Here is a 57,671-nt window from a genome sequence, read left to right on the forward strand (position 1 = left end):
CATGCCTAGGAAACCACATCGGAATCCGAATCCTAATGCCGCTGAACTCTCCGGAGAGAACACCAACGACGCGTCATTTAACTGCAGCTTTTCCATTGAGGCACGAAGCTCTTCATAATCTTCAGTATCAACAGGGTAGATACCTGCAAAAACCATTGGTTTTACATCTTCAAAACCTTCAACTATATTGGTTGTTGGTTTTGCATAATCGGTAATGGTATCACCTACCTTTACCTCTTTGGCTGTTTTAATACCTGTAATTAAGTAGCCTACATCTCCTGTTTTTACACTTTGTTTTGCTACTTGAGTTAGTTTTAAAGTTCCAACTTCATCGGCGTAATAATCTTTATTCGTGGCAACAAATTTAATGTGCTGTCCTTTTTTTATTTCACCATTGAATACTCTAAAATAGGTTTCAATGCCTCTGAAAGTGTTATAAACTGAATCGAAAATTAAAGCTTGTAACGGTGCGTCTGGATCACCTTTTGGTGCAGGAACACGTTTTATAATGGCTTCAAGAATATTATCTACTCCAAAACCTGTTTTGCCACTGGCGTGAATAACTTCTTCTGGGTTACAACCTAATAGGTCTACAATATCATCAGTTACCTCTTCTGGGTTGGCACTTGGTAAATCTACTTTATTTAAAACGGGAATAATTTCCAGATCGTTTTCTAAAGCTAAATATAAATTAGAAATGGTTTGCGCTTGAATACTTTGAGCTGCATCAACAATTAACAATGCACCTTCGCAGGCTGCAATTGATCGAGAAACCTCATATGAAAAATCTACATGACCAGGAGTATCAATAAGGTTCAAAATATATTTTTCACCTTCATATTCATAATCCATTTGTATGGCGTGCGACTTAATGGTAATACCACGTTCGCGCTCCAAATCCATACTGTCTAGTAATTGGTCTTGCTTTTCTCTAGCGGTTACAGATCCTGTAAAATCTAATAAACGGTCGGCAAGTGTACTTTTACCATGATCAATATGTGCAATGATGCAAAAATTTCTAATATTCTTCATAAGGACATCTCTATAAAAAAGATTTTGCAAATATAGTTGAAATATTCAGCTATTTCGCGAATATTTCAAAAGCTATTAATCTTGCCATTCAGCAATAAAAAGATTCGTGTCTCTTCCGCCACCGTTATTTCTATTTGATGAAAATGCTAAATATTTCCCATCGTTTGAAAACACAGGAAAGGCATCAAAAGTTTCACTATGAGTAACGCGCTCTAAGTTTTTACCATCTATATCAATTAGGTATAAATTAAACGGAAAACCGCGCTCAGCTTCAAAATTTGAAGAGAATAATATTTTTTTACCTGAAGGATGAAAAAACGGACTCCAATTGGCATTTCCTAAATCGGTTAATTGTCTTAAATCGTTTCCATCAGCATTACAAATATACAACTCCATATCGGTTGGTTCTACTAATCCTTCAGCCAATAAATCTTTGTATTCTTTAATTTCTTGTTCCGTTTTTGGGCGAGACGAACGGAAAATGATTTTGGTACCATCTGGCGAAAAGAAAGCACCACCATCATAACCTAGTTCATCAGTTATTTGCTTTACATCGGTGCCATCAAGATTCATGGTGTATAATTCTAAATCGCCACTTCTAGTTGAGGTGAATACAATTTTATCACCTTTGGGCGATACAGTCGGTTCTGCATCATAACCTTTTTCGTGAGTTAATTGTTTCACGATATTGCCTTCTAAATCGGCAACAAAAATATCGAAGGTATCATAAACAGGCCAAATGTATTTACCATTTTTTCGTAATGGGGTGTCTGGACAATTTTCATCTCCTAAATGTGTTGATGCATAAATAATATGTTTGTTGTCTGGCAAAAAATAAGAACAAGTTGTACGCCCTTTACCTGTAGATATCATTGGAGGCATGTTGTCTTTAAAAGTTTCGCCAACATTAATTAAAAACATTTGGTCGCAACTTACATTCCAGTTTTTGTTATTAGATTGAAACACAATTTGTTTATCGTCAAAACTCCAATAAGCTTCAGCATTATCGCCTCCAAAAGTAATTTGCTTAATGGATTTAAAATGAGTTTCTCCCGGGAAAATTAGCGAGTCCGTAGTTTCTTGAACTTGCACTGTTTTTTCAGGGTTTTCTTTTTTTTCATTTTTACATGCAAAAACTAAAAACAACAAAGCAACTAAGTATATCTTATTCATTCTGAAAAATTTATAAGTAATGTTTAAATTTGAACAAAATTAATATTTATAACTATGAAATACTCAATAGCGCTTCTTTTTTTGTTTTTACTGAATTCTTGCAAAGAAGAACCTGTTAAAATAGTTTCGATAAAAGATGATGTTACATTTTTATCTGATGATGCTCTAGAAGGCAGGCAAACCGGAACCGAGGGCGAAAAAGCCGCTGCAGATTATATCGCGAAGCGTTTTGAAAATTTAGGTTTAGAGGCCAAAGGAACAAACGGTTATTATCAAAATTTCACGTTTAAACCTAAAACCAATCCGCATCAAACAGTAAATTATACCGTGAAAGATGGCGATAGTACCATAACAGGAACAAATGTTTTAGGGTTTTTAAATAGCAATGCTGATAATACCATTGTTATTGGTGCGCATTTCGATCATTTGGGTTATGGCGCTGAAGGTTCTCTTCATAGAGGTGAAAAAGCCATTCATAATGGTGCCGATGATAATGCCAGTGGCGTTGCCGTTATGCTAAATTTGGCTGATAAATTAAAAAATAAAAACACCAACAACAACTACTTGTTTATGGCATTTTCGGGTGAAGAAATGGGTTTGTTAGGTTCTAATTATTTTGTAAAAAACGCAACCATTGACACCCAAAAAATTAATTATATGATTAATATGGATATGGTTGGACGATTAAAAGCCGACAGTACGCTTGCGGTTTATGGCGTTGGTACATCACCTATTTTAAAACAAACCTTAAACGCACATAATAGTACTTTTAAATTAATCCAGAAAGAATCGGGAATAGGCCCAAGCGACCACACATCGTTTTACAATGCCGATATTCCTGTGTTGCACTTTTTTACGGGTCAGCATGAAGACTATCACAAACCAACCGACGATTTTGATAAACTGAATTATGAAGGGATGACAACCATTTCGAATTATATTTTTGAAGTCATTTCAGATTTAGATAACAACGGCAAATTACCGTTTAGAAAAACAAAAAACGAAAGTGAAGAAACACCACGATTTAAAGTCGGCCTAGGTGTTATTCCAGATTATATGTTTGATGGAAAAGGCATGCGTATTGATGGCATTAGTGAAGACAAACCTGCACAAAAAGCAGGATTACAAAAGGGCGATATTGTTATAAAATTAGGTGACAGTACTGTGACAGATATGATGAGCTACATGAAAGTGCTATCAACTTTTGAAGCTGGAGATAAAACTGAGGTTACAGTTGATAGAAACGGCAAAGAGGTAAAGGCCACCATTCAATTTTAAACGTTTTAAATGATTAAAACCAAACAGGATATTATCAATAAAATACACCTGATAATTTCGGTCGTAATTGTGGTTCCTGTAGCTTTTGTTTATGGTTTTAATCCAGATTGGCAATTCGATATTCACTTAAATACTACAGACGAACACAACTTTTTTAAAGCGATAATGGGTTTGTATTTAGGGTTTTCTGCACTTTGGATCTTGGGTGTTTTTAAAGAACGATATCTAAAATTAGCCCTAATAAGTAATCTTATTTTTATGCTAGGATTGGGTTTGGGCCGACTGTTAAGTTTGTTACTAGATGGAGCACCAACATTTGCCTACCTATTTGGAACTTTTGCTGAATTATTTTTAGCCTTTTATGGCATATGGGTGCTTAAAAACCTAAAATTAAATTCCTAAAACTTTAGCATCAACTTTAAAAGTGGCAAAAAAGTCGATGTCATAGAATTCCGAAGTCGTTTCATCTGCTACGGCCGCTATTCTGAGTTTAAAAGCATCTTCTTGCAGATAGTTTTTTAATTCAACATTAATAGTATTTAATTCAAGACTATTAGCGTTGGTATTTTGAATATCAAATAAATTAGCAATTTCAACCTCTTCAACATTTTCGGTACTTATGTAGATTTGAATATATTTTAAGAAATTAAAATTCCCTGTTTCTGGAGACGAAATTACCAGCTTCAAACTTTTTAGTTTAATGCTTTCAATACCATTGGCATTGGTGTTATTATTTTCAAAAGTAGTTTCAGTGTTTGTTTCAATGTCCGATGTAAAAAGACTCACCGGCACACCCACAACGGGTACGGGGTTTAATGTATAGCTTGTATCGTAGTCTAAATCAAACTTCGTTAGTTCATCAACAACATCACAGTTTAGCAACGGTAAAAAGAACAATATTAGTAAGTAACACTTGGCTTTCATAGATAATAATTTCGTGTAAATATAAACATTTAAAGGCTAGATTATTAGCCTTTACGTATTTACAACGGTGTGTGGCTTAAATAAATTAATAAAACCTGTATTTTTGCAAAAAAAAGAATTCGTGGTAAAAATAGATAACATAGAACTTCCAGATTTTCCATTGTTGTTAGCACCTATGGAAGATGTAAGCGACCCACCATTCCGTGCATTGTGTAAAGAACAAGGCGCCGATGTGGTGTATACCGAGTTTGTATCTAGCGAAGGCTTGATTCGTAATGCTGCAAAAAGCGTTATGAAGCTTGATATTTATGAAAAAGAAAGACCAGTAGGCATTCAAATTTTTGGAGCCAATCTGGATAGCATGTTGCAGACCATTGATATTGTTGAAAAATCCAATCCAGATATAATCGACATTAATTTTGGGTGTCCGGTAAAAAAAGTAGTGAGTAAAGGAGCTGGTGCAGGTATTTTAAAAGATGTGTGTTTAATGGAAAAACTCACTGCCGAAATGGTAAAACGAACCAACATTCCAATAACCGTAAAAACCCGTTTGGGCTGGGACCACGATTCTATAAAAATTGTTGAAGTTGCCGAACGTTTGCAAGATGTTGGTTGTAAAGCCATAGCCATTCACGGCCGCACGAGAGCTCAAATGTATAAAGGTAATGCCGATTGGAAACTAATTGCAGCAGTAAAAAACAATCAACGCATGCACATTCCCGTATTTGGAAATGGCGATGTAGATACCCCAGAAAAAGCTGCCTTAATGCGCGATGAATATGGATTAGATGGCGCTATGATAGGGCGTGCAAGTATTGGTAACCCTTGGTTTTTTAAGCAGGTAAAACACTTTTTTGAAACAGGCGAGCATTTAGCACCTATAAGTTTGGAAGAACGTGTGGAAGCGGCACGCAGACATCTGCAAATGTCTATAGATTGGAAAGGTGAAATACTAGGTGTTTTTGAAACCAGACGCCACTACACCAACTATTTTAAAGGCATTCCGCATTTTAAAGAATACCGTATGAAAATGGTAACTTCAGATCATTCAGAAGATGTTTTTGCGGCCTTCGATGAGGTTCTTGAAAAGTTTGCAGGGTATCAGTTTACCGAGTAGTTTTTTTATTTGGGCAAATGGCAAGCCACCGCGCTATTCGTTACTAGTTTTGGCTCGATGCGCGCCTCGCCAAAAGCTAACCACTACTATCGCTTTTGCAACTATCAGCCAGCAACTTTATTAATTCTAAAAGTTTTTGCATCTAAATAAATACCTTAAATGTGTTTAACCAAAGACTTGGTAATTCTAGACGATGCTATTTTTGAGGCGATGATGCCTAAAACCGAAATGGTTATAAACACAATAAAGAAGTTTTCTAGCTTGATGGTTACGGGGTATGCTAGTGTTGGCGTTATCATTACCCAGCTAAAAGTTTTTTGCAGCGCTATAATAATAAGTGCTAATCCTAAGCCAATAAGCCCGCCAACAACTCCAATTAAACTGCCTTGATAAAAGAAAATTTTACGAATATCTTTTAACGTAGCGCCAATATTAAACAAGGTGTTTAGACTTTGTTTTTTATCTAACACCATCATGATAAGCGAGCCAATAACATTAAAAAAGGCAATAATTAGCACTAAAGTGAAAATGAGGTAAACGGCTAAATTTTCGGTGTTGAGCATTTTATAAAGGGCATCGTTTAGTTGTGCTCGGTTTTTTAAAACAACCTTGTCGCCTAAAATATTTTGTATTTGTGCTTTAGCTTGGGTTTCGTCTAGACCGTTTTTAAGTTTAAATTCTATGGCTGAAATTTGATTGGGCTCGTAATTCAACAAATGTTTGGCTAAATCTATAGGCGCAAAAATGTATGAATCGTTTAATGTTTCGTTAATGTAAAACACACCAACACTTAATGTTTTTACGCTATTAAATGCATTCTTGGTACTGGTAATTTGGCCTTTACCAGGTTTTGGCACGTAAACCGTTATTGGTTTGGTGAAATTTAAAAGCCCTAAAGATAAACTGTTGGAAATACCCCAACCGGTAACAATTTGATTGGATTTTTGTTCAAGCCAATTGCCGTGGTCTATAGTCGATTGTATTTCAACAACATCTTGAAAATGTTCGTCTACACCTTTAATTATGGCCAGAGTGTTTTTGTCTTCAGAAGAGAGGAAAACACGTTCTTCAATTATTTTTGAAAAACTGGCAACATCTACTAAATTCTCGAGTTTCGAAGCTTCTTCTTCGGTAAGAAAAAACGATTTTCCTTGCGCCGCTTCAGCTTTTAAATCAGGGTCTACCTGACTTGTAAATTGAAGTGTAAAATCTTTTAAGCCCGCAAACCCAGAAAGCACAATAAATAACGAAGCAGAGCCTAGAATAACACCAATTATGGCAATATAGGTTATGAAGTTTATAGCATTGTTACTGCTTTTTGATCGCAGGTAACGTTTTGCTATGTATAATGAGAAGCTCAATGATTTACTTAAGATTTTTTTCTTTTATCAAGAATAGTAGGGTCTTTTATTGGGTTTTCTTTTCCCTTTAAAGATTTTTCAATCTGGTCTATATACTCTAATGAATCGTCAATGAAAAACTCTAAATTTGGCATACGTCTTAATTGATGTTTGGTGCGTTGTGCTAATTCATGTCGAATTAACGGCGTGTTAGATTTTATGCCTTCAAGTAGTTCTTTGCCTTTATCGTTGGGGAAGATGCTTAAATATACTTTAGCAACACCTAAATCTACCGTTACTTTTACTTTAGTAACAGAAATTATAATACCACGCATACCGCCTTGTGTTGCAGCACCTTGCAATACTTCAACTAAATCTTGTTGTAAAACAGAACCTATTTTTTTTTGCCTTTGACTTTCTTCTGCGTTGCTCATAATAAATTAACCGTTAAGGGTTATGCTGCAAAAATAACGGATATTTAAAGATTATGTTACTTTTAGTTTGCTATTTTCATATCTTGATGATGATTTTCAGGAATTTTAAAATAGAACCCCTTCTTTAAGGGAATGACAAAATGATTATTTTATGAATAAAATTGAACATATAGGTATAGCTGTTAAAAGCCTTAAAGATTCAAATACGTTATTTTCAAAACTCTTTGGTGAGGCACATTATAAAATAGAAGTAGTGAAAAGCGAAGGCGTAAACACCTCTTTCTTTAAGGTGGGCGAAAATAAAATCGAACTTTTGGAAGCCACTAAAAAAGATAGCCCAATTGCAAAATTTATTGAGAAAAAGGGAGAAGGCATTCATCATATAGCTTTCGATGTGGATGATATAGTTGCTGAAATTGAGCGACTTAAAAAAGAAGGTTTTGAAGTACTTAACGAAACGCCAAAAAAAGGTGCTGATAACAAGTTGGTTGCTTTTTTGCATCCAAAATCATCAAATGGTGTTTTAATAGAATTGTGTCAGGAAATAAAGGATTAATTTTTTCTTGCTAACAATTAAAATAAGTAGTAATATTGCACTCCAATTTCGGTCCTATAACTCAGTTGGTTAGAGTATCTGACTCATAATCAGAAAGTCCCTGGTTCGAGCCCAGGTGGGACCACTTCTAGAAATTGTAAAGCCTTTCAGTATTGAAAGGCTTTTTTATTTAATATAATTTATTCAAAATCTTATCGTTATACTTTACACCTAAAATTAAGAGAACCAAACTTAAATTTTCGGTTTACAAGTATTTACATATATTTGTTCTGTAAATTAAAAGTGAGGGATTAATTTTACACAACTTGTTTGTTTAACGTTGTTATTAACAAATGTTTATTGAAAAATGATAGAAAAATGCATTTCATCGATGTTTTTGGTCGTTTCATAGACGTTTTTTGACAGATAATCGTGTAATTATTTTGTGAACTCTCTTTTTTTTATACATTTGTGACCCAATGACAATACAAAATAAAAGAATTATTGCCTCAATCTTATTTGTATTAATAAGTGTTGTATGCATCGCTCAAACTGGGCCCACACCGCCGCCTCCAGGTCCGCCGCCACCAAAAGGATTTCCTATTGATGGAGGGTTGCTATACGGTATGGCATTTGCCTTATTCTATGGGGTTAAAAAGTTACTTGTAAAGCGTAACAACTAAGACAACTTGTTAATCTCAACAAGTTTTGCAACATATTTTCCTAAAACATCAAATTCTAAATTAACCACAGTACCTACTTTAAAAGTATTAAAATTGGTGTGCTCATAAGTAAAAGGAATAATCGCCACACTAAAAGAATCTTCACCAGAGTTTACAACAGTTAAACTAGTTCCATTTACTGTTATTGATCCTTTTTCAATGGTTATATTATTTAAAGTACTGTCATATTTAAAGGTGAAAACCCAACTACCGTTTTCTTGTTTTATGTTTGTGCAAACTGCTGTTTGATCTACATGTCCTTGTACAATGTGCCCGTCAAGTCGGTCGCCAAGTTTCATTGCGCGTTCCAAATTTACTTTATCCTCTACTTTTAAATGATATAGATTCGTTTTATCTAAAGTTTCTTTTATCGCAGTTACTGTATATTCATCATTATTTATGGCAACAACGGTAAGGCAAACCCCATTATGAGCAACGCTTTGGTCTATTTTTAGTTCAGGAGTAATTTTACTTTTAATTGATATATGAAGATTATCTAAATCAGGTCTTAAATTCGAAACCACACCAATATCTTCAATAATTCCAGTAAACATTATATTCTTTATTTAATTAGTTAAATTTGCATCAAAATTACAAACAAAAGTTGTCATATATAATGAAGCAAGAAGAAAATATAAAAGTAGGCATATCCATAGGCGACTTAAACGGTATTGGTGGAGAAATCATTTTAAAAACATTTGAAGACTCAAGAGTTTTAGATTTTTGTACGCCAGTAATCTTTGCTTCGGCAAAAACAATGAATTTTTTAAAAACGCATTTCAAATCTGAAATCAATTTTAACAATATTAATAATTTGAGCCAGATAGCTCATAATAAGGTTAATGTTTTCAATTGTTGGAAAGACGAAGTAAAAATCGAATTCGGTAAAGAAGATATGAAAATAGGGGCTTTTGCCATAAAATCTTTAGAGTCTGCAACAAAGGCGTTAAAAGATGGAGAAGTAGATGTATTGGTAACGGCGCCAATTAATAAGCATAATATTCAATCTGAAGCATTTAAATTCCCAGGACATACCGATTATTTAGCACAAGAATTGGAAGGCGAAAGTTTGATGTTTATGATAACAGATACTCTTAGAGTTGGCTTGCTTACAGACCATGTACCTGTAAAAGATGTATCAACTCATATTACATCAGCATTAATCGAACAAAAAATAAACACAGTTTATAATTCGCTGTTAAAAGATTTCAGAATTCAAAGACCTAAAATAGCAATATTGGGCATCAACCCGCATACTGGAGATAATGGTGTTATTGGAAGTGAAGACGATGAAGTTTTAAGACCCACATTGCATAAAATAAAAGCGCAAGGAAAATTAGTTTTTGGTCCTTATGCTGCCGATAGCTTTTTTGGCTCAAACAATTATAAAAATTTTGATGCCATAATTGCTTCATACCACGATCAAGGGTTAATTCCGTTTAAAACATTATCCTTTGGTCAGGGTGTCAATTACACTGCAGGTTTAAATAAAGTAAGGACTTCACCAGATCATGGAACAGCATACGAAATAGCGGGAAAAGGTGTTGCGGACGAAAACTCGTTTAAAGAAGCCGTTTTTAGTGCCATTAGGATTTTTAAAAACAGAACGAGTTATGAACAACTAACCGCAAATCCATTAAAAAAATCTCCTAAAAAAGAGCGTCGTTAAATAGCTGAATATGAGTTGAAACTCTACTGAAAAAAGGGTTAAAAAAACATAATCAAAAAAATGTTGATAACTCATGCTAGGTAAATAAAAATTTATATATTTGCAGGCTCAAAATAGATGTGATTATGAAGCTGTTGAAAGAGTTTACAATTCCATTTGTAGGATTAAAAATAGGGAAACATCATTTTGAGTATGCGATAAAGCAAGCGTTCTTTGAACATTTTGAGTATGAAGATTTTAATGATGTAAATATTAATGTTAATCTAGAGTTTGAAAAAAAGAGCACATTATTAGAATTGCACTTTAAAATTACTGGATGGGTTAATATTAATTGCGATATCACAAACGAACCATATAACCAAATAATTGAAAATGATTTTGTTTTGGTGGTGAAGTTTGGCGATGAATATAACGATGAGAATATTGATATTCTTATTGTTCCTCATGGCACTTACGAAGTTAACATACAGCAATATATTTATGAATTATCTGTATTAGCTGTGCCTATTAAAAGAGTGCATCCAGGAATTGAAGATGGTACATTAAACTCAGAAATACTCGAAAAGTTAGAGGCTTTAAGCCCAAAAGAACAAAACGAAAACAAAGAGAAAAAAGAGGAAATTGATCCTCGTTGGAATACATTAAAGAAATTATTAACGGATAAATAAACATATAAAATGGCACATCCTAAAAGAAAAATCTCGAAAACAAGAAGAGATAAGAGAAGAACACATTACAAAGCAACTGCGCCACAGATTGCTACATGCCCAACAACAGGTGAACCACATTTATACCATAGAGCTCACTGGCATGAAGGAAAATTATATTACAGAGGTCAAGTATTAATTGATAATTCTGGAGAAGTAGAAAACGTTGCATAAACTATTATGCATGCATATATAAAACGCTCATTTATGAGCGTTTTTTTTATGAAATGCTTTTTCTACTTAACAAAAACGTGTAATTTGTAAATTATTAAGTGAAAATTTAGTAGTTTTCATGAAATTTTGAACGTTTTTGTCCTATTTTAATCAATTTTTGGTCGAATTAACTATAAAAGTATGAGTAAAATCTCAGCGGCAATAACAGCTGTAGGTGCATATGTGCCAGAGTATGTATTAACCAATCAAATTCTTGAAACAATGGTTGATACTAACGACGAATGGATTACCTCAAGAACAGGAATCAAAGAGCGTCGTATTTTAAAAGAAGATGGTAAAGGAACTTCTTTCCTAGCCATTAAAGCAGCTCAAGACCTTATTAATAAAAGAGGTATAGACCCAAAAGATATAGAGTTGGTAATTGTTGCAACCGCAACACCAGATATGAAGGCAGCTTCAACAGCTTCTTTTACGGCTTCAGAAATTGGAGCAACGAATGCGTTTTCATTCGATATGGATGCCGCATGCTCTAGTTTCCTTTATGGTATGTCTGTTGCTTCAACCTACATCGAGTCCGGACGATACAAAAATGTTTTACTTATAGGAGCAGATAAAATGTCGTCTATCATAAATTATAAAGACAGGGCCACTTGTATTATTTTTGGCGATGGTGCTGGTGCCGTTTTGTTCGAGCCTAATGAAGAAGGATTAGGGTTACAAGATGAATATTTAAGAAGTGACGGTACAGGTAGAGAGTTTTTACAAGCAACTTATGGAGGTTCTTCACATGCTTTAACATCAGAAACTCTTGCACAAGGAGGGCATTACGCGTTTCAAGAAGGGCGAACAGTTTTTAAAAATGCCGTTTTTAATATGGCAGATGCGACAGTTAAAATTTTAGAACGAAATAATCTTACCAAAGATTCTGTAGATTGGTTGGCAGCACATCAAGCTAATAAGCGAATTATTGATGCAACTGCACAGCGAATAGATTTAGACGAGAAAAAAGTAATGATAAACATTCACAAGTACGGAAACACGACTTCTGCGACGTTACCATTGCTATTACACGATTACGAATCACAACTTAAAAAAGGAGACAATATTATTTTTGCTGCCTTTGGAGGCGGATTCAATTGGGGTGCTATTTATTTAAAATGGGCTTATAATTCAAAAAACTAACCACTAACTAATTAGTATAATTATGGATATCAAAGAGATTCAAAACTTAATTAAGTTTGTTGCCAAATCTGGCGCCAGCGAGGTTAAATTAGAAATGGATGATATTAAAATCACCATTAAAACAGGGTCAGATTCAGATACAACTATTGTGCATCAGGTTCCTGCTCAAATGCCGCAACAAGTCATTGCAGCTCCTGCAGCTGAAACTCCTGCAGCTCCTGCGGCAGCCTCAGAACCTGGGGCTCCTGCAGCTTCAGACGACTCAAAATACATTACAATCAAATCACCAATCATTGGTACATTTTATAGAAAACCTTCTCCAGATAAACCTTTATTTGTTGAGGTAGGACAAACCATTGCTGAAGGCGATGTATTATGTATTATTGAAGCAATGAAACTTTTCAATGAAATTGAATCTGAAGTTTCAGGGAAAATTGTAAAGATTTTGGTAGACGATTCTTCTCCAGTAGAGTTCGATCAACCATTATTTTTAGTCGATCCATCATAACCTATTAAAGATTCCAATAAACAAATCTCAAAATCCAATATTTGGAATTTGGCGATTGGAATTTGTAATTTTTAATTCAAGAAGTTATGTTTAAAAAAATATTGATTGCCAATAGAGGGGAAATAGCACTTCGTGTTATTAGAACCTGTAAAGAAATGGGTATTAAAACCGTAGCAGTTTATTCTACTGTTGATGCAGAAAGCTTACACGTTAAGTTTGCCGACGAAGCGGTTTGTATAGGCCCTGCTCCAAGTAGCGAGTCTTATTTAAAGATGTCTAACATCATATCAGCTGCAGAAATAACTAATGCAGATGCGATTCACCCAGGATATGGATTTTTATCAGAAAACGCAAAGTTTTCAAAAATTTGTGAAGAACACGGAATAAAATTTATTGGTGCTTCTCCAGAAATGATAGAACGTATGGGCGATAAGGCAAACGCCAAAGCCACTATGAAAGCTGCAGGTGTACCTTGTGTACCTGGAAGCGAAGGGGTTATTAAAGATTTTGCAGAATGCCAAAAAGTAGCTAAAGAAACCGGTTACCCAGTTATGCTTAAAGCATCTGCTGGTGGCGGTGGAAAAGGCATGCGAGGTGTTTTTAAACCCGAAAAATTAAAAGAAGCTTGGGACTCTGCAAGACAAGAAAGTAAGGCAGCTTTCGGTAACGACGATATGTATATGGAAAAGCTTATTGAAGAGCCAAGACATATCGAAATTCAAATAGTAGGCGATTCTACAGGTAGAGCTTGTCATCTTTCAGAGAGAGATTGCTCAATTCAACGTCGTCATCAAAAATTAACAGAAGAAGTGCCATCGCCATTCATGACCGATGCACTGCGTAAAAAAATGGGTAAAGCTGCGGTAAAAGCTGCAGAATATATAAAATACGAAGGTGCTGGAACTATCGAGTTTTTAGTAGATAAGCACCGTAATTTCTACTTCATGGAAATGAATACACGTATTCAAGTAGAGCACCCAATTACTGAGCAAGTTATCGATTTCGATTTAATTCGCGAGCAAATTCTAGTAGCAGCAGGCGTTCCAATTTCAGGTAAAAATTACGAGCCAAAACTACATTCTATCGAGTGTCGTATTAATGCTGAAGACCCTTACAACGGTTTCCGTCCGTCGCCAGGAGTTATTACAACGTTACATGCTCCAGGAGGACACGGTGTGCGTTTAGATACGCATGTTTACGCAGGTTATGCCATTCCACCAAACTACGATTCTATGATTGCTAAGTTAATTACAACGGCGCAAACCAGAGAAGAAGCCATCAATAAAATGAAACGTGCTTTAGATGAGTTTGTTATAGAAGGTATAAAAACAACCATTCCATTCCACAGACAACTTATGGATCATCCAGATTATTTAGCCGGTAATTACACCACTAAATTCATGGAAGACTTTGTTATGGAAAAACCAAACAACGACTAAATTTTAGAAACTCCGGAAGTAATTTCGGAGTTTTTTTGGCGTTACCACATGGGTCGGGCTTTCCATTACTAGTTTTGGCTTGATGCGCGCCTCGCCAAAAGCTAACCATTGCAATCCCTAACGCAGTTCAAAACTTCAATTTAAAATCCTAAATTAGCATCATGAATTGGTCCTACTGGGAAATAAAATCATGGTTATCACAAGTCGATTACTGTGTCGTTGGCAGTGGTATTGTTGGGCTTAGTTGTGCATTTCAATTAAAAGCACAACACCCCAAAGCTAATATCCTTATTCTTGAAAAAGGAGTTTTGCCACAAGGCGCAAGTACAAAAAACGCAGGATTTGCTTGCTTTGGAAGCCTTAGTGAGATACTTGATGATTTAGAAACACATACAGAAGATGAAGTTTATCAACTTATTACAAAACGCATCAACGGATTAAAACTATTAAGAACAACCCTAGGCGACAAAGCAATCGGGTACCAACAATTAGGCGGTTACGAGCTGTTTTTAAATCAAGATAAAGCCTTATTCGATGCTTGTATCTCAAAAAAGGAGGACATTAATAAGTGGCTAAAACCAATTTTTAAAGACTATGTATTCAGTATAAAAGACAATATTTTCAACTTTAAAAAAATAAAAAATAATTACATATTCAATCAATTTGAAGGTCAAATAGATACTGGAAAAATGATGGAAGCATTGCTTGAAAAAGTATATTCAAAAGGCATAAAGATATTAAATAATACTAATGTCGAATATTTTTCAGAAGGGAATAGTGCCGTAAAAATCAAAACCAACCTCTTTGAGTTTTCAGTTTCAAAACTTCTCATAACTACAAATGGTTTTGCATCACAATTAATCAGTCAAGAAGTAAAACCAGCCAGAGCGCAAGTTTTAATCACAAAACCTATAAAAGACTTAAAAATAAAAGGCACATTTCATTTAGATAAGGGCTATTACTATTTTAGAAATATAGACAACAGAATATTGTTTGGAGGTGGCAGAAATCTAGACTTCAAAGGCGAAGAAACCACAGCATTTAACACCACAAAAAACATTCAAAATAAATTAGAATCTATTTTACAAACGACTATTTTACCCGATACACCATTCGAAATAGACCACAGATGGACGGGTATTATGGGCATTGGGGAGCAAAAAAAACCTTTAGTAAAACAACTTAGCAATAATGTATTTTGTGGCGTTCGTTTAGGAGGTATGGGAATTGCCATTGGTAGTTTAGTTGGCAAAGAATTGGCAGAATTAGTAACATGAACGTGAAACAAGAATTATATAATCAGTGTTTAGAATTTGTTGAAAACCGCTTACAATCGGTACAAAACACCATAAACGAAATTCAAGAATCTTTACAATCTGAAACAAAAAGTAGCGCAGGAGATAAGCACGAAACTGGGCGTGCTATGTTACAACTAGAACGCGAAAAAGCAGGAAATCAACTAGCAGAAATCGAAAATACAAAGCAAATTTTATTCAAAGTTAATACTGATAAAAGCATGAGTAAAGTTGGTTTAGGAAGCGTCGTATATACTACAAAAGCCAACTACTATATTGCCATTAGCGCAGGCGAAATTAAAGTGGGAAATGAGAAGTTTTATGCTATTTCTGCAAATGCACCAATTGGGCAACTTTTAGCTGGAAAAACCACTGGTTCTGTTATAACCTTTCGAGAGGAATCGTTTAAAATAACTAATGTTATATAGCTTTTATTTTTTGATAGCTAAACAAATTTCAGTTCCTGGTTTAAGGGATTTAGGATGTTCAAAAAACATGTGTTCTCCATTTAGTTCAGCTTCAATTAAAAAGTAATGCCCTTTATAATAAGCATTTGTAACGGTCATTTTAAGTTCAGAATCGTTTACAACTTCTAACTGGTGCGCATAATAAATCTGATTATTTATCACATTAAACTCACCAAAAAAAGAAGCTACTAATGGTGTTTTAGGATGTTTGTATAATTGCTCCGGAGTATCCTTAACGGCAATTTTATTGTTGTTTAAAACAATCATTTGGTCTGCATAACCAAGCACATCTTCTTTATCGTGTGTTGCTACTATACAAGTAATATGATTGTCTTTTAAATATTTAAAAACGCTCCTGCGAAGACTTTGCTTTTTAAAATTATCGATATGACTAAAAGGCTCGTCAAGCAAAATAATTTCGGGTTGTTTTGCTAAAGCTCGTGCTAATGCTACACGTTGTTTTTGTCCGCCGCTAAGTGTTTTCACTTTGGTTTTGGCAAACTCGGTTAGTTCAACAACTTCTATTAATTCTTGCGTGCGTCGGTGTTTTTCTTCAGGATAAAATCGAGACAAAAACTTTCCTATGTTTTCTTCAACCGTAATAAAAGGCATCAAATCGAATTCTTGCGCTACATATTTCATAAAATCGTAGCCAACAACCAAATTAAATTTCGGACCTAAAATCTCATTATCATTCCAAAAAATATGCCCTTCATCTAAATCATATTCCCCATATAAAACCTTTAGCAAGGTGCTTTTTCCAGATCCACTTTCTCCAATAATGGCAACGTTTTCTCCTTGATTTGCATCAAAGGAAATATTCTTTAAAACAGCAGTTTTTTTATAGGAGAATTTAAGGTTTTTAACGATTAGCATAGGCTAGCAAAAATAGCACGTTGTAAGCATTTAATCGATATTTTAGCCCTTAATTTTTTCATCTAGTTTACTTGGAAGCACTTTAAATCCCATGTTATAAAGTGTAAATCCAAAAACATCAGCATATTGTTCTATGGTTTTACTAACCGGGGTTCCGGCACCATGACCAGCATCCGTTTCAATACGAATTAATGTTGGGTTATTACCTGATTGTTTGCTTTGTAATTCGGCAGCAAATTTAAAGCTATGTGCAGGTACCACTCTGTCATCATGATCGCCAGTTGTAATTAAAGTGGCGGGATATTCTACGCCAGATTTTACGTTGTGTAATGGTGAATAGCCTTTTAAATATTCAAACATATCTTTGCTGTCTTCGGCAGTTCCGTAATCATAAGCCCAACCTGCGCCTGCTGTAAAGGTGTGATATCGTAACATATCTAAAACACCAACTGCTGGTAAAGCTACTTTGGCTAAATCTGGACGTTGTGTCATAGTCGCACCAACCAGTAAACCACCATTAGAGCCTCCTCTTAAAGCCAAATAATCTGAAGAAGTATATTTTTTATCAATAAGATATTCCGCGGCAGCGATAAAATCGTCAAACACATTTTGTTTTTTCATTTTAATTCCCGCATCATGCCATGCTTTACCATATTCGCCACCACCTCGTAAATTGGGTACTGCTAAAATGCCCCCTTGTTCCATCCAAACCGCATTGGTAATACTAAAACTAGGTGTTAAACTAATATTGAAACCACCATAACCATAAAGAATCGTTGGGTTTTTCCCGTTTAACTTTAATTCTTTTTTATAAGTGATAATCATGGGTATTTTTGTCCCATCTTTGGAGTTGTAGAACACCTGATCGCTTACATAATCTTCAGAATTGAAATCTATGGCAGGTTTTCGGTATAACTCAGAAGTGCCTTTTTTAATATCATATTTATAGATATTTCCTGGTGTTTTATAATTGGTGAACGAATAATACAATTCTGTTTCTTCTATTTTTTTTGTTGAAAATCCTCCCGCACTTCCTATTCCTGGCAATTTGACTTCTCTTATTAAATTACCATTATAATCGTATTGTAAAACTTTAGAAACCGCATCTACCATATATTCTGCAAAGAAATATCCACCACCTTTTGATGGAACTAAAACATGTTCGGTTTCAGGAATAAAATCTTCCCAATGTTCTGGAGTAGGGTTTGAAGCATCAACTGTAACAATTTTTTTATTTGGTGCATTTAAATTAGTAACTAAATACAATTTGCTTCCTTGGTTTTCAATAATATACGTATCGCTATCCGTATGATCTAAAATCGTAACCAATTTACTTTCTGGTTTTGTGAGGTCTTTTATAAAAAGCTTGTTGCCAGTAGTTGATATTCGAGGCGATATAATTAAATAACGATCGTCTTGGGTAACCGTACCATATATATAGCGGTGTTTTTCACTTTCGGTTGCACCATAAATTACTTCATCATCATTTTGCGAAGTGCCTAATTTATGATAGTAAACTTTGTGTTGGTCTGTTTTAGCAGATAGCTCACTGCCTTTTGGTTTATCGTAACTTGAATAATAAAAGCCTTCATTTTTATACCAAGACATGCCGCTAAATTTTATATTAACAAGCGTATCTTCGATAATCTTTTTGCTTTCCGCATCCATTATCAATATTTTTCTCCAGTCACTTCCACCTTCAGAAATTGAGTAGGCTAATATTTTTCCATTTTTTGAAAAACTTATACCACCAAGTGATACTGTGCCATCTTCTTTAAACGTATTAGGATCTAAAAATACAGTTGCTTTATCTGGGCTTTCACCAGTTTTGTGGCGATAAATGACATATTGGTTTTGCAAGCCGTCATTTTTATAAAAATAGGTATAATCACCTTCTTTAAATGGCGCCCCAACTTTTTCGTAATTCCAGATTTCGGTTAAACGCTTTTTGAGCTCGTTGCGGTAAGGTATTTGGTCTAGATACCCAAAAGTTGCATTATTTTGTTCTATTACCCACGCTTCTGTTTCTTTACTTCGGTCGTCTTCTAACCAACGGTACGGGTCATTAACGATGATATCAAAGTAAGTATCTACTGAGTCTACTGTTTTGGTTTTTGGGTAATTCACAGAAATAAGATTGTTTTCTTTTTTAAAATTTTTACAAGCTATTAAAATAAAGGAACTTAAGAGAATGAGAATTATTTTTTTCATGATAGTCAAATTATCATTTTTTCAAAAGTAACGACAGTTTAGTTAACTCGCAAAGAAAAGATATTGTATCCCATTTATGCTCGTGTTAAATTAAAGAAGATTTACGTTTAAATTGGTTATCTTTGAGTATAAACGATTGATAATGAGAGCAAAATTTGTATTATTACTTTTAGTTGTGGTTTTTTTGGGTTGTAGTAAGGATAATGACGAAGACATTGTTATAGTTGACTCTCGGACCATTGAAGAAGTTATTGAAGATTTTAAAAACTTAAATATCCAACCTGGAATTAATGATTTTTCTTTGGAATCGATGAATACTGGTGTGTTTTGGAATTTTAGAGTCATTGCACCAACTGATGCCTCAGAAACTAACAAAAGACCTTTGGTGATCGCACTTCATGGTGCTTCAGGTGGAAGTCCTACGGCCCATCAAAACACTAGTTGTTATGTAGAACCAGGGCTGGAAGAATTGAATGCTTATATTATAAGCCCGAATGCAGGCACAGAACAATGGTATAGTATAAATAACCAGATACAAGTTATAAATCTGTTAGAGTTAGCTAAAGCAAATTGGCATGTAGATGCTACTAAGGTATTAGTTACCGGATATAGTAATGGAGGTAACGCGAGTTGGTTGTATACCGATTTTTTTCCTCAATATTTTACTGCGGGTATAGCCATGGCCAGTTCTTATAATTCTAGAAGAGCAGACGGCTCCATTTCTGCAATAGCGGTACCGCTTTATGTTATTCATAGTAATGCAGATGAGCTTTTTCCTGTGGAAATAACACAAGCATTTGTTGAAGACTCACTTAATGCAGGCAGCACTATTGAATTTGTGGTAGTAGACGGATTGTCGCATTATACACCTTGTGATTATGTGTCTTATTTAAAAGAAGGTGTAGCTTGGGTGCAGAATCAAGTTTGGTAGAACCTGAGGTTACTAACGTACTATGCTGAAGTTTCCCTTGTAAATTTTAGAATTTCCTTCTTTATCTTCTATGGTGACGTAAAACCAATAATCTGAAACTGGAAGCACTTCTCCGTTATATGTACCATCCCATTTAGATTCGGGAGAAAGCACAATCAAGAGCTTTCCATATCTATCAAAAATATTCACATCTGACACAGTGTATTTATCAGAATCTAATCCTTTAATACCCCAATGGTCGTTATGCGAATCGTTGTTCGGAGTAAAAAATCTTGGAAATCCTAGTACATAAAATTCACGTTCGGTAATTTCACAATTATTTGAGTTTTGAACGTATAAAGTGTGTTCTCCTGGTTGAACATTATAAAACACATTGGTTTCTTGATACGCACCATTAATATCATTTAAAGCGTAAGTGTTATTAAGGTTTTCAGAAGATAAAACTGTAACGGTTCCGCTATTTACATTAATTTCAATTCCAGTTACACTAGGTGCGAATAAGCGCTCTATAATATAAGTTTTAGTAATTTCACATAGCGTATTCCTGTCAATCACATTTACCGAAATGGTTTGTGGAAAATAGATGAGTTTGCTATTACTAATCTCGCCGGAACTCCATAAATAATTATAATTATTGGTCTCATTATTTGGTATAGAAGACTCTATAATAATAGGAAAATCATTTTCGCAAAGCTTTAATGTTTCTTCTTGACTGTCAATAGGAGGAAGAGGATTAGTGGTTAAGTTGAATGAACCTGAACCATAGCATATTCCATTTAGCGAAGCATAAAAGTAAAGTAAATTATCTGAAGACTCATAATTTCCGTTTACGGTATTGGATTTTAAAATGGCGTCTTCCAATGAGCTAAAAAATTGTATATCCACGTTATTGGGTAATCCATTTAGCGATCTTATACTTTCTATTTGAGCGTCTAAATCAAATAAAGCCATGTTGGTTTCGCTACAGCCTTGTACATCGATTGCGTTAAGATTTTGTCCTGAATTGGCACCCAGTTGTAATTGTCCTAAAACATAACAATCTGAATTCTTTCTGTACACTTTTGCGGTTAAAATTTGGTTTGGGGTGGTGTTATAGTAAAAAACTGGTAAACTATTCTCGTTTAGAATATCGGTAGTAGCATCGTTATCATTTAAATAGAAATAAACCTCGTAATCTGCTGCAAAACCAGTAATTAAATCGGTTATACTTTCTTCTAGATTAAAGGTTGTTAACCCGTCATTTGAGTCATTATCAAAAGTATCACACGTCGTTAAAAAAGTTGGAGAATTAACTGTTGGAGGCGCTGTAAAAGACACATCGGCTTTACCAATTAATAGGGTGTTACATTCATCGTTGGTGGTAATTTTTAAAGTATACGTTCCTGGAGTGTTATCACCTAATGTGTTTACCGTTAATTGATGTGCAGGTATTGGCGTAGGGAGGTTTACTACAACATTACCATCACTATAAGACCATTGGTAAATTGCACCTTGAATATCTTCACCTTCAAGTGTATAACTATCACCTAAACAAAGTTCTAAATCGCTACTGGTTACAGAGACCTCTTCATTGGGGTTGACTATGTTTATTTCATTTTCGTAAAAAAAGGATTGAATAAAAGGAGGCAACCCTTGCATCACATAATTATCAGCACCAAAAAAGATGTAATCTTCCTCGAAATCACAGAGTACGCCGTCAAGCTCAGGGTAATTAATAACATCAATGTAATTACTGCCAATAAGATAAGTTTCGGGGATAGTCACATAAATTTTAAGATCTGGCCCAAGTTGCAAAGCACCTCTAAATGCTGGTTGTTCTTGATGAATAATGATACCTGAATTTTTAATGCTAGCGGCTGTCAAATCAAACTGGTATAACTTATATTGTTCGTTATTTATAGTTGATGCATAAAGTTTGTTGGTTTTTGATGAAAACTCAATTCCATAAACTTGAGTATTTCTATCGAACAATGTGATGTTATTCTCAATTACTTCACCCGTATCATTATTGAAATCATAAAGGTAAAGCCCGTTATCACTTCCATTAATACCTTGATGTGCTGCAACTATTTTTTTTCCATTAGGTGAAGCTTTTAAGTATCCTCTTGATAATCTTGAAGCTGTAAAATTTACTTCGGATATAACAGGCGTTAAGCTAACCCCATTGCCATCGATTTTATAGGCATAAAACTTGTTTCTAACTAATGAAATAACCCAAACCGTATTACAGGTATTTCCATATACTGCTGTAATTTTTTCAGACCAATCAAATCCGTTATCGTCTCCAGACAAATCAACTGAAGCAACAGTAACATCACCAAACCCATTATTGAGTGTCATGTCTATGGTATAATAATGATAACCGGTAGGAATTTGAGTAGAGCCAACCGTAAATAGATAGAATAGATGACTTTGAGTAGGATGAGGTACAATTATAGCAGATTGTGTGCTAGATTCATCTCCAAGCAGACCTGTTCCATTCGGCATGATTTGATGGTTTCTAGACCATACTGTAGAGCCATCAGAATAAAATAAAAGATTACCAGAACTATCTGAAATAGAAGCACAACCCTCTAAAGTGTTTAGCTCACCATATTGAACGACGGGTTTGGTAAATCCATCAAATTTTAATCCAACCTTAGAACCAAAGAACCAATTGTTTGCCTCATTTTGTGCCTGAGCTACAAAAGTGGTAAATACAATGCATATGATAACAAGATGGCGCATTAACAATTCGTTTAAGGAGGAAATAGAATAGCCTTAAATATACAAAAAAGCTATTTGATTGTTTTGTTTAGCCCTCGTGTTAACATTTCAAAAAAAAACTCCTACGTTAAAAACGCAGGAGTTTTTTATTTGATCTTAGAGTTTATAATCTAAACTAATTTGTTTTCAATTAAGTACTCCGCAATTTGAATCGTATTAGTTGCAGCGCCTTTACGTAAGTTGTCTGCTACAATCCACATGTTTAACGTATTGGGTTGTGTTTCATCTCTTCTTATTCTACCAACAAAAACGTCGTCTTTTTCATGAGCGAAAATAGGCATTGGATACGTATTGGTATCGGTGTTATCTTGAACAACAACTCCTGGAGTTTCATGAAGTAATTTACGAACGTCAGCTAAATCAAAATCATTTTCAAACTCCACATTTACAGATTCTGAATGCCCACCAGCTGTTGGAATTCTAACGGCTGTTGCGGAAACAGAGAATGTTCTGTCATTCATTATTTTTTGAGGTTCTCTGGCTAATTTCATTTCCTCTTTAGTATACCCATTTTCTTCAAAAACGTCACAATGTGGTAATGCATTTCTTCCAATTGGATAAGGATATGCCATTTCGCCTTCAACTCCCGCAATTTCATTTTCTAATTGACGTACAGCCTTTACACCAGTTCCAGAAACCGATTGGTATGTTGATACCACAACACGTTTCATTTTGTATTTTTTATGAAGCGGGTTTAAAGCCATTACCAATTGAATTGTAGAACAATTAGGGTTGGCTATAATTTTATCATCTTTAGTTAATTCATTGGCGTTTATTTCTGGAACGACTAGTTTTTTTGTTGGGTCCATTCTCCAAGCAGAAGAATTATCAACTACTGTTGTACCAGCCTCAGCAAATTTAGGAGCCCATTCTAACGATGTACTTCCACCTGCAGAAAATAGGGCAATATCTGGTTTCATAGAAACTGCTGTTTCTAGTCCAACTACTTTATAATCTGTTCCTTTGTATGTTATGGTTTTTCCAACAGATCTTTCTGATGCTACAGGAATTAATTCTGTAACAGGGAAATTACGTTCTGCAAGAACTTTTAACATCACTTCACCAACCATACCAGTGGCGCCTACAACAGCTACTTTCATTTTTCTAACTTTTAATAAATTTTGTGACGACAAAACTAAGTATTAATTCCATTTTAAAATCTAAAAAAAGCCCTCATTTTTCAAAAACGAGGGCTTTTTAACAACAAATAACAGGTTGTTATTTATTTAACAGATTGTTATTTTTTAAGCAAATCTCTTATCTCAGCGAGTAAATCTTCTTGAGAAGGTCCTGCAGGTTCAGCTGGTGCTTCTTCTACTGGTTTTTTAGTTTTGTTGTAAGCTTTAACAATTAAGAACATCACTAAACCTACAATTATTAAATTAACAATCGTGTTAACCCAAGAACCCCACATAATGGCATTTTCTGGTGTAGTAATGGCTCCTTCTGCATTAACAATAGCCTCATCTAAGACTATTTTTAATTGTGCAAAGTCCATACCTCCAGAGAAGTGGCCTACTACAGGCATTACAATATTGTCAACAAAACCTTTAACAACAGCTCCAATAGCTCCTGCCATTATCACTGCAACGGCAAATTCCACAACGTTACCCGTCATGATAAAATCTTTAAACTCTTTTAACATTTTAATTTGATTTAATGGTTATATTAGTTAGACCAAGATAATTAAAAAAGTCACAAAATAGAAATTATAGCATAAAACCAGTTAAAAATCAACGAACTATAGTTGCTTTTTTATTGTGTAAAAATTCTTTTAACCCTCTGAGACACAGCCGTAATAAGTTCGTATGAAATAGTTTCAGCGGTAATAGCTAGGTTTTCCGCGGTTGTATTTTTGCCAAAAACAATAACTTCATCACCTTCATTACAATCAATATTTGAAACATCTACCATAATCATATCCATACAAACATTTCCAACAATGGGTGCTTTCTGTCCATTTATAGTTACAAACCCTTTGCCTTTTCCATATTGCCTTCCAATGCCATCAGCATGACCAATTGGCAAAGTGGCTGTTTTTAGCACCGTATCACTTTTAAAGGCACGATTATAACCTACAGATTCGCCTTTTTTTACTGTATGAATTTGGGAAATAATGGTCTTTAAAGTGCCAATGGGTTTAAAATTTTTATTTTCTTTTTCTGAATTCCCAAAGCCATACAAACCAATGCCGCTCCTTACCATATCAAAGTGGGCTTCAGGATAATTTAATATACCAGATGTATTACACATATGAAGCCATGGTTTATAACCGATGCCTTTCTCAAAACTTTTGGCAATCTCTTTGAATGTTAATATTTGACTTATTGTAAAATCTTTTTCATTTAAATCTTCACTGGCCGCTAAATGTGAAAACATTGATTTTGTTTTCACCACTTTGGTGTTTTTCAATTTTGAAACAATTCCATCAGTTTCATTTTGAGAAAACCCTAACCGGTTTAAACCCGTGTTGAATTTAATATGAATAGGATAATTGGTTTGATTTTCCTTGGAAGCCACATCAATAAACTCATTTAAAATTTTAGCACTATAAATACTAGGCTCTAAACAGTGTTCAATAAGAACTTTAAAATTTACAGTTTGCGGATGCAAAACTAAAATGGGTTTAGTAATACCAGCTTCTCTCAGTTCAACACCTTCATTAGTGTAGGCCACAGCAAAATAATCGGCATTTAATTCTTGTAAAAATTGTGCAATTTTATGGGCATCACTTCCATAGGCAAACGCCTTTACAACTGCTAAAAATTTAGTATTAGATTGTAATTTAGATTTGAGATATTCAAAATTATGCTTCAATGCTTGTAAGTCAATTTCAAGCACCGTTTGTTGTGCTTTAGGCATTGGAGTCTTTTGGCTTATTAATAATTTCTTCGGCTTCATTTACCTTCATATTTCTAACCTTATCACGTAGCATCGCCTTATAATAAGCGGCTCTACTTAATGGCTCGTATTCATTAACCTCACCAAGTAATACTAAGTTGTCATTTTGATTTTTTCTATAACTATATTGCGCTAGATTTCCAGTTCTGGTGCAAACGGCATGAACTTTAGTAACATATTCTGCCGTGGCCATTAAATTGGGCATGGGGCCAAAAGGATTGCCTTTAAAATCCATATCTAAGCCAGCTACAATAACACGCACTCCTTTATTTGCTAAATCGTTACAAACTCGAACAATTTCATCATCAAAAAACTGAGCTTCATCAATACCAACAACATCACACCCATCGGCCAAAATAGGAATGTTAGCGGCTGCAGGTACAGGTGTAGAGCGTATTTCGTTAGCATCATGAGAAACAACCATATCCTCATCATAACGCACGTCTATGGCAGGTTTAAAAATCTCAACTTTCTGTCTTGCGAATTGCGCACGCTTAAGCCTACGGATTAATTCTTCGGTTTTTCCAGAGAACATGGAACCACAGATAACTTCAATCCATCCAAATTGTTCTTTATGATTTACTGTATTTTCAAGAAACATTTCGTAATTTTAACACTAAAAGAAAGCAATTTATCGTTTGTATAAAGGTGACGCAAATTTATTAAAAATCAAAAAGCTAAAGTGCATTAATTAAAAATTTATAAACAATGAAGAAGAAGCTAGAATCTGAACTTGTCAGTATCGCACATAGAATTCTCAAATTGAAAGGGAAAGAAGATGTCATAAAAATGCATGCTGAAGTTACTGCGCTTTACGAAAAACTTTCTGTGCTCAAATTTGCACACGAAAATTTTGATGGCGACTTGCCTACAATTGGCAACGACTCGTCGTTTTTTGGTATGCTTGACACCGCTTTTAACAACAAAATTAGCGACAATATAGAGGTTGAAGACAAAATATACATAAATCTTGACGATGTTGAAGACGATGCCATAATGGAACCTGTTATGAATAAAATTAAAGATATGGTAGAGTTTATGCCAGATGAATCTGAACAGATAGAAACCGTATTTGAAGAAGCCATACCTAAAACCCCAATAAAAAGGCACGACCTAGAAGATATTACTGCTGGATTTGAGGAAACACCCATTTTCGAGCCTATTACAAAAACCCAAAATGGCGTTTCAAACGGTAAAAAATCTTTAAACGATACGCTTAAAAATGGTGGTTTTAAAATTGGGTTAAATGATAAAATTGCCTTTATCAAGCACCTTTTTAATGGCGAAACCGAAGATTATAACAGAGTTTTATCGCAACTTAACACCATTACTACCTATAACGAAGCAAAACATTTTATTGAAACTATCGTAAAACCAGATTATAACAATTGGGAAGGAAAAGAAGAATTCGAAGAGCGATTTTTAGAAATTATAGAAGCTAAGTTTAATTAAAACTATGGTGTTACCGCGCAAAAAAAGCGCGGTCGTGCTTTTTGTTCATAGTTTTGGCTCGATGCGCGCCTTGCCAAAAGCTAACCACGGCAATCACTAACACATATGAGTAAATTATTTATCGTTCCAACTCCCATTGGAAATTTAAAGGACATCACCTTTAGAGCCATAGAAGTACTAAAAGAAGTCGATTTAATTTTAGCAGAAGATACCAGAACTTCAGGGAAATTATTAAAGCATTATGAAATTTCAACGCACATGCAATCGCATCATATGCACAATGAGCATAAAACGGTTGAAAATATCCTTCAGAGAATAAAAAGTGGTACTTCGGTTGCCCTCATCAGCGATGCAGGAACACCGGCTATTTCAGATCCTGGTTTTTTACTTTCTCGTGCCTGTATAGAAAATGGAATAGATATAGAATGTTTACCAGGAGCAACAGCTTTTGTGCCGGCATTGGTAAACTCTGGCTTACCAAATGATAAGTTTGTTTTTGAAGGCTTTTTACCCGTAAAAAAAGGACGCCAAACCCAACTATTATTATTAGCCGAAGAAACCAGAACCATGATATTTTACGAAAGCCCTCATAAACTGGTAAAAACCTTAGGTCATTTTTGTGAATATTTTGGCGAAGACCGTCCCGTTTCTGTATCACGTGAATTAACCAAGCTTTTCGAAGAAACCATTCGCGGAAGCGCTAAAGAAGTTTTAGAATATTATACAAACAAACCACCAAAAGGTGAGATTGTTGTGGTTGTTGGCGGAAAAAGCAAATAGAATTTAACATAAAATGAATATTACATCTTTCAAGAAAAAATTAAAAGAAAGTCCCGAACAAATTGAGTTTTCTGAAACCATGAATGTTATAGAAACCAACTACAGTTTTAACCCCACAGCTTTTAAAAATGGGACTTTAGATAATGCCGTAGGACAAAATTCAGGTTCTTGTCAATTGTTTGCATTCGCAAAAATACAAGGCTTATCAAAAGAGGAAACATTAGCCTGTTTTGGACAATATTATTATGATGATGTGTTAAAAGACCCAAACGGTAACGGACATCAAAACATCAGAAACTTCATGAAAACCGGTTTTTCTGGATTGAGTTTTAAGGGAGAACCATTGGTGGAAAAATAAACAAATCGATATCATCTAAAACGCGATTCAGAATCTTACATCACATGCAAGATTTACTCAACCAAATAAAACAATGCACCATTTGTAAATCGCATTTGGCTTTAGGTCCGCGACCTGTAGTTACAGCACATCCTGAAGCTAAAATCGTTATTATAGGACAAGCACCAGGTACAAAAGTACATGCTTCTGGAGTTCCTTGGGACGATGCTAGCGGCAAACAATTGCGTAAATGGCTCAATGTGTCTGAAGAAGATTTTTACGATGAAACCAAGTTCGCCATTATCCCCATGGGTTTTTGCTACCCAGGAAAAGGTAAAACAGGCGATTTACCACCACGACCAGAATGTGCACCACAATGGCATAAACCTTTATTTGATGAACTAAAAAATGTGGAGTTGGTTATTTTAATAGGCATGTATGCTCAAAAGTATTATTTGGAAAAAAATGCTAAAAAAACATTGACAGAAACAGTTGATAATTTTCAAGAATATTTACCTCAATATCTGCCTTTACCACACCCAAGTCCACGAAATAGGTTTTGGTTGACTAAAAACCCTTGGTTTGAGGTTGAGGTGTTGCCGGTGTTGAGGGAAAGAATCAAAAAAATGATTTAACTAAACATTATTATGTATTGGAATAATAAACACCTTGATGATTCATAAAAGTACCATCCTTTTTATTTAAATCTAATGCTCCACCATTATAATTTGTTGCTGGTAAACCGAGTTCGTGGTAAATACAAGCTGTAGCGGCAAAGTCCCAAATACTGCCTCCTCCAACTTCTTTTTTTGGGAGTTTTAAAAAACATGCAGGTCCGTTATCTAAAACAAAAATAGCATTCATTACTGCACCTGCTCCTGAGATTTCTTTAATTCCTTTTAATCCCAAGTTAACTTCATATTTGTTAAGTATTTCTTGTATTTCAAAAAACTTAGGTGTATCTCTTAGTTTTTTATCCGTCAAGTAAGTCAAATAGTCATTCGTGTTTTTAATTATCCAAGGCGTCCTATTTTTATAAACTCCGTTTCTTTTTATGGCATGGTATAATGTTTCCGTACTCGGATCAAACACAACGCCAATTACAGGTGTTCCATCTTTTGCAATTAAAGCAATAGCAACAGAAAACCCAGGTTGTTTATTAATAAATGCTAGTGTACCATCCAATGGGTCTATGCACCAAAAGAAATCTTTTTCAAATCGGCTGCCATCATCTTCCGTTTCTTCTGATAATAAGCCAATATCAAGCGCTTTACAAGTTGGCTTTAAATGGGATAAAATAATACGTTCACATTCACGATCTACTTTTGTTACTACTTGAGAAGCATAATTAGATCCTGCTACTTTTTTCTCCACAATAATGTTTTCATTTATGTGCTTCTGAATGATTTTTCCAGCAGAAAGTGCAGCTTCAATAGCTATATTTGCTAAATGTTGTAAATCCATTACTGTATGTTTTTAATGACTTCAGCAGTTATACGTTCACTATAAGTATTAATTTTCCAATGGCTAGGGCTCCAACCTTTTAAAAAGCGATGAAAATCTGCCCAAGCCACACGATATAAAGGGCGCCATTCATTTTCAAGTGCTTCATTTTTTTTACCAAGAGCTTTATGTAAATGTGTAAAGTAGGTGTCTAATAGTTTTGATTCTAAACGTTCGCAATCACTTTCATTAAGGCAACTTCCAACGAAATAGGCTACATCTTTCATACCACATCCACCGCCTACATATTGAAAATCTACTCCTGCAACTTGTCCATTTTCAGAAAAACAGAAGTTCGCCAATTTAGCATCGCCATGAACAAATGTTTTAAAGTTACAGCTATTCAGTTTTTTGTTAATGGCTACAGCAGCATTTTTCAATGCTTTATCTTGTAAAATCTCTAGTTCTTGCGGTCTAGTTTCCAAATGCCAATAGGTGCCAACTTCCCAAAGCCCGTTTGGAACTTTACCTAAATAACTTGCATGAAATTGTGCCAACCACTCTAAACAAGTTTCTATATCTTGCCATGTTACGTTTTGTTTTCGTAGTGGGAAACCTGCTTTATCTAAGTCTTCAAGTACTATTAATGTTTCGTCATGTTGACTTTCAATAGCAAAACACTTAGGTAAGCGTGCCATACTATTTTTGCTGTACAGCTCATACCAAGTGGTTTCTACTTCGTAAGATTTTAATTTTCTTTGATGACCAATATCTGTATTCCATCCTCGAGGGTGATTATGACGCTTTGGTAATTGCACATGTTTAACAACAACGCTATCTAAAGTAGAATTTTTTAATGCAACACGTATAATTTTACCATAACCACTCCATAATTCCTGAATGACTTCTTTTTCAAATAAAGAAGACGCACCAGTGTTTTGCAGAATAATTGATTTGAAATGCTCGTTCATAGGGTTTCAAAGGTAGGAAAATGTAGTTTTTTAAATGCCTCAATTCTTCAATATGATTTGGTCTAACTTATTTTTTGATACTAAACTAAATCAATAACCTCAAACGGTTTAAGACATGAATTTTTTATTTGAAATCAATCTACAAATAAGTTGATTTAAAAAAAAGGACAAGGCTAAATATTAAAAAAAACCTCCCCATTTCTGGAAAGGTTCAAAAAAATTATTCGTGTTTTCGTGGCTAATAAAAAATCTCGATACACCTCAAGAGATTCCTGCCTTCGCAGGAATTAGATATGCTTCCCTTTCTCCCAACCATGTTTTCCTAAATATTGCTCACCGCTTTCTACTGCACCGTCTTCAATACTTGTTCCCATACTATCATTCCATCTGTTTAAATATCCAAACAAAGAAATTACACCCAACATTTCAACAATTTCACCTTCATCCCAGTATTCGTATAATCGTTTTTTAATGTTTTCATCTACGGCATTTGGCACTTGGCTTGCGGCTAAACTAAAATCTAGCGCAGCACGTTCAGCATCGTTAAAAGCAGGATGTGTTCGGTATTCCCAAATATTATCTAGTTGTTCTTGTTCTGCACCGTAACGCTCTGCCGCACGTATGGCATGTGCCTGACAATATCTGCAGCCCGTAGCATTACTTGACACCCATGCAATCATCCGTTTTAATGCTGATGTGACTCTGCCTTCATTGGCCATAACTGCCTTATTCAAATTAATAAAAGCCTTGCTAATAGCAGGACGACGTTGCATGGTCAATACCGAATTGGGACAAAAACCTAAGGTTTCATTGAAAAACTCAGCGAGTTCCTTGGTTTCTAAATCATGATTGGCAGATAATGGTGTTACTAAAGGCATAGTTGTTTTTTTTGTAGTATTTTTGATACTTATACGAAACATCAGGGCAATTATTCTATCGAGAAATAGTGCCGTTAAAGATGTTTTTGTTTTTCACTTTAATTAAAAAATAATACTACAAGAAACAAAAAATATAACAATGGCAGTAAAGGTTAGTACAAAATGGTTAGGCAATATGAGGTTTGAAAGCACAAATCCGTCAGGGCATAACTTATTTATTGACGCAGGTGAAGAAAATGGAGGTCAAGGCGAAGGTTACCGCCCAAAAGCGTTAATGCTTTCTGGTTTAGCAGGATGTTCTGGGTTAGATGTTGCGGCTTTAATTAAAAAGATGAAGTTAAATGTTGAAGATTTCAATATTGAAATAGAAGCTAATTTAACTGATGAACACCCAAAATATTACGACAAAGTTGCTATGCATTTTCATTTTTTCGGAGATGATTTAAATGAAAAAAAATTACAAAGAGCTGTAGATTTATCCATCGAGAAGTATTGTGGGGTTATGGAAATGTTTCGCCAATTTTCAGAATTAAAAATTGAAACGCACTTTCATAAAAAATAAAAAATCTTCCACTAATTAAGCTAATACAACATAATTTATTAATATCACTCTCTCGATGCGTTGGACACTAAAACCTAAACCTGATAAAGAAAAAATTGAAGGCTTGCAAAAAGCGCTTCAAGTTGATTCGATTACAGCAACACTTTTAGTGCAAAGAGGCATTGAAACTTATAAAGATGCTAAATTATTTTTCAGACCAAGTTTAAAAGATTTACACGATCCGTATCTTATGAAAGATATGGATAAAGCTGTTGCGCGTATTGAACAAGCTATAGCTAATAAAGAAAATATTTTAGTTTATGGTGACTATGATGTTGACGGAACCACTGCCGTTGCGTTAATGTCTTCTTATTTAAAAACAAAGCACAACCTCATTTACACATACATTCCTAATAGATATGATGAGGGTTATGGAATTTCTTATAAAGGCATAAACTTCGCGCTGGAACATGAGTTTTCTCTAATTATTGCGCTTGACTGTGGTATTAAATCAGTTGAAAAAATAGCCCATGCCAAAACATTAGGTATCGATTTTATTATTTGCGATCATCACAGACCTGGTGACACAATACCAGATGCTGTGGCAGTATTGGACCCAAAACAAGAAGATTGTGAATATCCTTATAAAGAATTATGCGGTTGCGGTGTTGGCTTTAAACTAATTCAAGCCTTGGCTTTAAAAGATGGAAAAACTGCCAAAGATTTAACTGAATATTTAGACTTAGTCGCTACTGCTATTGGTGCAGATATTGTTCCAATTGATGGAGAAAATAGAGTGCTAGCTTATTTTGGTTTGAAAGTAATAAACACCAATCCTAGGTCTGGAATAAAAGCCATATTAGATAAGGTTGAAAAAACGAGTTTAACAATTACAGATGTAGTTTTTGTAATAGCCCCAAGAATAAATGCAGCGGGCCGAATGAAGCACGGAAATTATGCTGTTTCGTTATTAACCGAAGAAGAGCCTGATATGGCTGCTAAATATGCGGCAGAAATTAACGACTATAATTTAGACCGACGTGAAACCGATAAACAAATTACCGAAGAGGCTCTAAAACAAATTGAAGAGCACAACGAACAAGACCGTCTTACTACAGTAGTTTACCATAAAGACTGGCATAAAGGTGTGATTGGAATTGTAGCTTCTAGATTAACAGAAACTTATTACAGACCTACTTTAGTTTTTACTAAAAGTGGTGAAAAATTAGCTGCATCTGCACGATCGGTTAGAGATTTTGATATTTATAATGCTTTGGAAGCCTGTAGCGAATATATTGAGCAATTTGGAGGTCATAAATATGCCGCAGGATTAACCCTTGAAGAAAAAAATTATGAGGCTTTTAAACAAGCTTTTGAAGCCGAAGTTTCACGCACTATCGATAGAAATTTACTAATACCTGAAATAAAAATTGATGCTAAAATTGATTTAAAAGATATTACACCTAAATTCTACAGAATTTTAAAGCAATTTGCGCCTTTTGGCCCAAACAACATGACACCTGTTTTTATAAGTGAAAATTTAATAGATACAGGTTATGGTAAATGCGTGGGAGAAGATAAAACACATTTAAGACTTACAGCTACACAACCTGAATCTTCAAGTAGAATGGTAGGCATTGGTTTTGGAATGGGTGACAAATTCACTATGATTTCTGAAGTAAAACCGTTTAGAGCTGTTTATTCTATTGATGAAAATGAATGGAGAGGTAATGTGAGTTTACAGTTAAAATTAAGAGATATTAAAAAACAAAAGTAGCGCTGGAGCTAAATTATGGCAAAAACGGATCCCTATGCAGCATTACGAATAAAAGAGTTTAACATTTTTTTATTGGTACGATTTGTTTTAGTTTTTGGTTGGTCTATGCAATTTATTGTTATTGAGTGGCAAGTGTATAGCCTTACTAAAGACCCACTTTCTTTGGGTATTATTGGTCTTATGGAAATTATTCCAGCTTTCACCATGGCGCTTTTTGCGGGCCATATTGTCGATCAAAAAGAAAAGCGCAATTTACTCGCAACGTGTATAGCGGCGTTTTCCTTAATCAGTCTAGGTTTGTTTCTGTTAACTTGGGATGAGGTAGTTGGCGATTGGACAACTAAAACCATTTTATATTCTATTTATGCTTTAGTGTTTTTTGGTGGATTTTTACGTTCCTTTTTTGGGCCAACCATATTTTCGCTTGTCGCTTTAATTGTGCCTAAAAAAATATATCCAAATGCTGCGACATGGAATAGTTCAACTTGGCAAATGGCAAGTGTTTTAGGTCCCGCATTTGGAGGCTTTTTTATTAGCTGGATAGGGGTGCATTGGTCGCTTTGCATCATTTTTGGCTTGGTATTACTTTCTTTTTTCATATTGCTTCAAATAAAAAGGAAGCCTATTTTAAATCCTAAAATTGGCGAACCGGTAATTGAAAGTTTGAAAGAAGGTGTGCGTTTTGTATTTAAAACTAAAGCCATTTTAGGTGCGATGACTCTAGATATGATTGCCGTTTTATTTGGTGGAGCTATTGCACTGTTACCAGTTTTTGCACAAGATATTTTGAAAGTAGGAAGCGAAGGCTTTGGTGTACTTAGAGCTGCGCCCGCAGTTGGGGCATTTTTAACAATGTTGGTTACTGCTTATATTCCAATTAGTAAAAATGCAGGAATGAAACTAATTGCTGCTGTTTTTGGATTTGGGGTATGTATTATTGTTTTTGGCCTGTCGTCTGTATTTTGGATTTCACTTCTTGCACTGTTCTTTAGTGGGATGACTGATGGTGTTTCGATGGTTATTCGCCAAACAATACTACAGATAAAAACTCCAGACCATATGCGTGGGCGTGTATCATCGGTAAACTCTATGTTTGTTGGCTCTTCTAATGAATTGGGCGCTTTTGAAAGTGGTGTTACTGCAAAACTTATGGGCACCGTAACTGCTGTTGTTTTTGGAGGTACCATGACGTTAATTACTGCGGTTACTACAGGGTTAGTTTCACCTTCGTTTAGAAAATTAGATTTAACCAAAGATTTAGAAGAACACGAAAAGGAAGATTAATATTCTTTTAATTCCATTTGTTCACCATCAAAAACACCATAAGTATAATACTGAACCCAGTCGCCAAGATTAACATATGTCGACTTTTCATTGAGTTTAATTTTTAAAGGTAAATGCCTGTGTCCGAAGACGAAATAATCACGATGTTTGTCTTCTAATTTGCGTTTACAATATTGAGCCAGCCACTCTTGGTCTTCACCTAAAAATTTAGCATCATCATCGCCTGAAATGAGTTTGTTTTTTACAGAAAAATACTGTGCTATGCGCATGCCAATATCTGGATGCGCCCATTTAAAAACCCATTTAAAAAATGGATTAGTAAATACTTTTTTCATGCGCTTATAGCCTTTGTCTCCAGGGCCTAAACCATCGCCATGACCTATAAAAAAAGTCTTGTCGTTAAATTTGAATTCTTCAGGTTTATGATAAACAGGTATGTTTAGTTCTTCTTCAAAATAACCATTCATCCATAGGTCGTGATTTCCAACAAAGTAATGTATAGGAATACCAGAATCGCTAATTTCTGCAAGTTTGCCTAAAGTTCTGGTAAACCCCTTGGGAACAACGGTTTTATACTCAAACCAAAAATCGAATAAATCGCCTAAAAGGAAAATAGCTGCAGCGTCTTGTTTTATTTCGTCTAACCAAGCTACAAATTTCTTTTCGCGAGGAAAAGAAGCTTCTGCGGTAGGGGCTCCTAAATGGTTATCTGAAGCGAAATATATTTTTTTCCCTTTTGGAATATTCATGAAGTAAATATAAATAAAATAGCCACAAATGCATGAATATTTGTGCTTGAAGCTAATTTGACCTAGAGGCTTGTGTTAGGGATTGCATTGTAAAGCCCACAGCGAGGTACGAAGCGAGGACTTGCAACAGAAAGCTCGACCCTTGTGGGAACCTGCCCGCGGACAGGCAGGCGCCCTAAATATTATCGTATTGAAACCATTCGGCAAACGAACTTTCGGTTTCTTGAAGTTTTAAGGAATGTAAACTGATATGTTTAGGTAAGCGTTTACTTATTTTTTTGGCAAAGTCTAAAACCATCATCTCACTAGTTGGTTGATAATCAACTAGTAACACATTGTGTCCGCGATCTTGTAGTTCTTTAGCTAACTCGACATGCGGTGTGTTTTTGTTGAAAACGGTGGCGTGGTCAAAGACATTGACAATTTCTTCTTTCACAATTTTTTTAAGGTCGCCAAAGTCGATTACCATACCATATTTAACGTTTGTATTGTCAGTTATGGGTTTACCAATTACGGTTACCGAGAGTTTGTAACTGTGTCCGTGAACGTTTTTGCATTTTCCGTCGTAGCCGTATAGTGCATGTCCGGTTTCAAAAGAGAACTGTTTTGTGATGCGAATGTTGTTTCCCATTATCTTCTTTTTCTTTTGTTAACAAAGTATACGATAATTAGCACTAGAGCTAGTACTAGAAATAATCCGTTTCCGCTAACGAACGACATGATATCCATAAGGCTTTATTGTTGGTTTTTATTTTTACTATACCTATACATTAAATATGCTAATGCCACTAGTATAACGAAAGGCAACATAGAACCTATAAAAACGCCTATTTCATAACCTTGGTCTGGGGCGTTTTTTAATTTTTCTTCAATATCAACTTGTTGAATTAAGGCTAAAAATAGATACATAGTTGTTTCTTAATCTAAGATGCAAAGTTAATTGTTTTGTGCTAGCGGTATAAATATTTTTCTGAATTTTATGATTAAAGGAATACCTCGAGCTATAATCCAGAATGTTATGGCTATAAAAATTGCATGAAGCTTATAACCTAAATTATCTAACCACAATAATATAGGTATGAAAATTAAAAAGGTTGAAAATAATAGCACGTTTCTCAAGTACTTCATTTTACCGAGACCTTTGAAAATACCATCGAAAATAAAAGCTAGGGTACAAAGTGGCTGCATGACTAATACAATCCAGAATACATGATAAAAGGCATTTAACACTTCGGGTTCTTTTGTGAAAATACGCCCAATGGGATAATAGAATACGGCTCCTAAAATACCTAAAAAGATGCCAATTAGAATGCCATATTTTATAAGTTTATTACTTAATGTTATCAGTGTCTTAAAGGATTTTGCTCCATATAACTTACCAGAAATAATATTTCCTGCGCTGGCGTAACCATCTACGATAAAAGCACCAAAAAACCACAAATTAATGGCTATGGTATAGGCTGCAATATATTCTGCGCCATAACTTGTGGCATAGGCACTTGCCAAATAGAGTGTTACGTTTAGCGCTATAGTTCTAACAAATAGATTAAGAATCATTAAAATAAATCGTTTTATTTCAGGATTAAATGGAAAGCTTGGAATTAAAGGGATATCGGTTTTTTTAAGAAGATAAACCGCTGCAAAAATTGCCATTAATAACTGAGCGATAACACTGGCATAAGCAGCCCCTTTTATATGCATTGGATTTAATACGCCTTCTATACCATAAACCAAAATTACATCTAGTATGATGTTTGATGCTGCACCAATTATGGCTATTATCATAGGGTAGAAGGTGTTTTGCAACCCGCGAAAAGCACCAAAAACCGCAATTGTAAATAAGGTAAATGGAAACCCTAAAACACGTATTTTGTAATAATCAATGCTGTAATCTAATATTAGATTTGAGGCATTGTAGAGCTTAAAAATTTGTCTTGCAAATGGATATGTGCTAAAAATAATAAGAATACTAAGTGATGTAATAATGAAAATGGCTTGCGAAGGCAGATTTTTAATATCGTCTAAATTATTTGCTCCAACATATTGCGAAACTATGGATGAAATGGCGCTTCTGGTTTGTCCTAATACCCAGATAAGCATTGACATAAAAGTGGTAACAATACCCACTGCTGCTAAAGATTCGGTGGCATTTATATCGATATTTCCAACAATAGCGGCGTCGGTTAAGGATAATATTGGTTCTGATACTCCCGCAATTAAAGCTGGAATAGCAAGTTTGTTAATATGTTTTAAACTAATGGTTGCGCTCAAAAGACTAATTCGTAACAGTGAAAAGGATGTTCACTTTGTTTAGGGAAATATATAGGTTCTAGTTTTTTATATCCGCGAAGTTCGTAAAATTTTTGGTTTCTTTTGTTTTGCGAAAAGGTGTCTAACCGAATTGAAGCATAGTTGTTTTCTTTGGAATAATTTTCAGCAAATTGCATAAGTTGTTGCGCATAGCCTTTACCCTGATAATTAGGATGAACAGCTAGCCTATGAATGTAAATATTATTATTGTTAGGTGTTAACCAATTTACTGGAATATATTCCTCGTCCATAAATGTTGAAATGGTTATACTTCCTATAATTTTATTTTTGAGCTCTAAAACATACAACTCATCCTTCTGAAAATCTTTGGTAAAAGCCAGTTTATTGGGATAATATTCGTTCCACTGAAAAATATTTTTAGAAATCATATGAGCGGCACAGGCCTTTGTAATTTCAATTATAGAATCTATATCGTTTATAGTTGCTTTACGAATCATTAAAATGTTTACTTTTGCTTCAAATTTATTGTAAATTTAGCTTTAAAATTTTTGGTATGAATAATATTTTAGTTCCTGTAGGATCATCAAAAAATGCGGTTAGCCATTTGCAGTATGCAGTTGATTTTGCAGAAGCATTTGGAGCAAGACTTTTTATAGTTCAAGTATATAATGTTTATACCAAGGCTGGTACTATGATTAAGGTCGACCAAATTATTGAAAAAGAAAGTAAGGCTTTTTTAGAAGATTTGGTTTCACAAATAGATACCAAAGGTGTTGAGGTAATAGTAAAAACACTAAAAGGGAAACTTATTGACACATTAGAATTGGCATGTAAAGCTGCTGATGTTGATTTGGTTTTAATTGAACCTAGAACAAATTCTATTAAAGATGAAGTGTATTTAGGAAAAACTTCTGGTAAGATCGTGAAGCAAATGGATGTTCCAGCACTTATTGTTCCAGAGGGCTATAAGTTTTCGGCTATCTCAAACATATTAATGGCAGTAAAATCGGCTATAATAAAAAAAGAAGGCGTTTTAAAACCTCTAATAGCCATTAAAGATAAATTTCAGGCAACAACAGATTTGTTATTGGTAAAAACACCATTTCATAAAGAAGGCGACTTTGAATTACATAAAGATTTAAAGACTATAGTGAACAATATTACCACTACCGAAAACCCTACAACTTTTCAAGGGGTATTAGAACATTTTCAATCGCATAACCCAGATATGTTATGTGTTGTAAGACGTAAACGTGGTTTTTTTGCTAAAAAATGGGAAAAAAATACAATTCTTAAAAAAGATTTCTACAGTCGTATTCCTGTATTGGTTTTAAGTGGATTAAAATAAAGTATTGGGGATGTAGCTCAGTTGGCTAGAGCGCTTGACTGGCAGTCAAGAGGTCGTCGGTTCGAGCCCGATCTTCTCCACATCAATAAAAGACTTTCAAGAAATTGAAGGTCTTTTTTTGGTTTTAATTTTTGGCTTTCCACTTTTTTCAAAGTTTTTTTGAAGATATTATTCACGCTACAATATTTCTATTTGTGTAGCATTAACGGGCTGTAAGCTCGGATTTTTTCAGACTTCCTATCCTAATTATTTCTTGTTAACAAAACTTTAACAAAACCCACTTTATCATTTCTTCGTAGGTATTGGCACAAGTGAAAAATTATTAATTAAATCTCAAAAATTATGAAAAAATTTAAAAATGTATTAGGAATTGGAATACTGGCACTAGCCGTATTTTTTGTGGTAGCAGCAGATCATATTGATGCACCAGATGTTCAAGGAGGAACAAGCGATATTACTGATTTTTATGCCTTTCAAGGTGAAAACACAGAAAATTTAGTATTTGTTGCCAATGTACAAGGGTTATTAAGTCCGTCTGCAACGGCAACTGCAAGTTTTGACGAAAATGTTTTAATCGAATTTAACATTGATAACACAGGTGATAATGTGGAAGACTTAGTTATCCAAGCTATTGCAAGACAAGGAAAAATGTATTTCTTCGGTCCTTCAGCTCCAACGTCAACAGGAATTAACAGTACTATTTTAACAAACGCTTCGGCTACAGGAGTCGTAGATATTAGTTTGTATGGGTCTTCTGCTATTGTAGCAAGCAATAATGGTATGTCCTTTTTTGCAGGCCCAAGAGACGATCCGTTTTTTATGGACTTCGCACAGTATAGTGCCATTATTGGTGGTAATGCATCAAGTTTTAACGACCCTGGGAGCGACACCTTTGCTGGAAGTAATGTGATGTCTGTGGTTGTAGAAGTACCAAAATCAATGATTGGTAGTTCGGGAACCATAAATACATGGGTAGAAACTAAAAGAAAATAAGATTAACCAATTTAAAACAACAATTATGAAAAATATAAAAATATTAACGATGCTATTAGCGGTTTCAATGATTTCTTTTAACTGCTCAAATAATGACGATAACAATGATTTCATGGCATACGAACCAGATTTTTCTGGAACTTATGTACAACAAGATCAAATGGGAAGACCTGCAGTAAACACCGTGTTTGTTTCAGCTTCTAGTAAAGATATGTTTAACATTACACCGCCTTCTCAACAAAACGCCGCTTTTCAAAGCATGTTCGAAGCGAATTTAACTGCGCTAAGTCCTGCTTACGCTAACGAAGGAGACACTAACGCTTTAGGATTAGATGCCGCAACTTTTACGGGTCTTTTAGCAACAGATGTTTTAAATGTTTCCTTAGACGGAAAAACCACTATTTATGATGGGGAAAATGTTTTAACAGGTCGCGCATTAGCCGATGATGTTATTACAGTTGAACTATTATTAATTTTTGGCGGAGAAGATTTTAGTGAAAATCCTGGATTATCAAATGATAATGTAGATGGAAACGATAAACCTTTTTTGACCTCATTTCCATATCTGGCTTCACCATGGTAGAAGCCCTTCATCAGAGTATGTGTAATAAGCGCATACTCTGATATTTTAAACAAAACAATTCAAACTAATCAAAATATTGAATCATGAAAACGAAAAATATACTCCTAATGCTTGGTTTTATTTTCATTTTATCAAGCTGCACAAAAAATTTAGATAAAATAACACATGTAGAAGATTACAATAGTTATTTACAAAATACTGAGAGCGAGATGTTGCGATTGGCTGAGGAAGACTTTAATTTTTGGGAAAAAAAGCTAGAAAAAGAACCTCAACAGTTTCCTTATTTAGCAAAGGCAGCAGCATCTCAATCTCTTTTATTTAATAAAACAGGCAACATTGATGCATTAATTAAAGCAGAACAATATTTAATTGAAGCCAATGAAAAGACCAACTACTCAAAGGTTGGGTATTTAAGAGCTTTAGCCCGAAATTATATTTCACAGCATAAGTTTAAAGAAGCATTAATACAATTAAAGAAAGCTGAAGCTATTGGCGAAACTTTACAAGCAACCCAAAAAATGCTTTTTGATGTGCATTTAGAATTAGGAAATTATGATCTGGCAAAGTCATATTTAGAAACGTTTAGAAACGATACAGATTTCGATTATTTAATTCGATTATCTAAATGGTCAGACTATCGCGGAAATTTAGATGCTACCATAAAATATATGGAGCAAGCCAAAAAGATTGCTGAATCTTCGAATCTTTCCGGAATGAAACAATGGACATATACCAATTTAGCCGATTATTATGGTCATGCTGGTAATATTAAGGCATCGTACGTTCACTATTTAAAAGCTTTAGAATTAAATCCTGATGATGCTTATGCTAAAAAAGGAATTGCTTGGATTGTTTATTCGCATGAGAAAAACCCAGACGAGGCCCTTCGTATTTTGAATATGGCAACAACAACTTACAATGCGCCAGATTATCATTTATTAAAGGCTGAAATAGCCGAATATAAAGGCGATTTAAAAATGATGAATGCGCAGATTGAATTATATCACGAAGCTGTAAAAAATCCATATTATGGCAGTATGTACAATGCGCATAATGCGAAGTTATATGCCGAAGATGAAATTAATATAGAGCAAGCTTTAAAAGTAGCTAAAACAGAGATTGATAATAGACCTACACCACAATCTTATGATTTATTAGCTTGGACCTATTTTAATCGTGGAGCTATTGATGAAGCTTTAAAGGTTATGGAGAACCACGTGGTTAATAAGACTTATGAGCCTGAAGCTTTATATCATTTAGCTGAAGTTTATAAAGCGGCTGGTCATGTAAAAAAAGCTAAGAAATTAAAACAGGAATTACTAGAAAGCAGTTTTGAATTGGGGCCATTAATGGAAGATAAAATTAAAAATATATAAGTGATTATTGATTTACATTCAATTAGATTTAGGGGATTTATTTGAAGTATTTTGGTGAAGTTTGGTTTGATTGTGAGTGCGTCTGTAATGATTACAGGCGCATTCTTTTTTATTTTAGTTGCTTACGTTCACATAAATCAAATTTCAATTTTGAAGATGTAAACTCTACAATACAGTCTGTCAATCCCAATTTTAAGAAAGTTGAGTCAACATCTATTACTTCAATGTCTTTATTAAACATCCCAAAAACGAATGTTCTATTCAATTTTAAATAGGCTTCACTTCCAGGTCCAGCAAAATATTCTTGATTAGCATATACAATTTCATAATTATTTATGACCCAAGATTTATGCAAGTTTTCAGATTACGAAAAATCTCGAACAAATTCAAAGAACAGAATAATGAAAACAATTACAATTGTAACCAAAGTAAGTAATAATCGAATGCCTAAATGTTTTGAATACCAGAAAACAAATCCGACGCACACTATTAAATTTAGAAGTGCAATGGTATACGTGTTCGCTAGGGTAAACGAAGTTCAGAATTATAAACAAGTAATTCGGCAATCACAATCACAACCAATATTATGGCTTGAATGTCTTTCGTTTTCTTCTGCATCGACAGTATCTAAATAAATTGAAAAGAGAATTAAATTACGAAGCTGTATCAACCACACCCAAAGTGTAGAGTTGCTCTAACGTTGGCGATTCGCTTCCTCCTGCAGGTTCTAAAGTAATTCCAAATGCTTGAGAAGCATTCGCATTTTCTATAACGAAAATCTTGTTTTCATCGGTATTAAAGTCATCAAGAATACCTAAACTCGTTGGTGTTAGAGGGTTTAAAGTTAACGACCACACTTGATAAACTTTACCTTCTGGTGGTGTTGGTAAACCTTGAACATCTAAATAAATATTATTAGAATTTTTATCCCAATATACTTTAGCATAAGCTTCAGGGTACACTTGTTGACCGTCAAGCGGAACAGAAATAATATTTCTATCCCTAAGTACAGAAATAAGCTCTTTAGCCTTTGTTAAGCTATTATTTGCGTTTTCTATTTGTACTTCTAAGAGTTGCTCGTTAGTTTCGGCAATTTTTATTTTAGATTTTAGTTCGTTATTTTCTGAAGTTGCCCAGAATAAACCGGCAGCCAGAACGATAGATGCAGCCCAACCTGCATAGTTAAACCAATTGGTTTTACCCTTGTTTAAAGGAATAACCTTATTGTCGTTATCGTTAAAATCTAGACTTTCTTTTATAGAATTGAATATGTTTTTTGAACCTTGAGGTGCTGTGGCAGCTGTAAGTTTAATTATGGAAGTTTCTATGTTCTGAACTTCTGTGAGTATTTCGGGATGTTTAAGCATAAGCGCGTAAACCTCTTCATTCTCTTTTTCAGAAAGGGCTCCTGCAACGTATAGTTCTAATATACCAGATTCTATGTATGCTTTTATATCCATTTAAACTTCTAGTAAACTTCTAAGCTCGTTTATACAATTTCTATTTCTTGTTTTAATCGTGCCAATTGGCATTTTTAATGTTTCTGAGGCTTCCTTCTGTGTATATCCCTTAAAATATAACAGTTCAATAACTTCAATACATTTTTTCGCAAGCTTAGAAACAAACGCTTTTATGCCAATAGCATCGGTTTGATTATCTAAACTATCTTGGTTTTGTAATATATCTACGAAAAAATCGGAGTTGAGGTTTTGTTTTGTATTCTTAAAACTTTTAGAACGTGTTTTATCTATTGCAGCGTTACGTGCAATATTTAAAATCCATGTAAAAAAACGACCCTTTTCAGCAGAATAGGTAGCCGATTTGTGCCATACTTTTACAAACACATCCTGCATAACTTCTTCGGCTATAGCTTCATCTCTCACAATATTATAAATAACCCCATGCATACTTTCGCTATACATATTGTAAAGCGTTTCAAAAGCTTTTTCGTCTTTTTGTTTAAATTGAAGTATTAGGGATTCTAATTGCATGAATTTTATTTAGCAACTCAATGTAGTAATAAAATGTATAGTATAAAAGATGTTAGCTAGATTAGTTTTAGAGCGAGCTCAGGATTTATTTTTCAAAAAAGTAATAATTTCAGTTGAAGCATCTTTTAAATCTCGCGGCAATGTGTTTGCATTCCACGGATGAGAAGCTCCAAAAACATGGTTAGCACCTTTAATTACTTTGAATAAACTATTCGGATTCCATTTTTTTAAATCATAGGCTTCATCAATAACTACACTAGTATCTGCATCACCATGAATAATTAAATATGGAATTTTTAGACTAGAAACGGCGCGTTCAATAGTTAGCCGTTCCTCATTAGCTTTAAAATCTTCGTAAAACTGGTAAAAATGTGGCATCTGCTGTTTTGTTCGTCCGTTTAGAACGTATTTTACGCCATCTTTTTTCCATTGTTCTAATTCTCCTGATGTAGACGTTCTTTTTCCAAATTCTGAAACACCAGCAAGACTTACCACTTTTTTTATTTTATGATTTTCTTCAGCTTTAATAATAACAATACCTCCTGCTCTACTATGCCCAATTAAGTTGATATTATTGGTATTAGCTTCGGTTTTGTAACTTTCATTCAAACAAATCCAGTTAATTACCGATTCTAGATCGTCAAGTTCTTTTGTGTAATTATTGTTTCCAAAGGCCTCTAAATCTGGAAAATCAATGGGTTGTTCTGCGGTTCCGCCATTGTGTGAAAAATTAAACTTTATAAAAAAGAATCCAGCTTCAGCAATTAACTTCGCCATTAAATCCCATGCGCCCCAATCTTTAAAACCTTTATATCCATGACAAAAAATAACAATAGGCTTCATGGTTCCATTGTTTTTGAAAAACAAATCGGTTACAATAGGACGATTGTGTTTACCAGAAATTAATATGTTTTTTAAAATAGTCATAACTACAAGATTTCTTTTTCTACAAAATCGATTTTAGGGTTGCAAATTTCTAATATTAGGTTTTTTAATTGGGCTTCAAAGGCGTTAAGAGTATCATCATTAATCAAAGTACCATGACCATTCTTCTCATTAAACTTTATGAATCCAGAACTTAGGTTTTTAAAAGATATAATACCAGCTTCAACAGGAAAGTTTATTTTGTTGGCTTTGTTAAGCATGTATACATAAGTTAGTACTTGAAAAGGTTTGCTGTACTTTTTATAGTCGGTAGTGATATCTTCCCAATCTTGCACTGCCACTTGACCTTTTAGAACACTACCTGTTTTATAATCGATAATTCTAGTGATGCCGTTGTACTCGTCAATCCTATCTACTTTTCCTTTAATATTAACAGGAAAATGAAGTTCAGGAATTTCTATTGATACATTATTTTCTGCTTCAACTTCAATGATTTTAATGGTGTTGCCGGCTTTTAAATCTTGAATTTCTAAATCTAAAAAATTAGAAACATAACGTTTGGCAATTTCAAAAATAATCAGGTTTTTTCCTTTGGTTATATCACCTTCTTTGTATTCATTTTTAAAATGATAAGTTATGGTTTGCTGTATTTTGGGTTTTAAACTTTTTACATCATCTACTGTTAAAAGCCTTCCTTTAAAAGGTTTGTAAAAATCTTCAAGAGTGTTGTGTACAACAGTTCCAAGTGTGTTTGCAGCAACAGTTTCTTCAACATCATTGTGCTCTTTTATTTTTAAAACTTTCTGATAATAAAAATCAATGGGGTTTCTGATATAATTAGTTAAAGATGAAGGTGAAAACCCTTCATTTGCCAGTACTACAAGTTGTTGCTGTAAAGAATCTGTTTTTGTAATGACATTTAATTGAGTTTCAATAGTTGGAACTTGAGGCGTAATTATTTGATGATTGATATTATGAATTGGCTCTAAATCCAGTTGTGTTATAAATCTACTCTTTTCGCCTCCTGTTAGTACATCGGCTTCGGTATTGTAAAGAATGTATACATTTTTGGCGCGCTGTAAAAGTCGGTAGAAGTGGTACGTATATACCGCATCTTTTTCTTTGTATGTAGGTAAGTTATTTTCTAGTTTAACATCAAACGGAATAAAAGAATTATTACTTTTCCCTGCAGGTAATATGCCTTCATTTACAGAAGAAATAATTACCGTTTCAAAATCTAAAACACGAGATTCTAGCATGCCCATAAGCTGTAAACCTTGTAAAGGTTCTCCTTGAAAATCTAGAGTTTCACTACTTAAAAGTTCTTTGTAAATACTATATAATGTTGAAATATCTTTTATATGTTCGTGTTCGGAATTTAATCTGATGAGTTCATTAAAGAGTTCGTTAAAACGAAAAACATATTCTAAAGTTAATAGGTTCGATTTTTTATTATTATCCAACAAAGATTTGATGCTTAGAATAAGCTTTGAGCAATTTTCTAAAGCTAAAACCATAGAGTTTTCCCAATTTGAAAATAATAACTCTATAATGTTACTGCAGGGTTTAGCTATTTTTGTTAAACGATGTTTGTCTAAATAAACTAGGTTGTTCTTATCAATTGTTTCAATAATTTTTGAAGCATAATCTATACCATCAAACAGAAACAGAGGGTTTATAAATTGATGTGATACAATATTAATAACATCCTTGAAGTAAAATGTATTAGTATTGTTTTTGTGTAAATGAAAAAGGTGGTCGAATAACGAAGCCAATGGGATAGATTTTAAAGGAAATCCCATCGTAATATTTAAAGCCTGAATAGTTTCAGGAAGCGAATTAAGGACCGGAATTAATAAATTTTCATCGCCTAAAACTACCGCAGTATTGCTCAAGGAGTCATTGTCTTGTTGAAGCTTTTTTAAAAGTGAACCTATATATTTAGCCTGACCTATATTTTTAGGAATTCCAATAGCTGATATGTTTTTATCTGTGGAATAGTTTTCGGTAATCCAATTAAAAGGATTGTTTTTAAAGTACTTCCAGTTTTTTAAATGTTGTCTTGCAAATAAGGCTGCATCATGTTTTTGATTATTCATGAATACTTTATCTATATCCCAATAAATTTTAGCTAAATCATTTTGTAATAATTCTTGTATAATCGTTTCTTCAGCTGTATTTAAGGCATTAAAGCCAATGAAAACATGTTTCTTATCTGCGTTGTTTTGTATGTAAGCTTCTAGATTATCAACTGCTTCTCGGTAAATAAAACCTTGATATCCAATCTTTTTATTTAAAAGGGAATCGGTAAAATGCGTATAGTAGGCGTGCAGTTTATTCCAAAATAAGAGATAGTTTTTGACAAATTCGGTTTGATTTTTTTCTACCGACCAATGTTTTAAGTCTTGAATGGCACTTAAATAATCGAAAATATTTTTATGCGGAATTAAATAACGATCAATTTCGTTAAAATCTTGCAGTAAAATTTGAGCCCATTTTGAAAACGTTTCAAAAGAATCGGCACTTTCTTTTTTGGTTAATTGTAAATAGGTATTGTAAAACTCGAATAAAAGCTCTGTATTAGATATAGATTTTAGTTGAGATAATTCTTCTACAAATTCTTCAACACTTAAAATTTGAGGTGCAAATATGGTTTTATTTACAACTTGAGATAATTGATGGTTTAAAAATAATCCAGCTCTTTTACTGGGCAAAACAAAGGTTAGCTCAGATAGGTTTTCGTTATTATTTTTTAATTCTTTTAAAACCTCAAAAATGAATGTTGTCATGCTAGTTAATTTTTATAATTTGATAAAGTTAAAAAGTAACTGTTTGTTTGATTCATTTTTGTTTCGCTGTAAGTTTTATAAAAATAAAAAACGCTTCGGATATCCGAAGCGTTTTTTGTAAACTTATTTATTTAAAATTTTCTTTAGCTTATTTTGCTAAGTTAATTTCAACACGTCTGTTATTAGCTCTACCAGATCTAGTCTTGTTAGTGTCAATTGGTTTTGATTCACCATATCCAAGAGCAGAAAGTCTGAAAGCATCAATTCCGTTTTCAACTAAATATTCTTTTACAGAATTAGCTCTAGAATCAGATAATCTTTGGTTTAATTTTTCGCTACCTACACTATCAGTATGACCTTCTACTGTAAATTTAGCAGTTGGGTATTCTTTAAGAATTCCAATGATATCAGCTAATACAGCTGCAGATTGAGCTTTAATAGTTGATTTTCCTGTATCAAATAAGATAGTTTTAGCATACTCATTTAAAGTTTTTTGAACTGCTTCTGATACTTCAGGACAACCATTGTTAGCAACAGTACCTTTAACATCTGGACAGTTATCATCTTTATCTAATACACCGTCACCGTCTTTATCTGGCCATGGGCAACCATTGTTAGCAGCAGGACCTGCTTCGCTAGGACATTTATCGTCAGCATCAGTAACACCGTCACCGTCAGCATCAGGACAACCAGCTAAAGCTTTTAAACCAGCAACTGTAGGACAGTTATCTTTGTTATCAGCAATTCCGTCACCGTCAGTATCAGGACATCCGTTAAGCTCAGCTAAACCAGCTTCGTTAGGACAATCATCTTTACTATCTTCAATTCCGTCACCGTCAGTATCAGGACATCCGTTGAATGCTTCTAAACCAGCAACATCTGGACAAGCATCATCTTTGTCATATATTCCGTCACCGTCAGTATCAGTTCCACCAAATTTGATAGAGATACCAGCAGTATGTTGGAAATGTGTATCTAAATAATCTTCGAAAGCATGTTTGTAAGCTGTTTGTACAGTTAAACCGATGTTATCACTGAACCAAACATTGAAACCTAAAGTACCATTTAATGTACCAGCTCCAATTTCATCTACCCAAGTGTAACCACCACCAAGTCCTACGAAAGGATCGAAAGTGTGACCTTCAGAGAAGTTATATTTGATTGTACCATCTACACCGTAGTATGACCAATCACTAACATTGTTAGTTACATCAGGATTTGAGCTTTTATCACCCCATTTATCTATTTTGTTTAAAGATCCAGTAAGCCCAAAAGAGAAACCATCGCTTAAGTACTTCGATACAGAGATCGTTGATAATGATGGTAAAATGTTCCAGTGATCAGTTACATTACCGAACTCATCAAAAATAGTTTCACTAAATAAACCACCATCTCCATTTGGGTAGGCATCTACTGCGTTTACTCCAATGGTGATTTGCCATGGATTGTTTTGGTCTTGCGCATTTACGTTGCTATAACCAAGTACAAGCAACATAGCGAACAATAATCTGCTAAGATTTTTCATATTCAAAAGTTTAATTTTTAAGTGTTAATTGTGAACAAAAGTAAGTTGTTAAATGTTATTAACAAAGACAAATATATAAAAAAATAGAAGATTTATGCAGTTCGTCGATAGTTCAGAATGAATTTAGATAATTTTAAGGGCTTGACCTACTTTTATAAAGGCTTGTAAAGCCTTATCTAAGTGTGATTTGGTGTGTGCTGCCGACAGTTGCACACGAATTCTTGCTTTTTCTTTTGGAACTACTGGAAAAAAGAACCCAATAACATAAATTCCTTCCTTTAATAGCATATTTGCCATTGTTTGAGAGAGTTTGGCATCATATAACATAACAGGAACGATTGCAGAGTCTCCATCTATTATATCGAAACCAGCAGTCTTCATGCCTTTTTTAAAATAATTAGTATTCCATTCTAAGGTATCTCTAAGCTCGGTGTTATTGGATAACATATCAAATACTTTTATTGATGCTCCAACAATGGCGGGCGCTAATGAATTTGAAAATAAATATGGTCTTGAGCGTTGGCGTAGCATATCGATAATTTCTTTTTTACCAGTAGTATAACCACCCATAGCACCGCCTAAAGCTTTTCCTAATGTACCGGTTATAATGTCTATTCTATTTAAAACGCCTTTTTCTTCAAGAGTACCTCTACCTGTTTTGCCTATAAAACCTGTGGCATGACATTCATCAATCATTACTAAGGCTTCATGTTTTTCAGCTAAATCGCAAATTTTATCTAATGGAGCTACAAGTCCATCCATTGAAAACACACCATCTGTAACAATTATTTTAAATCGAGCATTATTTTTATTGGCAGCTATAAGTTGCTTTTCTAGGTCTGCCATATCATTATTTTGATAGCGATATCTTGCGGCCTTGCATAATCGAACACCGTCAATTATAGAAGCATGATTTAATGAATCTGATATAATGGCGTCTTCTGCACCTAACAAAGGTTCAAAAACCCCTCCATTAGCATCAAAAGCTGCAGCATATAATATGGTGTCTTCGGTTTGATAAAAATCTGCGATTTTTTGCTCTAGCGTTTTATGAATATCCTGGGTACCGCAGATAAATCGAACCGAACTCATTCCAAACCCGTGAGTATCCATGGTATCTTTAGCTGCTTGAATAACTTCTGGATGCGAGGAAAGGCCTAAATAATTATTGGCACAAAAATTTAAAACAGTTTCTCCTGTATTTAAAGTAATTTCTGCACCTTGCGCGGAAGTTATGATGCGTTCTTCCTTATAAAGTCCATTATTTTTTATGTCTTGCAGTTCAGCTTGAAGATGATTTTTCAGTTTTCCGTACATTTTATTGCGTTTTATGCAAATTTAAACATCTTTTACTAAAATATCATCATTTATATAAATAAGAATCTTTCTTTTAACCTTAATATTCATGTCTTCTAAAACATCTTGATAAGTTTGAAGCTGCTGTGCATATTTTTTATCTTCTAACCCCGTTTTATAATCTATAATAACGGCTTCATTATTAGCATTAATTATAATTCTGTCGGGTCTTAAAATTATCCCGTTACTTGATATAATATCACGCTCATTATATATGGTGTTTTTGGAAGTATAAAAATCTTGTAATTTTGGATGATTCACAATGGCTTCTACAGTTTCTTTTAAAAAAGAGGCTTGATTTGCTGTTACTGTTGAAGAAGTCACGAAATCGTTAATTACATAGGCTATATCGTCATAGGTATTTACTTTAGCCATAATATTATGGATAAGGTTTCCTTTTTCTATGGCTTCTTGCTGAGAGGTATCCCATAGTAAACCAGATTTAGTAACCACTTTTATATTTCGATCTTCTTTTGCTGTTGAAACAAATTCGCTTTGCGTTTTAGTTTTCTTATTAGTTTCTCTACTTTCTGATGTTTTTTTGTAATCACCAAAGCTATAAGTAGTTTCATTAGTATTCCAAATACCTAAATGTTGCAGGTAACTAATTAATAATCCTGAATATTTCTTGGTATTGGCTTCGCCTTTAGCTGTTATATCTAATGTTGAAATAACATGAAGTTGCTCAATAGCACGTGTTAAGGCAACGTACAAAACATTAATATTATCTAACTCTTGTTCAGATTTGTGTTTGTAGAAGATGCGCAATCCCTCTTCACCATAATGTTCAAAATCTTTATTATAGTTGAGAAGGGCATGAGTAAAACCATTATATTTTTGTTTATCTAACTCAAACCATTTAAAGTTGAAATTCCTGTAAATATCCGTATCGGCATAAGGAAAAATGACAACAGGAAACTCTAAGCCTTTAGATTTATGAATGGTCATGATTTGCACCGCTTCTTGCCCTTGTGGCGAGACAATAGTTAAATTGTCTTTTTTCTTTTCAAAATAATCTAAAAAAGCAGCAATATCTGAGCCTTTCTTTTGTGTGAAATCCAAAATAACATCTAAATAAAATTGCACATAAGCGTTCGATTTTTTTACTAATTTAAATTGCCTAACTATAGTTTCAGCTAAATCGTAAAGCGGTAATTGCAATAATGTTTTAGCATCAACAAAAACCTCGTAATTCTCAAAACTTTTTAAAAGCTTTTCAGTTGAAATTTGGATATGATTTACAAAAAATTGATGTTTATCTTCAATGTGAAAAAGCGAGGTTAAATAATTAAGAACCTTAATTTTTGTTTCATTGTTTTCTGGCTGAATAAGAAGCAATAGTAAATTATTAATAAAGACAACCTCTGGAGAATTATTAATAAGTAAAGTATCTGAAGATATAATGGCTATCCCATTTGAACTTAAATAATCAGCTATCGCAACACCTTCCTTTTTACTTCTAACTAAAACACAAATATCTTTTAACTCAAAGTCATTGTTTTTACATGTATTTATCGTGTTTAAAACGGCTTCAGGGAATAGTTCGTTTTTATCATCTTCTTTGTTAATTTCTAAAAATGAAAGTTTTACATAGCCATCATTTTCTATTGTAGTATTTTGATGTGCATTTTCGTAAAGCGTTTTATAGTCATTATTATTGAAAACAAAATGCGACAAATACTTAAAAAAACCATTGTTGAATTTCACAATTTCTTTGAAGCTACGGTAGTTTTCTTCAAGATTTCTTACCTCTTGTTCAACATGAAAAGGCTTGCTTTTTTGTGCAAATAAATCGATAAATTGTTCTGCTTTTCCTCCGCGCCATCTATAAATAGCTTGTTTAGCATCACCAACAAGCATAATGCTTCCCCCATTGTAATCAAGTGCGTTACCTTGCAATGGCATTAAGTTTTCCCATTGCATCTGAGAGGTGTCTTGAAACTCATCTATAAAATAATGTTTAAATTTTTCGCCCAAGCGTTCGTAAATAAAGGGTGTGGGCTGGTCTTTAATTTCATTACTTATTATAGCGTTAAATTCTGAAATCAACATTTTATTTTGGTCTTCTTTCAATATTTTTAATTCATTATCGATGGCTTTTAAAACAGATAATGGGGATATGTTTTTATAAAACGCATGCAAAAATTTTAAATGAAAAACCGCTTTTTTTGTAAGCTTGAAAGCTGAAACCAGTTCTGGTTTTATTCCGTCCAATATGATTTTTATATCTTCTGTTCTGGTTTTTTTTGGATACAGGGGTTTCTCTTCTAAATTAGCAATCCAAGCAGTTGAAAAATTTATATCAAGATTGCAATTTTTAAGTTTTAAAAAATAGTTTGGTAAATATGCTTTACTTCCACCTGAAAAATCTGAATGTTCTAAACCAGCTTCCTCAATTAAACCAAGCACACTATCAGCACTTTTCACAAGTTGTTTTTCTACAATAGTAATTTCAGATTGAAGCTGTTTTTTTAGCAGATTAAAATCTTCTAAAGTCTTATCATTTAATGTGTTAATGTAAGGCACATCGTTTTCACTAACCAGTAGTTTAGCAATCTTATTAAAATCGTAGGCGATGTCCCAACTTTTGTCATCATCGGCTTTTTCAATGGCAAAATCGACTAATATTTTTGTTAAAACATTATCAGTTCCAGCCTTAGCAATTAAACTATCAACAGCTTCAAAAAGTATAGATTCAGAATCTAATTCCACTTCAAAATTTAAAGGCAGTTTTAAATCGTAAGCAAAAGTTCTAATTAACTTATGTGTAAATTTATCAATGGTCGAAATATCAAAAGCAGCATAGTTATGCAGTATGGTATCTAAAATAATTTTTGATTTTTCGTGAATTTCACTTGGTTCGATTCCTGTCTCTTCACAAATGCTTTTAAACATGGAGTTATCTTCCGTTAAAATACCATCATTAGAAAACGTTTTAAGCATTTCAATGATACGATCTTTCATTTCAGCGACGGCTTTATTGGTGAAAGTGATTGCTAAAACACGCTTAAAAAAGTCGGGTTGATTGGAGTTAAATAATACCTTTAAATATTCTTTTACAAGTGTATACGTTTTTCCGCTACCAGCAGAGGCGTTATATATGATAAAAGGATGCGTTTGTTGCATAAAGAATGATTTGCCTACAAGATAAAAACTATCAATGGTTTCATAACAATTTATTATTTTTTATTGAGCCGTTTTATGCGTAAATTTGGAAGGAATAAAATATTAATAAATAAAAACAAAAAATTATGGCTTTCGAATTACCGAAATTAGGATATGCTTATGATGCTTTAGAACCTCATATTGATGCTAGAACAATGGAAATACATCATACAAAGCATCATGCTGGTTATACAAACAATTTAAATAACGCTATAGCTGGAACAGCTTTAGAAGGAAAATCTATTGAAGATATTCTTGCGAATTTAGATATGAGTAATGCTGCAGTGAGAAATAATGGAGGAGGATTTTATAACCACTCATTATTTTGGAGTGTTATGAACCCTGAAGATAAAGGCTACTTATCAGGCGAACTAAAAGATGCCATTGAAGCAGCTTATGGCTCTAAAGAAGCTTTTGTTGAGGCTTTTAGTAAAGCAGCAGCGACCCGTTTTGGATCTGGTTGGGCATGGTTATGTGTGCACAAAGGGGGTAAGGTAGAAGTTTGTTCTTCTCCAAATCAAGATAACCCATTAATGCCAGGAGTTGGTTGTGGAGGAACACCAATTTTAGGACTTGACGTGTGGGAACATGCGTATTACTTAAACTATCAAAATCGTCGTCCAGATTACATCAAAGCATTTTTTAATGTGCTTAACTGGAACGAAGTTGAAAAACGTTACGCAGAGGCTAAGTAAAAACGATTAATTTTTAATAAATAAAGGCAAATTCAGAAATGAATTTGTCTTTTTTTATGGCGTTACTTACCGAACGGGCTAATTGTTAAATATTTATGTGAAACAGTACAGAAGATTTTTCAGAATATCATACTTTAATAAGCATCAAAATTAAGTTGACTATGCTTCTTTTAAAAGTTCTAAAAGGAAAAAATTTTATCCCGATCGTAGCCAAAGGGTTGCCTGTCTCTAACGCAAATTAAAACCGTAACAAGTAAACGAAATAACAAATTGAAAAAGCTGCATTTTAGCACGAAAGTATATAAAATGAAAAAGGTGAACAGATGTCCACCTTTTTGCCCCAAATCTACCATAAACTTAACCTACTTATGTTATGGTGGTTCAAATATATAACGGCTATTTCTTCTACTAAAATATTTTAGTTAAACGGCTTAAATATTGGCTTAAACGAGATATTGGTACTTTATAAGGATAAAGTGCAAACCAATTCTTTTAACTACTGAATCGAAACTAAAAAGCATAAAAAAAGGCGAACAGATGTTCACCTTTTTTTGCCCCAAATCTACCATGAACTTAACCTACTTATGTTATGGTGAGACCAATTTATGTGTAATTTAAATATTTTGACTATTTTTTAGATGAAACGCGTTTTTTTAGGATGAAATACATATTTTATGATATTCTCCACAAAAATTAGCAATTTCGCAATTAGTATGCACGTTCATTATTGCCTTCGTAAAAATTAATAAAAGCACGGTTAACAACTCTATTTCCTCCCACTGTAGGATAGTTGCCTGTAAAATACCAATCGCCTAAATGACCCGGACATGCTTTATGTAAATTCTCAACAGGTTGAAAGATTATTTTCACTTCAGCGTTTATGGTTTCATCACTTAACAAGACTGATATTTTATTAGAAATCTCTTCGTCTGTAAACGGGTCATAAATTTCTTTTACAAAATTCTGTACATATTTATCTTCTAAGTCTGTTTGCGTAACACACTTTTCATAAACATCTTTAACTATATGATATTTACCGGCATCTTTTAGCAATGCTAGGGCAGCTTGAAATGCAACTAAATCTTCCAATCTAGCCATATCAATGCCATAACAATCTGGGTATCGAATTTGAGGTGCCGAAGACACAACAACAATCTTTTTCGGGTTCAAGCGATCTAGCATTTTTAAGATACTCTTCTTTAAAGTGGTACCGCGTACAATACTATCATCAATAATAACGAGATTATCTGTTGGCTTAATAACGCCATAGGTAACATCATAAACATGTGCCACCAAATCGTCTCTACTACTATCTTCAGTAATAAACGTTCTAAGCTTTACATCTTTTATGGCTATTTTTTCAACTCTAGCACGTTCAGATAAAATTTCAGTAACCTTAGCCGCAGATAATGAGCGTTGACCGTTTAAAATAGCTGCGGTTTTTGTTTTATTAATAAAAGCCTCAGCAGTTTCTATCATACCAAAAAACGAAGTTTCAGCAGTATTAGGGATGTATGAGAATACCGTGTTCTTTGTATCGTTATCAATAGCTTCTAAAACTTTAGGCATAAGTAGTTTTCCTAACATTTTACGCTCTTGATATATTTCGGCATCACTACCTCTAGAAAAATAAATGCGCTCAAACGAACATGATTTTCTTTCTAAAGGCTCTAATATTTTCTTTATTCTAACATCGCCAGATTTTTTAGTAATAATAGCATGTCCTGGCGTGAGCTCTTTTACATCTTCAAATTTTACATTGAAAACCGTTTGTATCACTGGTCTTTCAGAAGCTATAACAACAATTTCATCATCTTTATAATAATATGCCGGACGTATTCCTGCGGGGTCTCTTAATACAAAAGCATCCCCATGGCCAATAAGTCCTGCCATAGCATAACCACCATCCCAATTTTTTGCTGCACGTTTTAGTATTTTGCTAACCTTTAAGCGTTCTGCAATTTGTGGTGAAGCGTTTCTTTTGTTATACCCTTCTTTCTTTAGATCTTTATAAATTTTACTAACTGCATCATCTAAAAAATGACCAATTTTCTCCATTATGGTAATGGTATCGGTATATTCTTTTGGGTGCTGGCCTAATTCAATAAGGTTGCTAAAAAGTTCCTTAACATTAGTCATGTTAAAGTTTCCAGCCATAATTAAGTTTCTGTGCATCCAGTTATTTTGTCTTAAAAATGGATGAACACTTTCTACGCTATTTTTACCAAATGTACCGTAACGTACATGTCCTAATAGAACCTCGCCAATGTATGGGATGTTCTTTTTTTGCGCCGCTACATCTTCTTTGTATTCTGGATGCGCCTCAAACTCTTTATTAACTCTATCGTTAATTTGAGCGAAAATATCCTGAATTGGTTGTTGCGCAACAGAACGCACTCTGCTAATGTATCGTTCTCCGGGTTTAGTATCTAATTTTATACTTGCAAAACCAGCGCCATCTTGTCCACGGTTATGCTGCTTTTCCATCATTAAATACATTTTGTTTACACCGTAAAATGCGCTGCCATATTTTTCTTTATAAAACTCTAGTGGTTTTAAAAGTCTAATCATGGCTATTCCACATTCGTGTTTTAAGGCATCACTCATAACTAAAATTGTTTTCGCTTTCGCGGAAATAAAATTATGTTTAAACTCCCCATTTTAAGGGAATTACAAAAATATTTAAAATAAAAACGCACTCTTATTTAGAGCGCGCTGAATTATCCTAATTCTATATCAAATTGCGTTAGTTGCTTAAACTGCAACAAACGTTTATGTACTTCTTTACTTGGTAAATTTTG

At 34.0% G+C, this 57,671-nt stretch carries 57 protein-coding genes and 2 tRNA genes (2 of these 59 cut by a window edge); 28 read left to right on the forward strand and 31 right to left on the reverse strand.

From position 1 onward, the window contains the following. A protein-coding gene (gene lepA / locus BUA46_RS07290) for a translation elongation factor 4 (protein WP_019386918.1) crosses the window boundary here: on the reverse strand, positions 1-1,032 show its 5' portion. Its footprint begins 765 nt before the window's first position; the window shows 1,032 of its 1,797 coding nt (coding positions 1-1,032); its start codon is at positions 1,030-1,032; the stop codon falls past the left edge of the window. A 75-nt stretch (positions 1,033-1,107) separates the two neighbouring features. Then, the gene (locus tag BUA46_RS07295) at positions 1,108-2,205 is read right to left on the reverse strand and encodes a TolB family protein (RefSeq protein ID WP_019386917.1); all 1,098 of its coding nucleotides are present in this window, start codon (positions 2,203-2,205) and stop codon (positions 1,108-1,110) included. A 54-nt stretch (positions 2,206-2,259) separates the two neighbouring features. Between BUA46_RS07295 and BUA46_RS07300 the strand changes: the two genes are divergently transcribed. Beyond that, complete coding sequence (locus BUA46_RS07300; protein WP_019386916.1) at positions 2,260-3,483, forward strand: M20/M25/M40 family metallo-hydrolase; 1,224 nt, start codon at positions 2,260-2,262, stop codon at positions 3,481-3,483. A gap of 9 nt (positions 3,484-3,492) precedes the next feature. Next, positions 3,493-3,885: a DUF4345 family protein gene (locus BUA46_RS07305; protein ID WP_019386915.1), complete on the forward strand. Its 393-nt coding sequence runs from the start codon at positions 3,493-3,495 to the stop codon at positions 3,883-3,885. Here the strand turns inward: BUA46_RS07305 and BUA46_RS07310 are convergent. Continuing rightward, a complete protein-coding gene (locus tag BUA46_RS07310) occupies positions 3,874-4,407 on the reverse strand; it encodes a hypothetical protein (protein WP_019386914.1) in 534 nt (177 codons plus the stop codon). The two genes, BUA46_RS07305 and BUA46_RS07310, sit on opposite strands and share 12 nt — an antisense overlap. Before the next feature lie 121 nt (positions 4,408-4,528). On the opposite strand from BUA46_RS07310, the gene dusB reads away from it, so the two are divergent. Then, positions 4,529-5,524 carry a tRNA dihydrouridine synthase DusB gene (gene dusB, locus BUA46_RS07315; protein ID WP_026009973.1) on the forward strand — a complete coding sequence of 332 codons (996 nt, stop codon included), beginning with the start codon at positions 4,529-4,531 and terminating at the stop codon, positions 5,522-5,524. A gap of 155 nt (positions 5,525-5,679) precedes the next feature. Here dusB and BUA46_RS07320 read toward each other — a convergent pair whose 3' ends face one another. Next, positions 5,680-6,885 (reverse strand): FtsX-like permease family protein, encoded by a 1,206-nt coding sequence (locus tag BUA46_RS07320; RefSeq protein ID WP_019386912.1) that lies wholly within the window; start codon positions 6,883-6,885, stop codon positions 5,680-5,682. A gap of 8 nt (positions 6,886-6,893) precedes the next feature. Continuing rightward, the gene (rbfA, locus tag BUA46_RS07325) at positions 6,894-7,298 is read right to left on the reverse strand and encodes a 30S ribosome-binding factor RbfA (protein WP_019386911.1); all 405 of its coding nucleotides are present in this window, start codon (positions 7,296-7,298) and stop codon (positions 6,894-6,896) included. A gap of 151 nt (positions 7,299-7,449) precedes the next feature. Between rbfA and mce the strand changes: the two genes are divergently transcribed. The 3 genes from mce (at position 7,450) to BUA46_RS07340 (ending at position 8,516) form a co-directional block, all read left to right on the forward strand. Beyond that, on the forward strand, positions 7,450-7,854 hold the full coding sequence (gene mce, locus BUA46_RS07330) for a methylmalonyl-CoA epimerase (protein ID WP_019386910.1): 405 nt from the start codon (positions 7,450-7,452) through the stop codon (positions 7,852-7,854). Positions 7,855-7,904: 50 nt separating this feature from the next. Further along, a tRNA-Ile gene (locus tag BUA46_RS07335) sits at positions 7,905-7,978 on the forward strand. Positions 7,979-8,312: 334 nt separating this feature from the next. After that, positions 8,313-8,516, forward strand: coding sequence for a PID-CTERM protein-sorting domain-containing protein (locus BUA46_RS07340; protein ID WP_019386909.1), 204 nt, complete (start codon positions 8,313-8,315; stop codon positions 8,514-8,516). Here BUA46_RS07340 and BUA46_RS07345 read toward each other — a convergent pair. Next, the gene (locus BUA46_RS07345) at positions 8,513-9,109 is read right to left on the reverse strand and encodes a riboflavin synthase (RefSeq protein WP_019386908.1); all 597 of its coding nucleotides are present in this window, start codon (positions 9,107-9,109) and stop codon (positions 8,513-8,515) included. The genes BUA46_RS07340 and BUA46_RS07345 overlap by 4 nt on opposite strands. 62 nt (positions 9,110-9,171) lie before the next feature. On the opposite strand from BUA46_RS07345, the gene pdxA reads away from it, so the two are divergent. From pdxA to BUA46_RS07385, 8 genes are all read left to right on the forward strand, one after another. Beyond that, positions 9,172-10,224 (forward strand): 4-hydroxythreonine-4-phosphate dehydrogenase PdxA, encoded by a 1,053-nt coding sequence (gene pdxA, locus BUA46_RS07350; protein WP_019386907.1) that lies wholly within the window; start codon positions 9,172-9,174, stop codon positions 10,222-10,224. Between the two features lie 125 nt (positions 10,225-10,349). Then, the gene (locus tag BUA46_RS07355) at positions 10,350-10,892 is read left to right on the forward strand and encodes a YceD family protein (RefSeq protein ID WP_019386906.1); all 543 of its coding nucleotides are present in this window, start codon (positions 10,350-10,352) and stop codon (positions 10,890-10,892) included. 9 nt (positions 10,893-10,901) lie between these two features. Then, entirely contained in the window at positions 10,902-11,105 is a 204-nt protein-coding gene (rpmF, locus tag BUA46_RS07360) for a 50S ribosomal protein L32 (RefSeq protein WP_019386905.1), read from the forward strand. A gap of 180 nt (positions 11,106-11,285) precedes the next feature. After that, on the forward strand, positions 11,286-12,287 hold the full coding sequence (locus BUA46_RS07365) for a beta-ketoacyl-ACP synthase III (RefSeq protein ID WP_019386904.1): 1,002 nt from the start codon (positions 11,286-11,288) through the stop codon (positions 12,285-12,287). Between the two features lie 22 nt (positions 12,288-12,309). Further along, on the forward strand, positions 12,310-12,795 hold the full coding sequence (accB, locus tag BUA46_RS07370; protein ID WP_019386903.1) for an acetyl-CoA carboxylase biotin carboxyl carrier protein: 486 nt from the start codon (positions 12,310-12,312) through the stop codon (positions 12,793-12,795). A gap of 86 nt (positions 12,796-12,881) precedes the next feature. After that, the gene (gene accC / locus BUA46_RS07375) at positions 12,882-14,234 is read left to right on the forward strand and encodes an acetyl-CoA carboxylase biotin carboxylase subunit (protein ID WP_019386902.1); all 1,353 of its coding nucleotides are present in this window, start codon (positions 12,882-12,884) and stop codon (positions 14,232-14,234) included. Positions 14,235-14,395: 161 nt separating this feature from the next. Beyond that, complete coding sequence (locus BUA46_RS07380; RefSeq protein WP_019386901.1) at positions 14,396-15,511, forward strand: NAD(P)/FAD-dependent oxidoreductase; 1,116 nt, start codon at positions 14,396-14,398, stop codon at positions 15,509-15,511. Then, a complete protein-coding gene (locus BUA46_RS07385) occupies positions 15,508-15,957 on the forward strand; it encodes a hypothetical protein (protein WP_019386900.1) in 450 nt (149 codons plus the stop codon). Before BUA46_RS07380 ends, BUA46_RS07385 begins: the two co-directional genes overlap by 4 nt. Before the next feature lie 3 nt (positions 15,958-15,960). On the opposite strand, the gene BUA46_RS07390 is transcribed toward BUA46_RS07385, so the two are convergent. Both BUA46_RS07390 and BUA46_RS07395 read right to left on the reverse strand, forming a co-directional pair. Then, a complete protein-coding gene (locus BUA46_RS07390) occupies positions 15,961-16,872 on the reverse strand; it encodes an ABC transporter ATP-binding protein (protein WP_019386899.1) in 912 nt (303 codons plus the stop codon). Between the two features lie 42 nt (positions 16,873-16,914). Further along, positions 16,915-19,083, reverse strand: a complete 2,169-nt coding sequence (locus tag BUA46_RS07395) for a prolyl oligopeptidase family serine peptidase (protein ID WP_019386898.1) — start codon at positions 19,081-19,083, stop codon at positions 16,915-16,917. A gap of 142 nt (positions 19,084-19,225) precedes the next feature. Between BUA46_RS07395 and BUA46_RS07400 the strand changes: the two genes are divergently transcribed. After that, positions 19,226-20,014, forward strand: a complete 789-nt coding sequence (locus BUA46_RS07400; RefSeq protein ID WP_019386897.1) for a carboxylesterase family protein — start codon at positions 19,226-19,228, stop codon at positions 20,012-20,014. Between the two features lie 12 nt (positions 20,015-20,026). Here the strand turns inward: BUA46_RS07400 and BUA46_RS07405 are convergent, their stop codons facing one another. From BUA46_RS07405 to BUA46_RS07425, 5 genes are all read right to left on the reverse strand, one after another. Then, positions 20,027-22,741 carry a T9SS type B sorting domain-containing protein gene (locus BUA46_RS07405; RefSeq protein WP_019386896.1) on the reverse strand — a complete coding sequence of 905 codons (2,715 nt, stop codon included), beginning with the start codon at positions 22,739-22,741 and terminating at the stop codon, positions 20,027-20,029. A gap of 149 nt (positions 22,742-22,890) precedes the next feature. Beyond that, positions 22,891-23,880, reverse strand: coding sequence for an aspartate-semialdehyde dehydrogenase (locus BUA46_RS07410; RefSeq protein ID WP_019386895.1), 990 nt, complete (start codon positions 23,878-23,880; stop codon positions 22,891-22,893). A 137-nt stretch (positions 23,881-24,017) separates the two neighbouring features. Further along, entirely contained in the window at positions 24,018-24,425 is a 408-nt protein-coding gene (gene mscL, locus BUA46_RS07415) for a large conductance mechanosensitive channel protein MscL (RefSeq protein ID WP_019386894.1), read from the reverse strand. A gap of 110 nt (positions 24,426-24,535) precedes the next feature. After that, positions 24,536-25,642: an alanine racemase gene (gene alr / locus BUA46_RS07420; RefSeq protein WP_019386893.1), complete on the reverse strand. Its 1,107-nt coding sequence runs from the start codon at positions 25,640-25,642 to the stop codon at positions 24,536-24,538. Then, entirely contained in the window at positions 25,635-26,282 is a 648-nt protein-coding gene (locus BUA46_RS07425; protein WP_019386892.1) for a thymidine kinase, read from the reverse strand. The genes alr and BUA46_RS07425 overlap by 8 nt, the downstream gene beginning before the upstream one ends. A 107-nt stretch (positions 26,283-26,389) precedes the next feature. Between BUA46_RS07425 and BUA46_RS07430 the strand changes: the two genes are divergently transcribed. From BUA46_RS07430 to BUA46_RS07445, 4 genes are all read left to right on the forward strand, one after another. After that, positions 26,390-27,133: a DUF8457 domain-containing protein gene (locus tag BUA46_RS07430; RefSeq protein ID WP_019386891.1), complete on the forward strand. Its 744-nt coding sequence runs from the start codon at positions 26,390-26,392 to the stop codon at positions 27,131-27,133. Between the two features lie 105 nt (positions 27,134-27,238). Next, entirely contained in the window at positions 27,239-27,913 is a 675-nt protein-coding gene (gene rsmI / locus BUA46_RS07435) for a 16S rRNA (cytidine(1402)-2'-O)-methyltransferase (protein WP_019386890.1), read from the forward strand. 13 nt (positions 27,914-27,926) lie between these two features. Next, positions 27,927-28,271 carry a HopJ type III effector protein gene (locus BUA46_RS07440; protein ID WP_019386889.1) on the forward strand — a complete coding sequence of 115 codons (345 nt, stop codon included), beginning with the start codon at positions 27,927-27,929 and terminating at the stop codon, positions 28,269-28,271. Positions 28,272-28,315: 44 nt separating this feature from the next. Further along, a complete protein-coding gene (locus BUA46_RS07445) occupies positions 28,316-28,885 on the forward strand; it encodes a uracil-DNA glycosylase family protein (protein ID WP_019386888.1) in 570 nt (189 codons plus the stop codon). 10 nt (positions 28,886-28,895) lie between these two features. Here BUA46_RS07445 and BUA46_RS07450 read toward each other — a convergent pair whose 3' ends face one another. The 3 genes from BUA46_RS07450 to BUA46_RS07460 form a co-directional block, all read right to left on the reverse strand. Continuing rightward, a complete protein-coding gene (locus BUA46_RS07450) occupies positions 28,896-29,714 on the reverse strand; it encodes a 3'(2'),5'-bisphosphate nucleotidase CysQ family protein (protein WP_019386887.1) in 819 nt (272 codons plus the stop codon). Continuing rightward, positions 29,714-30,664, reverse strand: a complete 951-nt coding sequence (locus BUA46_RS07455; protein ID WP_019386886.1) for an oxidoreductase family protein — start codon at positions 30,662-30,664, stop codon at positions 29,714-29,716. The genes BUA46_RS07450 and BUA46_RS07455 overlap by 1 nt, the downstream gene beginning before the upstream one ends. A gap of 287 nt (positions 30,665-30,951) precedes the next feature. Beyond that, positions 30,952-31,542: a carboxymuconolactone decarboxylase family protein gene (locus BUA46_RS07460; protein WP_026009972.1), complete on the reverse strand. Its 591-nt coding sequence runs from the start codon at positions 31,540-31,542 to the stop codon at positions 30,952-30,954. Between the two features lie 139 nt (positions 31,543-31,681). Here BUA46_RS07460 and BUA46_RS07465 point away from each other — a divergent pair, with 139 nt between their 5' ends. From BUA46_RS07465 to BUA46_RS07475, 3 genes are read left to right on the forward strand one after another with little or no spacing between them, the layout of a single operon-like run. Next, positions 31,682-32,104: an OsmC family protein gene (locus tag BUA46_RS07465; protein ID WP_019386884.1), complete on the forward strand. Its 423-nt coding sequence runs from the start codon at positions 31,682-31,684 to the stop codon at positions 32,102-32,104. 55 nt (positions 32,105-32,159) lie between these two features. Beyond that, positions 32,160-33,860: a single-stranded-DNA-specific exonuclease RecJ gene (gene recJ / locus BUA46_RS07470; protein WP_019386883.1), complete on the forward strand. Its 1,701-nt coding sequence runs from the start codon at positions 32,160-32,162 to the stop codon at positions 33,858-33,860. Positions 33,861-33,875: 15 nt separating this feature from the next. Then, the gene (locus BUA46_RS07475) at positions 33,876-35,144 is read left to right on the forward strand and encodes an MFS transporter (RefSeq protein WP_019386882.1); all 1,269 of its coding nucleotides are present in this window, start codon (positions 33,876-33,878) and stop codon (positions 35,142-35,144) included. Here the strand turns inward: BUA46_RS07475 and BUA46_RS07480 are convergent. The 5 genes from BUA46_RS07480 to BUA46_RS07495 all read right to left on the reverse strand — a co-directional run bounded on the left by BUA46_RS07480 (position 35,141) and on the right by BUA46_RS07495 (position 38,661). Then, entirely contained in the window at positions 35,141-35,893 is a 753-nt protein-coding gene (locus tag BUA46_RS07480) for a UDP-2,3-diacylglucosamine diphosphatase (protein WP_019386881.1), read from the reverse strand. The two genes, BUA46_RS07475 and BUA46_RS07480, sit on opposite strands and share 4 nt — an antisense overlap. 175 nt (positions 35,894-36,068) lie before the next feature. After that, positions 36,069-36,524, reverse strand: a complete 456-nt coding sequence (locus BUA46_RS07485; protein WP_019386880.1) for a 6-pyruvoyl trahydropterin synthase family protein — start codon at positions 36,522-36,524, stop codon at positions 36,069-36,071. A 104-nt stretch (positions 36,525-36,628) separates the two neighbouring features. After that, positions 36,629-36,802 carry a hypothetical protein gene (locus BUA46_RS15115; protein WP_019386879.1) on the reverse strand — a complete coding sequence of 58 codons (174 nt, stop codon included), beginning with the start codon at positions 36,800-36,802 and terminating at the stop codon, positions 36,629-36,631. Positions 36,803-36,829: 27 nt separating this feature from the next. After that, positions 36,830-38,164, reverse strand: coding sequence for an MATE family efflux transporter (locus BUA46_RS07490; RefSeq protein WP_019386878.1), 1,335 nt, complete (start codon positions 38,162-38,164; stop codon positions 36,830-36,832). Beyond that, positions 38,161-38,661, reverse strand: a complete 501-nt coding sequence (locus BUA46_RS07495) for a GNAT family N-acetyltransferase (RefSeq protein WP_019386877.1) — start codon at positions 38,659-38,661, stop codon at positions 38,161-38,163. The genes BUA46_RS07490 and BUA46_RS07495 overlap by 4 nt, the downstream gene beginning before the upstream one ends. Before the next feature lie 56 nt (positions 38,662-38,717). Here BUA46_RS07495 and BUA46_RS07500 point away from each other — a divergent pair, with 56 nt between their 5' ends. The 5 genes from BUA46_RS07500 to BUA46_RS07520 all read left to right on the forward strand — a co-directional run bounded on the left by BUA46_RS07500 (position 38,718) and on the right by BUA46_RS07520 (position 42,464). Beyond that, positions 38,718-39,512: a universal stress protein gene (locus BUA46_RS07500; protein WP_026009971.1), complete on the forward strand. Its 795-nt coding sequence runs from the start codon at positions 38,718-38,720 to the stop codon at positions 39,510-39,512. Between the two features lie 6 nt (positions 39,513-39,518). Beyond that, positions 39,519-39,592 (forward strand) — tRNA-Ala (locus tag BUA46_RS07505). Positions 39,593-39,854: 262 nt separating this feature from the next. Then, on the forward strand, positions 39,855-40,505 hold the full coding sequence (locus tag BUA46_RS15280) for a DUF4331 family protein (RefSeq protein WP_019386875.1): 651 nt from the start codon (positions 39,855-39,857) through the stop codon (positions 40,503-40,505). Positions 40,506-40,530: 25 nt separating this feature from the next. Then, entirely contained in the window at positions 40,531-41,088 is a 558-nt protein-coding gene (locus tag BUA46_RS15285) for a DUF4331 family protein (protein WP_019386874.1), read from the forward strand. An 83-nt stretch (positions 41,089-41,171) separates the two neighbouring features. Further along, positions 41,172-42,464: a tetratricopeptide repeat protein gene (locus BUA46_RS07520; protein WP_026009970.1), complete on the forward strand. Its 1,293-nt coding sequence runs from the start codon at positions 41,172-41,174 to the stop codon at positions 42,462-42,464. A gap of 109 nt (positions 42,465-42,573) precedes the next feature. Here the strand turns inward: BUA46_RS07520 and BUA46_RS07525 are convergent, their stop codons facing one another. The 8 genes from BUA46_RS07525 to BUA46_RS07565 all read right to left on the reverse strand — a co-directional run bounded on the left by BUA46_RS07525 (position 42,574) and on the right by BUA46_RS07565 (position 54,136). Further along, complete coding sequence (locus BUA46_RS07525; RefSeq protein ID WP_019386872.1) at positions 42,574-42,819, reverse strand: hypothetical protein; 246 nt, start codon at positions 42,817-42,819, stop codon at positions 42,574-42,576. Positions 42,820-43,117: 298 nt separating this feature from the next. Beyond that, complete coding sequence (locus BUA46_RS07535) at positions 43,118-43,924, reverse strand: anti-sigma factor (protein WP_019386870.1); 807 nt, start codon at positions 43,922-43,924, stop codon at positions 43,118-43,120. After that, the gene (locus tag BUA46_RS07540) at positions 43,925-44,455 is read right to left on the reverse strand and encodes an RNA polymerase sigma factor (RefSeq protein ID WP_019386869.1); all 531 of its coding nucleotides are present in this window, start codon (positions 44,453-44,455) and stop codon (positions 43,925-43,927) included. 78 nt (positions 44,456-44,533) lie between these two features. Next, positions 44,534-45,382, reverse strand: a complete 849-nt coding sequence (locus tag BUA46_RS07545) for an alpha/beta hydrolase family protein (protein WP_019386868.1) — start codon at positions 45,380-45,382, stop codon at positions 44,534-44,536. A gap of 2 nt (positions 45,383-45,384) precedes the next feature. Beyond that, the gene (locus BUA46_RS07550) at positions 45,385-48,129 is read right to left on the reverse strand and encodes a PD-(D/E)XK nuclease family protein (RefSeq protein WP_019386867.1); all 2,745 of its coding nucleotides are present in this window, start codon (positions 48,127-48,129) and stop codon (positions 45,385-45,387) included. 148 nt (positions 48,130-48,277) lie between these two features. Further along, positions 48,278-49,654, reverse strand: a complete 1,377-nt coding sequence (locus tag BUA46_RS07555) for an OmpA family protein (protein WP_026009969.1) — start codon at positions 49,652-49,654, stop codon at positions 48,278-48,280. Between the two features lie 123 nt (positions 49,655-49,777). Then, complete coding sequence (gene kbl, locus BUA46_RS07560; protein WP_019386865.1) at positions 49,778-50,971, reverse strand: glycine C-acetyltransferase; 1,194 nt, start codon at positions 50,969-50,971, stop codon at positions 49,778-49,780. A gap of 21 nt (positions 50,972-50,992) precedes the next feature. Continuing rightward, on the reverse strand, positions 50,993-54,136 hold the full coding sequence (locus BUA46_RS07565; protein WP_019386864.1) for a UvrD-helicase domain-containing protein: 3,144 nt from the start codon (positions 54,134-54,136) through the stop codon (positions 50,993-50,995). A 125-nt stretch (positions 54,137-54,261) separates the two neighbouring features. Between BUA46_RS07565 and BUA46_RS07570 the strand changes: the two genes are divergently transcribed. Then, entirely contained in the window at positions 54,262-54,870 is a 609-nt protein-coding gene (locus BUA46_RS07570; protein WP_019386863.1) for a superoxide dismutase, read from the forward strand. Positions 54,871-55,578: 708 nt separating this feature from the next. Here BUA46_RS07570 and BUA46_RS07575 read toward each other — a convergent pair. Both BUA46_RS07575 and BUA46_RS07580 read right to left on the reverse strand, forming a co-directional pair. Continuing rightward, on the reverse strand, positions 55,579-57,477 hold the full coding sequence (locus BUA46_RS07575; RefSeq protein ID WP_019386862.1) for an amidophosphoribosyltransferase: 1,899 nt from the start codon (positions 57,475-57,477) through the stop codon (positions 55,579-55,581). A gap of 113 nt (positions 57,478-57,590) precedes the next feature. Further along, positions 57,591-57,671 carry the 3' end of a PfkB family carbohydrate kinase gene (locus BUA46_RS07580; RefSeq protein WP_019386861.1) on the reverse strand. 846 nt of this gene lie beyond the right edge of the window, so 81 of the gene's 927 nt are visible here — the last part of the coding sequence; its start codon lies beyond the right edge, outside the window; its stop codon occupies positions 57,591-57,593.

Origin of the sequence: Algibacter luteus (genome assembly GCF_900141715.1) — a bacterium.
In the GTDB taxonomy this organism is placed as follows: domain Bacteria; phylum Bacteroidota; class Bacteroidia; order Flavobacteriales; family Flavobacteriaceae; genus Arenitalea; species Arenitalea lutea.

What these genes read in the sequence shown, in the direction of transcription:
- BUA46_RS07455 (WP_019386886.1), bottom strand. Translation starts at nt 30,664, where the DNA reads ATGAACGAGCATTTCAAATCAATTATTCTGCAAAACACTGGTGCGTCT.
- BUA46_RS07365 (WP_019386904.1), top strand. Translation starts at nt 11,286, where the DNA reads ATGAGTAAAATCTCAGCGGCAATAACAGCTGTAGGTGCATATGTGCCA.
- rsmI (WP_019386890.1), top strand. Translation starts at nt 27,239, where the DNA reads ATGAGTAAATTATTTATCGTTCCAACTCCCATTGGAAATTTAAAGGAC.
- rbfA (WP_019386911.1), bottom strand. Translation starts at nt 7,298, where the DNA reads ATGAGCAACGCAGAAGAAAGTCAAAGGCAAAAAAAAATAGGTTCTGTT.
- BUA46_RS07390 (WP_019386899.1), bottom strand. Translation starts at nt 16,872, where the DNA reads ATGCTAATCGTTAAAAACCTTAAATTCTCCTATAAAAAAACTGCTGTT.
- accC (WP_019386902.1), top strand. Translation starts at nt 12,882, where the DNA reads ATGTTTAAAAAAATATTGATTGCCAATAGAGGGGAAATAGCACTTCGT.
- BUA46_RS07495 (WP_019386877.1), bottom strand. Translation starts at nt 38,661, where the DNA reads ATGATTCGTAAAGCAACTATAAACGATATAGATTCTATAATTGAAATT.
- recJ (WP_019386883.1), top strand. Translation starts at nt 32,160, where the DNA reads ATGCGTTGGACACTAAAACCTAAACCTGATAAAGAAAAAATTGAAGGC.
- BUA46_RS07520 (WP_026009970.1), top strand. Translation starts at nt 41,172, where the DNA reads ATGAAAACGAAAAATATACTCCTAATGCTTGGTTTTATTTTCATTTTA.
- kbl (WP_019386865.1), bottom strand. Translation starts at nt 50,971, where the DNA reads ATGTACGGAAAACTGAAAAATCATCTTCAAGCTGAACTGCAAGACATA.
- BUA46_RS15280 (WP_019386875.1), top strand. Translation starts at nt 39,855, where the DNA reads ATGAAAAAATTTAAAAATGTATTAGGAATTGGAATACTGGCACTAGCC.
- BUA46_RS07545 (WP_019386868.1), bottom strand. Translation starts at nt 45,382, where the DNA reads ATGACTATTTTAAAAAACATATTAATTTCTGGTAAACACAATCGTCCT.
- BUA46_RS07485 (WP_019386880.1), bottom strand. Translation starts at nt 36,524, where the DNA reads ATGGGAAACAACATTCGCATCACAAAACAGTTCTCTTTTGAAACCGGA.
- alr (WP_019386893.1), bottom strand. Translation starts at nt 25,642, where the DNA reads ATGCCTAAAGCACAACAAACGGTGCTTGAAATTGACTTACAAGCATTG.
- BUA46_RS07465 (WP_019386884.1), top strand. Translation starts at nt 31,682, where the DNA reads ATGGCAGTAAAGGTTAGTACAAAATGGTTAGGCAATATGAGGTTTGAA.
- BUA46_RS07300 (WP_019386916.1), top strand. Translation starts at nt 2,260, where the DNA reads ATGAAATACTCAATAGCGCTTCTTTTTTTGTTTTTACTGAATTCTTGC.
- BUA46_RS07575 (WP_019386862.1), bottom strand. Translation starts at nt 57,477, where the DNA reads ATGAGTGATGCCTTAAAACACGAATGTGGAATAGCCATGATTAGACTT.
- BUA46_RS07355 (WP_019386906.1), top strand. Translation starts at nt 10,350, where the DNA reads ATGAAGCTGTTGAAAGAGTTTACAATTCCATTTGTAGGATTAAAAATA.
- accB (WP_019386903.1), top strand. Translation starts at nt 12,310, where the DNA reads ATGGATATCAAAGAGATTCAAAACTTAATTAAGTTTGTTGCCAAATCT.
- BUA46_RS07410 (WP_019386895.1), bottom strand. Translation starts at nt 23,880, where the DNA reads ATGAAAGTAGCTGTTGTAGGCGCCACTGGTATGGTTGGTGAAGTGATG.
- rpmF (WP_019386905.1), top strand. Translation starts at nt 10,902, where the DNA reads ATGGCACATCCTAAAAGAAAAATCTCGAAAACAAGAAGAGATAAGAGA.
- BUA46_RS15115 (WP_019386879.1), bottom strand. Translation starts at nt 36,802, where the DNA reads ATGTATCTATTTTTAGCCTTAATTCAACAAGTTGATATTGAAGAAAAA.
- BUA46_RS07345 (WP_019386908.1), bottom strand. Translation starts at nt 9,109, where the DNA reads ATGTTTACTGGAATTATTGAAGATATTGGTGTGGTTTCGAATTTAAGA.
- BUA46_RS07425 (WP_019386892.1), bottom strand. Translation starts at nt 26,282, where the DNA reads ATGTTTCTTGAAAATACAGTAAATCATAAAGAACAATTTGGATGGATT.
- BUA46_RS07535 (WP_019386870.1), bottom strand. Translation starts at nt 43,924, where the DNA reads ATGGATATAAAAGCATACATAGAATCTGGTATATTAGAACTATACGTT.
- BUA46_RS07540 (WP_019386869.1), bottom strand. Translation starts at nt 44,455, where the DNA reads ATGCAATTAGAATCCCTAATACTTCAATTTAAACAAAAAGACGAAAAA.
- BUA46_RS07500 (WP_026009971.1), top strand. Translation starts at nt 38,718, where the DNA reads ATGAATAATATTTTAGTTCCTGTAGGATCATCAAAAAATGCGGTTAGC.
- BUA46_RS07405 (WP_019386896.1), bottom strand. Translation starts at nt 22,741, where the DNA reads ATGCGCCATCTTGTTATCATATGCATTGTATTTACCACTTTTGTAGCT.
- pdxA (WP_019386907.1), top strand. Translation starts at nt 9,172, where the DNA reads ATGAAGCAAGAAGAAAATATAAAAGTAGGCATATCCATAGGCGACTTA.
- BUA46_RS07570 (WP_019386863.1), top strand. Translation starts at nt 54,262, where the DNA reads ATGGCTTTCGAATTACCGAAATTAGGATATGCTTATGATGCTTTAGAA.
- BUA46_RS07565 (WP_019386864.1), bottom strand. Translation starts at nt 54,136, where the DNA reads ATGCAACAAACGCATCCTTTTATCATATATAACGCCTCTGCTGGTAGC.
- BUA46_RS07450 (WP_019386887.1), bottom strand. Translation starts at nt 29,714, where the DNA reads ATGGATTTACAACATTTAGCAAATATAGCTATTGAAGCTGCACTTTCT.
- BUA46_RS07550 (WP_019386867.1), bottom strand. Translation starts at nt 48,129, where the DNA reads ATGACAACATTCATTTTTGAGGTTTTAAAAGAATTAAAAAATAATAAC.
- BUA46_RS07430 (WP_019386891.1), top strand. Translation starts at nt 26,390, where the DNA reads ATGAAGAAGAAGCTAGAATCTGAACTTGTCAGTATCGCACATAGAATT.
- BUA46_RS07310 (WP_019386914.1), bottom strand. Translation starts at nt 4,407, where the DNA reads ATGAAAGCCAAGTGTTACTTACTAATATTGTTCTTTTTACCGTTGCTA.
- BUA46_RS07380 (WP_019386901.1), top strand. Translation starts at nt 14,396, where the DNA reads ATGAATTGGTCCTACTGGGAAATAAAATCATGGTTATCACAAGTCGAT.
- BUA46_RS07400 (WP_019386897.1), top strand. Translation starts at nt 19,226, where the DNA reads ATGAGAGCAAAATTTGTATTATTACTTTTAGTTGTGGTTTTTTTGGGT.
- BUA46_RS07305 (WP_019386915.1), top strand. Translation starts at nt 3,493, where the DNA reads ATGATTAAAACCAAACAGGATATTATCAATAAAATACACCTGATAATT.
- BUA46_RS07340 (WP_019386909.1), top strand. Translation starts at nt 8,313, where the DNA reads ATGACAATACAAAATAAAAGAATTATTGCCTCAATCTTATTTGTATTA.
- BUA46_RS07480 (WP_019386881.1), bottom strand. Translation starts at nt 35,893, where the DNA reads ATGAATATTCCAAAAGGGAAAAAAATATATTTCGCTTCAGATAACCAT.
- BUA46_RS15285 (WP_019386874.1), top strand. Translation starts at nt 40,531, where the DNA reads ATGAAAAATATAAAAATATTAACGATGCTATTAGCGGTTTCAATGATT.
- BUA46_RS07440 (WP_019386889.1), top strand. Translation starts at nt 27,927, where the DNA reads ATGAATATTACATCTTTCAAGAAAAAATTAAAAGAAAGTCCCGAACAA.
- mscL (WP_019386894.1), bottom strand. Translation starts at nt 24,425, where the DNA reads ATGTTAAAAGAGTTTAAAGATTTTATCATGACGGGTAACGTTGTGGAA.
- BUA46_RS07460 (WP_026009972.1), bottom strand. Translation starts at nt 31,542, where the DNA reads ATGCCTTTAGTAACACCATTATCTGCCAATCATGATTTAGAAACCAAG.
- BUA46_RS07475 (WP_019386882.1), top strand. Translation starts at nt 33,876, where the DNA reads ATGGCAAAAACGGATCCCTATGCAGCATTACGAATAAAAGAGTTTAAC.
- BUA46_RS07445 (WP_019386888.1), top strand. Translation starts at nt 28,316, where the DNA reads ATGCAAGATTTACTCAACCAAATAAAACAATGCACCATTTGTAAATCG.
- mce (WP_019386910.1), top strand. Translation starts at nt 7,450, where the DNA reads ATGAATAAAATTGAACATATAGGTATAGCTGTTAAAAGCCTTAAAGAT.
- BUA46_RS07385 (WP_019386900.1), top strand. Translation starts at nt 15,508, where the DNA reads ATGAACGTGAAACAAGAATTATATAATCAGTGTTTAGAATTTGTTGAA.
- BUA46_RS07555 (WP_026009969.1), bottom strand. Translation starts at nt 49,654, where the DNA reads ATGAAAAATCTTAGCAGATTATTGTTCGCTATGTTGCTTGTACTTGGT.
- BUA46_RS07395 (WP_019386898.1), bottom strand. Translation starts at nt 19,083, where the DNA reads ATGAAAAAAATAATTCTCATTCTCTTAAGTTCCTTTATTTTAATAGCT.
- BUA46_RS07295 (WP_019386917.1), bottom strand. Translation starts at nt 2,205, where the DNA reads ATGAATAAGATATACTTAGTTGCTTTGTTGTTTTTAGTTTTTGCATGT.